This window comes from Cellulomonas fulva (genome assembly GCF_018531375.1).
Lineage (GTDB): Bacteria > Actinomycetota > Actinomycetes > Actinomycetales > Cellulomonadaceae > Cellulomonas > Cellulomonas fulva.
Map to the genome: position 1 here is coordinate 344,205 of NZ_JAHBOH010000001.1, position 57,534 is coordinate 401,738.

The 57,534-nt window shown below is 73.1% G+C and carries 50 protein-coding genes and 1 tRNA gene (2 of these 51 running past the window's edge); 27 read left to right on the forward strand and 24 right to left on the reverse strand.

Annotated elements, in window-relative coordinates:
* The 4 genes from KIN34_RS01485 to KIN34_RS01500 all read left to right on the forward strand — a co-directional run.
* Positions 1 to 375, forward strand: the end of a protein-coding gene (locus tag KIN34_RS01485) for a serine hydrolase domain-containing protein (RefSeq protein ID WP_214345944.1). 660 nt of this gene lie to the left of the window's left edge; 375 of the gene's 1,035 nt are visible here — the last part of the coding sequence; its start codon lies beyond the left edge, outside the window; its stop codon occupies positions 373 to 375.
* Positions 376 to 454: 79 nt separating this feature from the next.
* Entirely contained in the window at positions 455 to 1,438 is a 984-nt protein-coding gene (locus KIN34_RS01490) for an HNH endonuclease signature motif containing protein (RefSeq protein WP_214345945.1), read from the forward strand.
* Positions 1,439 to 1,498: 60 nt separating this feature from the next.
* Entirely contained in the window at positions 1,499 to 2,146 is a 648-nt protein-coding gene (locus KIN34_RS01495; RefSeq protein ID WP_214345946.1) for a dihydrofolate reductase family protein, read from the forward strand.
* A gap of 47 nt (positions 2,147 to 2,193) precedes the next feature.
* Positions 2,194 to 3,420 carry a BaiN/RdsA family NAD(P)/FAD-dependent oxidoreductase gene (locus KIN34_RS01500; RefSeq protein WP_214345947.1) on the forward strand — a complete coding sequence of 409 codons (1,227 nt, stop codon included), beginning with the start codon at positions 2,194 to 2,196 and terminating at the stop codon, positions 3,418 to 3,420.
* A 6-nt stretch (positions 3,421 to 3,426) separates the two neighbouring features.
* Here KIN34_RS01500 and KIN34_RS01505 read toward each other — a convergent pair whose 3' ends face one another.
* The 4 genes from KIN34_RS01505 to KIN34_RS01520 all read right to left on the reverse strand — a co-directional run bounded on the left by KIN34_RS01505 (position 3,427) and on the right by KIN34_RS01520 (position 7,021).
* On the reverse strand, positions 3,427 to 3,813 hold the full coding sequence (locus KIN34_RS01505; protein ID WP_307858039.1) for a type II toxin-antitoxin system VapC family toxin: 387 nt from the start codon (positions 3,811 to 3,813) through the stop codon (positions 3,427 to 3,429).
* Between the two features lie 2 nt (positions 3,814 to 3,815).
* Positions 3,816 to 4,043, reverse strand: a complete 228-nt coding sequence (locus KIN34_RS01510) for a FitA-like ribbon-helix-helix domain-containing protein (RefSeq protein WP_214345949.1) — start codon at positions 4,041 to 4,043, stop codon at positions 3,816 to 3,818.
* Between the two features lie 35 nt (positions 4,044 to 4,078).
* Positions 4,079 to 6,226: a DEAD/DEAH box helicase gene (locus tag KIN34_RS01515; RefSeq protein ID WP_214345950.1), complete on the reverse strand. Its 2,148-nt coding sequence runs from the start codon at positions 6,224 to 6,226 to the stop codon at positions 4,079 to 4,081.
* A 438-nt stretch (positions 6,227 to 6,664) separates the two neighbouring features.
* Positions 6,665 to 7,021, reverse strand: a complete 357-nt coding sequence (locus KIN34_RS01520) for a hypothetical protein (protein ID WP_214345951.1) — start codon at positions 7,019 to 7,021, stop codon at positions 6,665 to 6,667.
* A gap of 633 nt (positions 7,022 to 7,654) precedes the next feature.
* On the opposite strand from KIN34_RS01520, the gene KIN34_RS01525 reads away from it, so the two are divergent.
* Together KIN34_RS01525 and KIN34_RS01530 are read left to right on the forward strand one after the other, a co-directional pair.
* A complete protein-coding gene (locus KIN34_RS01525) occupies positions 7,655 to 8,977 on the forward strand; it encodes an AAA family ATPase (protein ID WP_214345952.1) in 1,323 nt (440 codons plus the stop codon).
* Complete coding sequence (locus KIN34_RS01530) at positions 8,974 to 9,504, forward strand: hypothetical protein (protein WP_214345953.1); 531 nt, start codon at positions 8,974 to 8,976, stop codon at positions 9,502 to 9,504. The genes KIN34_RS01525 and KIN34_RS01530 overlap by 4 nt, the downstream gene beginning before the upstream one ends.
* A 743-nt stretch (positions 9,505 to 10,247) precedes the next feature.
* Here the strand turns inward: KIN34_RS01530 and KIN34_RS01535 are convergent.
* The gene (locus KIN34_RS01535; RefSeq protein ID WP_214345954.1) at positions 10,248 to 11,123 is read right to left on the reverse strand and encodes an IS3 family transposase; all 876 of its coding nucleotides are present in this window, start codon (positions 11,121 to 11,123) and stop codon (positions 10,248 to 10,250) included.
* Between the two features lie 471 nt (positions 11,124 to 11,594).
* Here KIN34_RS01535 and KIN34_RS01540 point away from each other — a divergent pair, with 471 nt between their 5' ends.
* On the forward strand, positions 11,595 to 12,131 hold the full coding sequence (locus tag KIN34_RS01540; RefSeq protein WP_214345955.1) for a hypothetical protein: 537 nt from the start codon (positions 11,595 to 11,597) through the stop codon (positions 12,129 to 12,131).
* A gap of 365 nt (positions 12,132 to 12,496) precedes the next feature.
* Entirely contained in the window at positions 12,497 to 13,255 is a 759-nt protein-coding gene (locus tag KIN34_RS01545) for a hypothetical protein (protein WP_214345956.1), read from the forward strand.
* A gap of 53 nt (positions 13,256 to 13,308) precedes the next feature.
* Here the strand turns inward: KIN34_RS01545 and KIN34_RS01550 are convergent, their stop codons facing one another.
* The 8 genes from KIN34_RS01550 to KIN34_RS01585 form a co-directional block, all read right to left on the reverse strand.
* A complete protein-coding gene (locus KIN34_RS01550) occupies positions 13,309 to 13,779 on the reverse strand; it encodes a hypothetical protein (RefSeq protein WP_214345957.1) in 471 nt (156 codons plus the stop codon).
* A 214-nt stretch (positions 13,780 to 13,993) separates the two neighbouring features.
* Positions 13,994 to 14,066 (reverse strand) — tRNA-Arg (locus tag KIN34_RS01555).
* A gap of 81 nt (positions 14,067 to 14,147) precedes the next feature.
* A complete protein-coding gene (locus KIN34_RS01560; protein ID WP_214345958.1) occupies positions 14,148 to 15,218 on the reverse strand; it encodes a LacI family DNA-binding transcriptional regulator in 1,071 nt (356 codons plus the stop codon).
* Positions 15,215 to 16,411 carry a Gfo/Idh/MocA family protein gene (locus tag KIN34_RS01565; protein WP_214345959.1) on the reverse strand — a complete coding sequence of 399 codons (1,197 nt, stop codon included), beginning with the start codon at positions 16,409 to 16,411 and terminating at the stop codon, positions 15,215 to 15,217. The genes KIN34_RS01560 and KIN34_RS01565 overlap by 4 nt, the downstream gene beginning before the upstream one ends.
* Positions 16,408 to 18,252, reverse strand: coding sequence for an alpha-galactosidase (locus KIN34_RS01570; protein ID WP_214345960.1), 1,845 nt, complete (start codon positions 18,250 to 18,252; stop codon positions 16,408 to 16,410). The genes KIN34_RS01565 and KIN34_RS01570 overlap by 4 nt, the downstream gene beginning before the upstream one ends.
* Positions 18,249 to 19,166 (reverse strand): carbohydrate ABC transporter permease, encoded by a 918-nt coding sequence (locus tag KIN34_RS01575; protein WP_237689018.1) that lies wholly within the window; start codon positions 19,164 to 19,166, stop codon positions 18,249 to 18,251. The genes KIN34_RS01570 and KIN34_RS01575 overlap by 4 nt, the downstream gene beginning before the upstream one ends.
* Complete coding sequence (locus KIN34_RS01580) at positions 19,166 to 20,257, reverse strand: carbohydrate ABC transporter permease (RefSeq protein WP_214345961.1); 1,092 nt, start codon at positions 20,255 to 20,257, stop codon at positions 19,166 to 19,168. Before KIN34_RS01580 ends, KIN34_RS01575 begins: the two co-directional genes overlap by 1 nt.
* A 74-nt stretch (positions 20,258 to 20,331) precedes the next feature.
* Positions 20,332 to 21,618, reverse strand: a complete 1,287-nt coding sequence (locus KIN34_RS01585; RefSeq protein WP_214345962.1) for a sugar ABC transporter substrate-binding protein — start codon at positions 21,616 to 21,618, stop codon at positions 20,332 to 20,334.
* 177 nt (positions 21,619 to 21,795) lie between these two features.
* On the opposite strand from KIN34_RS01585, the gene KIN34_RS01590 reads away from it, so the two are divergent.
* On the forward strand, positions 21,796 to 23,826 hold the full coding sequence (locus KIN34_RS01590) for an amylo-alpha-1,6-glucosidase (protein WP_214345963.1): 2,031 nt from the start codon (positions 21,796 to 21,798) through the stop codon (positions 23,824 to 23,826).
* Positions 23,827 to 23,852: 26 nt separating this feature from the next.
* Here the strand turns inward: KIN34_RS01590 and KIN34_RS01595 are convergent, their stop codons facing one another.
* From KIN34_RS01595 to KIN34_RS01625, 7 genes are all read right to left on the reverse strand, one after another.
* On the reverse strand, positions 23,853 to 24,074 hold the full coding sequence (locus tag KIN34_RS01595) for a hypothetical protein (protein ID WP_214345964.1): 222 nt from the start codon (positions 24,072 to 24,074) through the stop codon (positions 23,853 to 23,855).
* A 319-nt stretch (positions 24,075 to 24,393) separates the two neighbouring features.
* Entirely contained in the window at positions 24,394 to 25,392 is a 999-nt protein-coding gene (locus tag KIN34_RS01600) for an N-acetylglucosamine kinase (protein WP_214345965.1), read from the reverse strand.
* Positions 25,389 to 26,690: a family 4 glycosyl hydrolase gene (locus KIN34_RS01605; protein ID WP_214345966.1), complete on the reverse strand. Its 1,302-nt coding sequence runs from the start codon at positions 26,688 to 26,690 to the stop codon at positions 25,389 to 25,391. Before KIN34_RS01605 ends, KIN34_RS01600 begins: the two co-directional genes overlap by 4 nt.
* Before the next feature lie 19 nt (positions 26,691 to 26,709).
* A complete protein-coding gene (locus KIN34_RS01610) occupies positions 26,710 to 27,519 on the reverse strand; it encodes a 6-phosphogluconolactonase (protein WP_214345967.1) in 810 nt (269 codons plus the stop codon).
* A 40-nt stretch (positions 27,520 to 27,559) separates the two neighbouring features.
* Complete coding sequence (locus KIN34_RS01615; protein ID WP_214345968.1) at positions 27,560 to 28,375, reverse strand: carbohydrate ABC transporter permease; 816 nt, start codon at positions 28,373 to 28,375, stop codon at positions 27,560 to 27,562.
* Positions 28,372 to 29,319 carry a carbohydrate ABC transporter permease gene (locus tag KIN34_RS16570; RefSeq protein WP_214345969.1) on the reverse strand — a complete coding sequence of 316 codons (948 nt, stop codon included), beginning with the start codon at positions 29,317 to 29,319 and terminating at the stop codon, positions 28,372 to 28,374. The genes KIN34_RS01615 and KIN34_RS16570 overlap by 4 nt, the downstream gene beginning before the upstream one ends.
* A 2-nt stretch (positions 29,320 to 29,321) precedes the next feature.
* Positions 29,322 to 30,671: an ABC transporter substrate-binding protein gene (locus KIN34_RS01625; protein WP_214345970.1), complete on the reverse strand. Its 1,350-nt coding sequence runs from the start codon at positions 30,669 to 30,671 to the stop codon at positions 29,322 to 29,324.
* A gap of 138 nt (positions 30,672 to 30,809) precedes the next feature.
* On the opposite strand from KIN34_RS01625, the gene KIN34_RS01630 reads away from it, so the two are divergent.
* Entirely contained in the window at positions 30,810 to 31,538 is a 729-nt protein-coding gene (locus KIN34_RS01630; protein ID WP_214345971.1) for a GntR family transcriptional regulator, read from the forward strand.
* Positions 31,539 to 31,545: 7 nt separating this feature from the next.
* On the opposite strand, the gene KIN34_RS01635 is transcribed toward KIN34_RS01630, so the two are convergent.
* Entirely contained in the window at positions 31,546 to 32,040 is a 495-nt protein-coding gene (locus KIN34_RS01635) for a hypothetical protein (protein ID WP_214345972.1), read from the reverse strand.
* A 108-nt stretch (positions 32,041 to 32,148) separates the two neighbouring features.
* Here KIN34_RS01635 and KIN34_RS01640 point away from each other — a divergent pair, with 108 nt between their 5' ends.
* Positions 32,149 to 33,024 (forward strand): class I SAM-dependent methyltransferase, encoded by an 876-nt coding sequence (locus tag KIN34_RS01640; protein WP_214345973.1) that lies wholly within the window; start codon positions 32,149 to 32,151, stop codon positions 33,022 to 33,024.
* Here KIN34_RS01640 and KIN34_RS17240 read toward each other — a convergent pair.
* Complete coding sequence (locus KIN34_RS17240; RefSeq protein WP_214345974.1) at positions 33,005 to 34,306, reverse strand: GntR family transcriptional regulator; 1,302 nt, start codon at positions 34,304 to 34,306, stop codon at positions 33,005 to 33,007. The genes KIN34_RS01640 and KIN34_RS17240 overlap by 20 nt on opposite strands.
* Before the next feature lie 117 nt (positions 34,307 to 34,423).
* Here KIN34_RS17240 and KIN34_RS01650 point away from each other — a divergent pair, with 117 nt between their 5' ends.
* From KIN34_RS01650 to KIN34_RS01665, 4 genes are all read left to right on the forward strand, one after another.
* Positions 34,424 to 36,880, forward strand: coding sequence for a MucBP domain-containing protein (locus KIN34_RS01650; RefSeq protein WP_214345975.1), 2,457 nt, complete (start codon positions 34,424 to 34,426; stop codon positions 36,878 to 36,880).
* A gap of 308 nt (positions 36,881 to 37,188) precedes the next feature.
* Positions 37,189 to 39,168, forward strand: a complete 1,980-nt coding sequence (locus KIN34_RS17015) for a glycoside hydrolase family 11 protein (RefSeq protein WP_307858040.1) — start codon at positions 37,189 to 37,191, stop codon at positions 39,166 to 39,168.
* 90 nt (positions 39,169 to 39,258) lie between these two features.
* Positions 39,259 to 40,272, forward strand: a complete 1,014-nt coding sequence (glsA, locus tag KIN34_RS01660) for a glutaminase A (RefSeq protein WP_214345976.1) — start codon at positions 39,259 to 39,261, stop codon at positions 40,270 to 40,272.
* On the forward strand, positions 40,269 to 41,930 hold the full coding sequence (locus KIN34_RS01665) for an MFS transporter (RefSeq protein ID WP_307858041.1): 1,662 nt from the start codon (positions 40,269 to 40,271) through the stop codon (positions 41,928 to 41,930). The genes glsA and KIN34_RS01665 overlap by 4 nt, the downstream gene beginning before the upstream one ends.
* A 5-nt stretch (positions 41,931 to 41,935) precedes the next feature.
* Here the strand turns inward: KIN34_RS01665 and KIN34_RS01670 are convergent, their stop codons facing one another.
* Positions 41,936 to 42,406, reverse strand: a complete 471-nt coding sequence (locus KIN34_RS01670) for a hypothetical protein (protein ID WP_214345977.1) — start codon at positions 42,404 to 42,406, stop codon at positions 41,936 to 41,938.
* Between the two features lie 25 nt (positions 42,407 to 42,431).
* A complete protein-coding gene (locus tag KIN34_RS01675; protein WP_214345978.1) occupies positions 42,432 to 45,086 on the reverse strand; it encodes a helix-turn-helix transcriptional regulator in 2,655 nt (884 codons plus the stop codon).
* Positions 45,087 to 45,359: 273 nt separating this feature from the next.
* Here KIN34_RS01675 and KIN34_RS01680 point away from each other — a divergent pair, with 273 nt between their 5' ends.
* The 12 genes from KIN34_RS01680 to KIN34_RS01735 form a co-directional block, all read left to right on the forward strand.
* Positions 45,360 to 46,925: a phage tail sheath family protein gene (locus tag KIN34_RS01680; protein WP_214345979.1), complete on the forward strand. Its 1,566-nt coding sequence runs from the start codon at positions 45,360 to 45,362 to the stop codon at positions 46,923 to 46,925.
* 31 nt (positions 46,926 to 46,956) lie between these two features.
* Positions 46,957 to 47,436 (forward strand): phage tail protein, encoded by a 480-nt coding sequence (locus KIN34_RS01685; RefSeq protein WP_214345980.1) that lies wholly within the window; start codon positions 46,957 to 46,959, stop codon positions 47,434 to 47,436.
* Positions 47,433 to 47,933 carry a hypothetical protein gene (locus KIN34_RS01690; RefSeq protein ID WP_214345981.1) on the forward strand — a complete coding sequence of 167 codons (501 nt, stop codon included), beginning with the start codon at positions 47,433 to 47,435 and terminating at the stop codon, positions 47,931 to 47,933. The genes KIN34_RS01685 and KIN34_RS01690 overlap by 4 nt, the downstream gene beginning before the upstream one ends.
* 6 nt (positions 47,934 to 47,939) lie before the next feature.
* A complete protein-coding gene (locus KIN34_RS01695) occupies positions 47,940 to 48,113 on the forward strand; it encodes a DUF6760 family protein (protein ID WP_214345982.1) in 174 nt (57 codons plus the stop codon).
* On the forward strand, positions 48,106 to 48,573 hold the full coding sequence (locus KIN34_RS01700; RefSeq protein WP_214345983.1) for a phage tail protein: 468 nt from the start codon (positions 48,106 to 48,108) through the stop codon (positions 48,571 to 48,573). Before KIN34_RS01695 ends, KIN34_RS01700 begins: the two co-directional genes overlap by 8 nt.
* A 98-nt stretch (positions 48,574 to 48,671) precedes the next feature.
* On the forward strand, positions 48,672 to 52,067 hold the full coding sequence (locus tag KIN34_RS01705; protein ID WP_214345984.1) for a hypothetical protein: 3,396 nt from the start codon (positions 48,672 to 48,674) through the stop codon (positions 52,065 to 52,067).
* The gene (locus KIN34_RS01710; RefSeq protein WP_214345985.1) at positions 52,067 to 52,723 is read left to right on the forward strand and encodes a CIS tube protein; all 657 of its coding nucleotides are present in this window, start codon (positions 52,067 to 52,069) and stop codon (positions 52,721 to 52,723) included. The genes KIN34_RS01705 and KIN34_RS01710 overlap by 1 nt, the downstream gene beginning before the upstream one ends.
* A complete protein-coding gene (locus tag KIN34_RS17245) occupies positions 52,720 to 54,495 on the forward strand; it encodes a phage baseplate assembly protein V (protein WP_214345986.1) in 1,776 nt (591 codons plus the stop codon). The genes KIN34_RS01710 and KIN34_RS17245 overlap by 4 nt, the downstream gene beginning before the upstream one ends.
* Entirely contained in the window at positions 54,495 to 54,929 is a 435-nt protein-coding gene (locus KIN34_RS01720; protein ID WP_214345987.1) for a GPW/gp25 family protein, read from the forward strand. Before KIN34_RS17245 ends, KIN34_RS01720 begins: the two co-directional genes overlap by 1 nt.
* Positions 54,929 to 56,866, forward strand: coding sequence for a putative baseplate assembly protein (locus tag KIN34_RS01725; protein ID WP_214345988.1), 1,938 nt, complete (start codon positions 54,929 to 54,931; stop codon positions 56,864 to 56,866). Before KIN34_RS01720 ends, KIN34_RS01725 begins: the two co-directional genes overlap by 1 nt.
* Positions 56,863 to 57,411: a phage tail protein gene (locus KIN34_RS01730; protein WP_214345989.1), complete on the forward strand. Its 549-nt coding sequence runs from the start codon at positions 56,863 to 56,865 to the stop codon at positions 57,409 to 57,411. The genes KIN34_RS01725 and KIN34_RS01730 overlap by 4 nt, the downstream gene beginning before the upstream one ends.
* Positions 57,408 to 57,534, forward strand: the 5' portion of a protein-coding gene (locus tag KIN34_RS01735) for a hypothetical protein (protein WP_214345990.1). 350 nt of this gene lie beyond the right edge of the window; the window shows 127 of its 477 coding nt (coding positions 1–127); its start codon is at positions 57,408 to 57,410; its stop codon lies beyond the right edge, outside the window. Before KIN34_RS01730 ends, KIN34_RS01735 begins: the two co-directional genes overlap by 4 nt.

Sequence of the window (57,534 nt, forward strand, 5' to 3'; positions counted from 1 at the left end):
GACGGCTGGGCGCTGTACCCGGCCCTCGGCGGCGCGGGGCTGTGGTGCACACCGCGCGACGTCGCGGTGCTCCTGAGCGACCTGCGCCGGTCCTGGACGGAGGACGGCGGTCGACTCCTGACCGCGGCGACCGCACGTCAGATCCTGGACGGTGCCGAGGCGGAGCCGCACGCGGGCCTGGGCCTCTTCCTGCCCGCGGGTGACGGACGGGTGGTGTCGACACACGGCTGGGGCGTGGGCTTCCAGTGCGCGGCGCGACTGGACGTCGAGTCGGGGGACGGCGTGGTCGTCATGACCAACTGCGACCCGGGGCGCCCGCAGCCCGAGTCCGTGGTCGGCGCGCTGCTGCAGACGCTGGGCCCGACGACCGTGTGACCGCCCCTCGTCGCGCGGGTCGACGACGTGGACGCCGAACCGGCTGACGCGGCGAGACCAGCGTGCCAAGCTGACGGCCATGGATGGCGCTCCCCCGCGGGCCTGGCTGCTGATGGCCGCGGGCAGCAACCGTGGCCACGGCGGCAACGCGGGGTACGACGACCAGATCGACGCGTACTACTCGTGGGACAGCAACGTGCCGAACCACACGAAGCTGAGCGTCGGCGACCCGATCGCGCTGTGGGACAAGGAGCGGCTGCTCGGCGTCTCGGTCATCGAGGAGATCGAGACCGCGTCAGGGCTGAAGCCGCTCAACCGCTGCCCGGACTGCGGGACCACCCGGATCTCCGTGCGCAAGAGGGCCGAGCCGCGGTACCGCTGCATGAAGTGCCGGCACGAGTTCGCGGCGCCGGACGTCGACGTGGTCGACGTGACCGAGTACCGCGCCCGGTACGACGCGGCCTGGACGTCGCTCGACGGGCTGCTCGACGAGCGCGAGCTCCGATCCCTCGCGGTCCACGCCGGCGACATCAACGCCATGCGCCCGCTCGACTGGGCGGCGTTCAGCGCCGCGCTGAGCACCAGGCACGCGGACCGGGCGGTGGACCGCGTGGCCGCACGGGCTGACATCAGCTGGCAGCCCACGCACGTCGAGTTCACCCAGGGGTTCAGCCACGCGCTGGTCCGGGTCCGACGAGGCCAGCGGCAGTTCCGAGAGCACCTCCTGGCCGCGCAGGGCACCGTCTGCGCCTTCACCGGCGGCGCTCCCGCGCGCGTCCTCGAGGCCGGCCACCTGTACAGCTACGCGCAGCTCGGCACGCACTTCCAGCACGGCGGGCTCATGCTCCGCCGCGACATCCACCGCCTGTTCGACGACGGTCTGCTGGCCGTCGAGCCCGCGCGCCTCCGGATCGACGTGGCCGAGCCGCTCGCTCAGTTCCCCCAGTACGCGCGCCTGCACGGCCAGCCGCTGGCGTCGGCCCTCCAGGACCCGCAGGTCGACTGGCTGGACAAGCACTGGCACGAGCACCGGCAGGGTGCTGGCGCCGGGGCCGCGGGCTAGGGTCGACGAGTCCGCTCGTCGTCGAGCCGGACTGTCGCGGCTCGGACTCGGGAGGCAGCCATGGGCCGGCTGTACATCGACCTGTTCACCACGCTCGACCTCGTCGCGCAGGCGCCCGGCGGCCCGGAGGAGGACCCGTCCGGCGGGTTCCCGTTCGGCGGGTGGCAGGCGCCGCTGGACGACGACCTCGTCGAGCAGCAGGTCAGCGCGGGGATCGCGGAGCTGGACGCGCTGCTGCTCGGGCGCCGGACGTACGAGATCTTCGCGGCGTACTGGCCGCACCACGAGACCGGGCTGGACGGCGAGGTCGGCAGCGCGTTCGCCGCGGTCCCCAAGTACGTGGCCAGCCGCGGCACGCCGGAGCTGCCGTGGCGCGGCTCGACGCAGCTGGGCCCGGACCTCGCGGCGGAGGTCGACGCACTGCGGGAGCGGCACGAGAGCGTGCATGTGTTCGGCAGCATCGACCTGGTCCACACGCTCGTCGCGCAGAACCTGTTCGACGTCCTGAACCTCTGGGTCTACCCGATCGTCCTGGGGCAGGGGAAGAAGGTCTTCCCGGACGGGGTCACGCCCACCTCGCTGCGCCTGCTCGCACCGCCGGCCGCGGGCAGCGCGGGCGCCGTGGCGCTGCGGTACGGGCCGACGGGCCGGACACCGACCACCGGCGACATGTCCCTGCCGGACCGTGGGGCGGGTTCCGCCGGGTAGGGCGAGGTCCGACGAGCGCGCGCGGCCCGGCCTGTAGCGTTCGTCGGATGAAGCGGACCGCGGCGGTCGTCGGCGGCGGTCCCGCGGGGCTGATCGCGGCGGAGGTGCTCGCCCGGGCGGGCGTGACCGCGACGGTCTACGACCGCATGCCGTCGGTCCCCCGCAAGTTCCTCCTGGCGGGTCACGGCGGCCTGAACATCACGCACAGCGAGGACCGCGGCCCCTTCCTGCGCCGCTACGGCGCCTCGGCCGACCGGCTGGCGCCGATGCTCGACGTGTTCGGTCCGGCGGACCTGCGCGCGTGGTGCGACGGCCTGGGCGAGCCCGCGTTCGTCGGCACCAGCGGCCGGGTGTTCCCTCGCTCGTTCCGCGCGACCCCGCTGGCCCGCGCGTGGCTGACCCGGTTGGCCGAGCTCGGCGTGCGGCTGGAGCGGCGGCAGCGGTGGACCGGCTGGGACGCCGACGGCAGGTTGCGCTTCGTCTCTGCCACCGAGGACGACGACGAGACCGCGACCTCGGTCACCGCGGACGCCGTGGTCCTCGCGCTCGGCGGCGCGTCGTGGCCCCGGCTGGGCTCGGATGGTGGGTGGGTGGACGCGTTCGTCGGCCGCGGGATCGCCGTGACACCGCTGCAGCCCGCGAACGTGGGCCTGCGGGTCGACTGGACCGAGCCGTTCGCGGAGCGGTTCGCGGGCACCCCGCTGAAGAACGTCACGCTGCGCGTCCGCGGCTCAGGCGGCCGGCCGACCAGCGGCGACGCGATGGTCACCCGCGCCGGCATCGAGGGCGGCCCGGTCTACGCGATCGGCGCGCCGGTGCGTGACGCGCTGGCGGGTGGCGGTTGCGTCCTCGAGGTCGACCTGCGGCCGGGGCTGGACGTCGGCCGGCTCGTCGGGAAGCTCGCGCGCCGGCGCCCCAAGGACTCCGTGTCGAACTGGCTACGCCGCGCGGTGGGGCTGGACCCGGTCGCGCTCGCGCTGCTGCGCGAGGCCGGCCCACTACCGCAGGACGCCGCGGCGATGGCCGCCCTGATCAAGGCCGTGCCCGTCGCCGTCACCGCGACCATGCCCATTGAGCGCGCGATCAGCACCGCGGGCGGCGTCGCGTGGGAGGAGGTCGACGAGTCGCTCATGCTCCGGCAGCTGCCGGGCACGTTCGTCGGAGGCGAGATGCTCGACTGGGAGGCGCCCACCGGCGGCTACCTGCTCCAGGCGTCGTTCAGCACGGGCGTCGTCGCGGCCCGGGGAGCACTGGCCTGGCTCGCCCGTCCCTGACGCAGCTCAGCGTGTGGTGGGCACGACCCGGACGTCGGCCCGGTGGCCCGAGGCCGCGAGCTTCGCGTCGCACGTGTACAGCTGGCACGCGAGGGCCTCGGCGAGCGCGAGGTAGGACGCGTCGTAGGCCGTGAGCTGATGACGCAGCGCCCACACGCGCTCGGCCAGCGGCTCGAGCTCGTGACGAGCGATGGTGAAAGCGAAGTGGGCGCGCCGCGCCTCGTCAGCCGCCTCCGGTGTGACCTTGCCCGCAAGCGACAGCCCACGGAGCACCGAGACGACCTCGACGTCGAGCAGGTGCGGCGCGGACAGCTCGCCGGTGAGTGCGTCGAGCAGCTCGGTGTGGGGTGACCGCCCGACCAACGCCTCGACCATCGCCGAGGCGTCGATCACGATCACCGTCGACCGGCCTCGACCGCGGCAAGGATCTCCTCGGTCGTCGGCCCCTCGGACCGATCGCGGCTCCGGAGCTGCTCGACGATCTGTGCGTTGGTGGGCCGGGCCGCGAGCCTCTCGAGCTCTCGGCTGACGTACGCGGACAGCGACGTGCCCGCCTCCGCGGCGCGCACCTTGAGCGTCGCCGCGACCTCGTCGGACACGTCCCGGATGTACAGCGTGGCCATGCGCCGATGCTAGCAAACTGCAAGCAATCGCCCGCTCAGGCCTTGCCGTCCGCCTCCAGGGCGTCGGTCAGCAGCGCGACGAGCGCCTCGACCTGGACGTCCGTCGACGCGCCGTCCTCGACCTCCGCACCGTCCAGCGCCCGCGCCGCGAGGCCGGACTTGCTGTCGATGAGCTCGGCGATCTTGGCGTCGATGGTCTGCGCCGCGATGATCCGCCACGCGGTGACGGGCTCGTCCTGGCCGATGCGGTGGATCCGGTCGATGGCCTGGGTCTGCTCGGCGTCGGTCCAGGACAGCTCCGCGAGGACCAGATTGGACGCGACCTGCATGTTCAGGCCCACGCCCGCGGCCATCAGCGAGCACACGGCGATGGAGACCTCGGGGTCCTCGACGAACGCCTTGACGTTCTTCTCCCGCACCCGCGGCGTCTGGTCGCCGCGGATGGAGGCGAACTTGATCCCCCGGTCGGCGAACGTCTGCTCGGCCTGGTCCATCACGTCGACGTGCTTGGCGAAGAACACGACCTTGCCGACGTTGCGGGCGAGCTGCGCCGCGTAGTCCGCGGCCAGCCCGGCCTTGGCCTGGCCGATCCGCCGGACCATGGTGAACACGTTCTCGCCCTTGGCCTTGGAGCTCGAGTCCTTGAGCTCGGACGCCGCGATCCGACGAGCGAGCTCGAGGTCGATCCCATCCGGCACCCCCTCGGCCGCGCGCGCCTCCATGGCGGCCCGATACCGCTCGACCAGCCGACGAGCGAGCGTCTCCTCCGCCGCGCGGATCGACCGGCCCACAGCCCCGTCGAGCTCGACGGGCAGGTCCGCGACTCGTCGTGCCGGGATGTCCGCGACCACGTCCGTCTTGCGGCGACGCACGATGCCCATGTCCACCACGGCCGTGCGCGCGGCCGCGGAGAACCCACGCTCGGCCGGGGTCAGGCCGGTGTCCTCCAGCGCGGTCATGAGTGCCCCGAGCGGCTTCTCGTCGTCGATCCACCCCAGGAACTGCCAGATCGCCCGGAAGTCCTCGATGTCGTTGATCAGCGGCGTGCCGGTGAGCGCCATGAGCAGGGGCTTGGGCGTGCGCTCCCGGATCCGCTCGGAGAGCGCGAGCACGTTCTGGGAGCGCTGCGAGCCCTTGTTCTTGATGAAGTGCGCCTCGTCGACCACCATCCCGCGGAACCCGAGGTCCCCGAGCCACCCGACGTGCCGGTCGAGGATCTCGTAGTTCACGATCACCACGTCCGCGAACGCGTCGACCTCCTCGCCGTCGCCGTGCACCACGGTCGCGCGCCGCAGCGGCGTCCACAGGCTCACCTCGTGCGCCCAGTTGGTCTTGACGACGTTGGGGACGACGACCAGCAGCGGGTAGGCGTTGGCCACCTGCGCGGCGAGCAGCGCCTGCGCCGTCTTGCCGAGCCCGGGCTCGTCGGCCAGCAGGAACGTCCGGTGCCCGCGCTGGGCGGCCGTGACCACCTGCGCCTGGTGCGGCATCAGCTCCCGCCCCGGAGGCGTGGGCGCCGTGCGCGGCTCCGGCAGCGGCATGCACGCCGGCGCGCCGGGCGTGGCGTCCTCGAAGGACCGGAACAACGGCTCGAGCAGCTCCCACCCGGCCAGCCGCTTGGGCCGCGCCGCCAGCCGCTCGGCCGCGGCCTCGAAGTCCGGCGCGAGGAACGGGTTCGCGAGCTGACGCGACATCGCCGAGCGCGGGATCACGCGCTTGTCCGCACCGGGTACCGGCGTGGGTGGCGCGACGGGCGGCGGCGGCTCGTCGGGCACGTCCAGCCCACCGGCGCGCATGATCGTGGCCTTGTAGGCGCGGGCGGCCTCGGAGAGCTTGGCGTCCTCCGCGAGCAGGGCGAGCAGCGACGTGTCCCGCGCGGCGGTCCTGGCCAGCGAGGTGGCGACCCCGTCGAGCCGCTTGAGCTCGTGGTCCCGCTTGGCCGCGGTCAGCGTGGCGTCGGTCTGCACCCGCGCCCGCTCCTCGCGCACCAGCAGCGCCACCACCTGGAACTTGGTCCGCACCGCGGGCCGCGTCGGCGGCCGCCGCACGGCGTCGTCGACCTCCCGCGCCACCCCCGCGAGCACGGGGATGATGCCTTCCTCGTCGGGGCGGCGGGTACGACGAGACTGCGCGCCGGCGCCGTTGCGCGCCGTGCTGGTCCGGCGCTGGCCGGAACGTGCCACTTCTCCTCCTCCATGCGGCCACGTTGGGCCGCGGCACAGCGCGTCGCACCCGCGGGCTCACGGGCGCGCGCTCGTCGCACGCGCGCAGCTACCCGAGGCAGCACCTGCTGCCACGGCGACGCGCCGCCCAGGACCGGCACCGCGGGACCGAGGTCGGTCCACGCGCGGCACCACGCGAGCGAGCGCCCGGCTACGGCTCTCGACCACTCACGATGCCATGACCCCGGCACCGCCCCACCAGTATGCGCGCCACGCGGACGACGGAGGCACTGCACAGAGCCGCCGCGCGGGTGAACGGTGGGCTCGCTGGCCGTCCCGGTCAGCCAGAAGGGGAGTCGCTCACCCTGCATACGCAGCCCGATTCACTGCTCCCGAGTCACGCCTTCCGCTCTCGTGATCTCGTCGCGCAGCCATGACGAGTCGTCCTCGTCCCCAATGCTAGGAGCTCTCGGGAACCGAGGCGTCGGCGCTGTCCCATCTCCGCTTCGCCTCGTCGGCCGCCCGGCGAATCCTCGCTGCGAACGCCTCAGCGCCATAGCAGCGGAACCTCAGAGCGCCGTTGTGGTCAGCGACCGTGATGATGTTGGTGACATGACCCGGCTCGACATCGACGGAGCTGATGCGCCGCAGGTCCACCCTCACGACCTCGACGCCTCCGAAGGCGGCGTGGACGATCTTGTTCAGCGCGTTCGGGGCATACCGCACGACCTGCTCCGTCAACGTCACACGTCCACCCACCCACAGGCGGCCGAACTGCGCGTTCGCGACCTTCGACTCCAGGATCTGTGCAGGCACCCGCGGAGCCTATCGGCGACGAGATGTGCGTCGACCTCGTTCGCCCGATTGGAGCGGGCACCCTGCGGCGGTCCGCCCGGTCGCCTCCCAAGATCCCCGGTTGAGTCAGCGTGGCGTCAAGCTGATCGAGTCGACCGTCCGCACCCGGTCGTACCGAGTCGAACGATCCAAGACGGGCCACTGACCGCTTACGGACCACGAGGCATCCACGGACCGCGCTTGATCGGCGCCGATCGCACTCGTCGAGCCGCTGACCTGGACACACTGTGGCGCCCGGGCAGATTCGACCTTCCGACACCCGCTCTACGAGTTCGATCTTGGATTGTGGATAGCTTGCTTACCTGCGGAAATACATGCGGGCAGTTCGTGCGGCGACCCATTCCGGGGGCTCGCTGACCACACGCTGATCACGAGCCCGCCGGCTGGCCACGCCCTTCCTGGCGCAGCGGACCGCTGGCATGACTACCGAGCCACAACGGCAGGGCAGGTCTCAGGGCGGCGTTCGGCGTGTCGGCGAGACCCCGACAGCACCGGCCGGCCCAGTCCCCCGGGAAGGCTGTACGTGCTGGGTCGGCCAGGTTCGGTACGCTCGCGAGACGAAGGAAGCTCCGCTGCGATCACCTCGAGGATGCGATGATCACTGAGGTTTTTGTGCAAGAATTCAAAGGATTCTCTCGAGAGAGGCTCGAGCTTCGACCGCTGACGATCCTGATAGGCGAGAACAACAGCGGTAAATCCTCGTTTCTGGCAGCAATCAGACTCCTTGCGCAAACGGTTCAGTCGCCGGACCCCTCCGTTCCGATCCTGTTGAACGGACCCTTCGGGGAGTACGGGTCCTTCCGAGACGTTGTGCACGGCAATCACCGCGGCCGCCCATTTCGGCTCGGGGTCACCGTTCCACAATACCGACGCGACGTTGAGCGGGCCGCCAACGACGCCAGCGTTACATTCGAGGCGGAGTTCAAGTACCGCGTGCAGCGGCGTGAGGTCCTCGTTCGCGAAGCGAAGTACATGACCGGCAGCAAGCCCATCCTGAGCGTGGGTCGCACGAAAGACCTCGAGCGCAACTACATCAACGGAGTCGGTGGACGTACCTTTACGGCCTCAGGGCGGACCGAGTCGCTGGGGATGTTGCGCATGGCCAACTTCCTTCCCACGACGAGCCCGATTGCGCCCTCAACGCCGACGGAGCTATCCGACGCGATCCGTAAACACCAGGACGAAATCCGGCGGTCATACCTGGCAGTTCGCCGCGCCCTCTTCGCGGTTGACGTTCTCGGCGCAATGCGGCAGCCCCCTCAAAGAACGTACCTGCACTCAGGGTCGGTTGGGAGGCGTGTTGGCCTAGCCGGCGAGAACCTCGGAGGGCTCATTGCGCTCGCGGATTCGGCGCGGAGGAGCCGGCACAACTATATGGCGGGCGTCAGGGAGTGGTTGCGAAGTTCCGGGGTGGCCGCAGACGTCAACCTGGTGTGGCTGTCCGATCGAGACTTCGAGATCGTGGTAACGCACCCGGTTAGTGGCGAGACCGAGAACCTAGCCGACGTAGGGCGGGGTACGAGCCAGGTACTCCCCGTCCTGCTTGGCGGGTATCGCCTGGAGCCTGGGGACACCTTCCTTGTAGAGGAACCGGAGATCCATCTTCACCCCCGCGCGCAGGCCGCGTTGGGCGACTACTTCCTGGACCTCTACCAACGCGGCGTCCAGGCAGTTGTAGAGACCCACAGCGAGTACCTGATCCTGCGGCTCCAACAGCATGTCGCTGCAGGGCAGATCGATCCCGGTAATGTCATCTTCTACTACGTATCATCCACGAGTAGCGGAAAGCAGGTCAGACGCATCCCTCTGGATGAGAATGCTGTTTTCGATCAGGTCGTTCCCGGTGGCTTCTTCCCCCAGCGGCGCGAAGAGTCCCTGAAACTTGTCAGGGCACGCGGAGAGAGCGCTCGCGAATGAATTCCGACGAGCATCTTGTTGTGGATTCCCAGGTCGTGCACTATCACTACCAGGAGGACCTCGGGCAAGCCCCGCCGGGCTCCGGGTCAGCCGTGGATTTCTTCGCCGCGGTAAGGTCCAGCCGCGCAGCGGTATACCTTGACAGCGATGGCCATGTCCTTGAGGAATGGTCGCGAAACGTCTCCGACGAGTGGTTCGATGGCTGGTTCACGGAACTAGCAAGCACGGTCAACGTCAGGGAGATCGATGCGCCGACACAAGCGCAGTTGTTCAAGAGGCTGTCCAACGTGTGCGGATTTCCGAAGTCCGAGAATCGGTGGCTTGTGCGCGTCGCCGTTTCTGCGGCGAGTGAGGCCTCCCCATGTACACTCGTTACCGAGGACATGGACTTCCGTGAGCCATCCCAGAAGGGCTGCTCCCCAGCGGTACGAAACCGCTACTTGTCCAGCAGCAAGGAGGGCTCGGTGACAGCGGAGCTGTGGAAGCACTGGGTCGAGGTGATTTCGCTCAAGCTCGCCCTTGAATGACGAGTGGTACCACAGTCGAGGTTCCGATGGATAGTAGTAGCTCGCGCTTCCGGGATGGCTGTCGCTGAACCTTCCCCAATGGCAGCGGCCTCGTCACGCCTGGCCGTCCGACGGTCAGCGTGCCTCCTGACGCCGCCGGTTCCAGCCACACCTCACGCCGCTCGAGTTGGGCCGGAGTTGGCGCGCGGACGCCGCCGCCGCCCGAGACGTCGCCACCGCGCGGCGACCTGAACTCCGACGGCATCGACCCCGCCAAACCCCAGGGTGTCCTTGCGGGCGTCGATCACCGGCGACATTCCCCGCCCGGCGCGAAGTCGACCGCGTCAGGCAGCGGAGCGCATGCACCTCTCGGGACGAGTACCAGCCCTCTATCGAGCGTCACCGCCACCCGGCGAACGCCCCCGGGAGGCAACCATCAACGGCGAGCCACACAGAAGCGGGCAGCAAGACGAGGAGCCATCCCGGAGACGCCGCGGACCCCAGGCCAATCCCGGAGCCACACCAGCGTCGCAGAAGTGCAAGAGGAGTCGATGCTGACGCCGTGGGCGTGGCCTGGCCCGGCTCCATCGGTGCGGCGCTAGTTTGGGTGTGGACAAGGAGCTGCGGCTGGGGCTGACGCGAGGGGCGGCATGGCGGAGCCGAAACGATGCACGGCGCCAGGCTGCTCCCGTCCCGCCGCCTTCCAAACGCGCACGAATCCGCCGGAGCCTGACCCGGTTTCCCGGACGATTGCGGTGTGGTGATCATGCCGCCGCGGTAGCAGCGGTGTGCAGGTCCTCGAACTCGTTCAGGGACTGGTAGCCGAGGCCCGGAGTGGCGCCGGACGGGGTTGTAAAGCCCTCGATCCGCTCGAAGATCGCCGAGGCGAGCTCCTCGCGAGACGACCGGTCATGGCGGTCGAGCAGCTCACGCTGCATGCTCGACCAGAGGCTTTCCATCATGGTGTTGTTCACGCTCGAGGCGACCCGGCCCATCGAGCCAAGCAGGCCGGCCTCGCGCAGCCGGTGCCCGAAGATCCACGAGGTGTGCTGAGCTCCGCGGTCCGCGTGGACGATCGCTCCAGGCGCGGGGTGGCGCCGCCAGATTGCCATCTGCAGCGCGTCGACGACCAACTCGCAGCGCATGTGGTCGGCGATCGACCAGCCCACGATCTTCCTCGTGAACACGTCGAGCACCGCGGCGCAGTAGACCTTCCCGGTGCTCGTGGGGTGCTCGGTGATGTCGGTGCACCACAACCGGTCCGGCCCGTCGGCGGTGAACTGCCGTAGCACGAGGTCCTCGTGCGGGGCGGGCAGCGGGCGTTGTCCACGGCGTTTGCGCCGGTGACAGATCCCGGCGAGCCCCGCGACGCGCATGAGCCGGGCGACCCGCTTGCGGCCGCAGGCGATCCCGAGCCCGAGGCGCAGCTCGGCGTGAACCCGCGGGGCGCCGTAGGTCGCACGCGAGCCGTGGTGGATCGCCGTGATCGTCGCGGTCAGCGCCTGATCGGCGATCGCGCGAGCGCTCGGCGGTCGACGCAAGGCGTCGTAGAGCCCGCAGCGGGAGATCCCGAGCACCCGGCAGGTCAGCGAGACGGGCACCCCGTCGGCCGCCAGTTCCTGGACCAGCCGGGCACTCATTTCGGGAGCACGAGCGGGCCAGGTCCACTGCAAGCCGCCGGAACTCCGGCGGCTTGGCTGCAGGCATCCCAGACTCCTCTCCCGAGACGATCATCGCCTCAGACCAGGTGTCCGGAGAAGCGGGTCAGGCTCCCACCCTGCTGGACGACGAAACGATGAGCCCTATGCCACGCGACGCTTCACGGATGGACGCGGCGTGAGAGAGAGTTGCCGCATGCATGAAATCCCCATCTCGACAGCGTCAGCACGGCAAGGCCAGCTGGGGCGCGCCGGTCAGCCGACATGACGGAGCCACCGGCGGATCCGTTCCCGCCAGTACGGCCGCCTCGGCAAGCGAAGCCCAGTCCTGGCGGCGGCTCCGCGGACCGATTCCCTCGTCTCGAAGCGTCACGGCAACATCTCGATCAGCTGAGGATCGCCCACCTGGACGTCGCATACAGGACGCTCGGGGCCGCGGCAGGTCGGCTCTTTATGCCGGATTTGCTTGTGACGGCGATGGTGCAAAGAAGCTATGGGGTCGTCGATGCCCTAATTGATGCTGTTGATACGTACAACATGCACGCCGCCGCACCACTCCTCAGGCTGCAGCTCGACACGCTGTTCCGAGCTCACTACATCGCTTCCTGCGCTGACTTGGATGCCCTCGTGGGCCGCCTGCTGGGGGGCGAGGAGTTTCGCCGGATTAAGGATCTCGAAGGCAGGCCGCTCACAGACGCCCGACTCCAGGAGTTGGCGGCCGCCCACCATGCGTGGGCCGTACCGGTCTACCGAGAGACCTCGGGTTGGGTGCACTTCTCGGTCAATCACATGAGAGCCACTACACAGGTCGGCAGCGATCGGGACTTCTTCATGGGCGTGCCACTTCGCCCCGAAGTCCTGGCGGAATCGCTATGGCTTGAGGTCTACGGCGCGTCCATCCGGGCGACCGAGGAACTTTTCGACTATGTCCGTGGTTGGGCCTCGCGGAAAGGGCTGCCGCCCGGAGAGACGCGAGTCCTCGACTGGTGAAAGGCTTGCTCGTTAGGCGGGCCCCCGCGGCAACTGCACGACCGGCAGCGCACGCGGCGTTTACCTCTGTGGGGGGGTAGCGCCCCCGACGCCGCGGGCGACGGGACTTGTCCACTGGGAGCACGCACGTAGCCCTGGCAGCGGCCCGCGATCTGGGACGGATGTCGTTCGAGCGACCAGCCACGTGTCCCTCCTGTCCCACGGGGCAACGACTCGAGCCGGGGACGCCACAGAAGACGGAACGCGCCGCAGGGGGACCTGACACAGCCCCCAGGACCGGGGACCGGCCCGCGCGCCCTATCCCGGCCCGCGCTACGGGCGGCTCGCTACCGCCAACGTCTCAGGCTGTTGGCTATGGTGTTTCGGTGACGCGCTCAAGAGACGTGGCCGTCCTTGCCGACATGCTCCTCGCCAGTGGAGCAGCAGCTGCGGGGCTTCTTGAGCCGGCGGTTGGAGTCGCCGCGGCCGGTGCTGCAGTTGGACTGTCAGACCGCATCCGGCTGGCACTTAGCCGTCGGGCGGAGCACAACCTCGCGGCCGCTGCCCACGGCGTGCGCTCTACCGGGCAGGACGTGGAAGAGGTGGTCGACGCACTTCTGCGATCCGCGGAGGGTGTGTCGCTAGTCTCGGAGGTCCTTGAGAGGATCGCGAGTGCAGCGTTCGAGCAGAAGGCGCGCGCCCTCGGGACATGCCTAGGTCGCGCGGCAAACGCGTCGGAAATGCCGGAGGCTGCGATCGAGGCGGAAACCATCTGGGCTAGGCTAATCGACCTCCTTCATCGACCCCATGTGATGGCGTTGCTCGCCCTAGGAGAACCTACCTACGACGAGGCCGACGAGTCGATGCTCGGTGCTGCGGAGGCGAACAAGGTCGCGCGGGAGTTCGCTCGAACTGGAGCGTTTGTTGCAGTACTCAATCAGTACGACGCCTTCACGGCACAGTCCGTCCGAGCCGATCTGAAGAGCTGGGGGCTCGCACAGACGGTTTACGGCGATCAGATCGGGTTGCACGGCGGAGCCCTTGACAGCGACACGTTCTGGCGCCGCACGCCCCATGGCGAGAGCGTGGCGCGCCGGTTGCAGGCCGACGTGGGAGCAACGCCATCCGACGGGAGTTCGCTGTAGGCCCTGTTCTCACGCCGCCCGCCCAACGCTTAGTGCACGCGCCGGGCAGGCAGTCATCTGAGTGCGCCGTAGGGCCGCCCCTGCTCCCGCCCGAATGGGATGGACCGTCGGCGGACCTGGTACGCGGCGTGGATCAGGCGCTCAATGCCGGGCCGGAGCACGGGTCCCTCGATCGCAGAGACCGCTCCGCCGGGGACGCCGGCGTCCAGCAAGCCGACACCCCCGTCTGCCCAGCGAAGGTCGACACCCCACAGATGAACCCGCCGGGGGAACCGCGCGAGGCACCACGGCGCGCAGCAGACAGTGAAGCCGACGACATCCGCGTCCCCGGTGACCTCGTAGAGGTACACCTCGGCGCGTCGGCCGAGACCGGACGGATCCTCGATGTCGAGGAGGACCTCGCCGTTCCTCCAGGCACCGTCCGCGGACTTGGTACGCACAGACTTCCCGAAGGCCTTGTCGATTTGACCCACCTCCCGGCAGCGCCAGAGGTCGATCGCTTCGTCGAGCGGGAAGGTCGCCATGCTGCCTATCGAACCGTCACCAACGCCGAGTTCGTAGGCGTTCGGCCCGGCTTCGGAGCGTGGCGTCCGCGGACGTGCGTCCGCGTCCTTGACAGGCCGTCCACGTCCTGAGACAAGTCGCTGACCACACGCTGACCAATGACCGACAAATCAGACACTGACCCTACGGTAGCCAGGGCGTTGATCCAGCGCTTGACCTGCGATAACACTTCTGTGCGCCTGGGCAGATTCGAACTGCCGACACCCGCTTTAGGAGAGCGGTGCTCTATCCCCTGAGCTACAGGCGCGCGAGCCCGACGTGCGGGGCTCGTGCTGCGTCGGCGTCGCTCGGAGGCGTCGTCAGCGCAGCGGCAAGCCTACCGGGCGCTTCAGGTCGTTCCCACGAAGGGGGCGTGGCGCGGGTCGACGTGGGCGGGGGCGGTGCTGGAGGCGCGGGCGACGAGCGAGGGCGCGACCAGGCGGTGCATCGCGTCGGGTGGCACGGGGTCGGCGAGCTGGGCGAGCAGGGAGTCGATGACCGAGCGGGCCACCTGCTCCAGGGGCTGCGCGACCGACGACATGCCGACGGCGGCCGCGACGGCGGTGTTGTCGTAGCCGACCACGGCGATCGGCTGCGCGGAGGTGCGGGCCGCGCCCAGGGCGCCGAGCGCCAGGGAGTCGGAGGCGCAGACCAGGGCGGTGACCGACGCGGAGCGCAGCAGCGAGTCGGCCGCGGAGGCGCCGTCGGGGATGCCGTCGGCGCAGGCGACGTCGAGGCCGTCGATCGGCAGGCCCGCGTCGAGCAGAGTGCGGCGCCAGCCGGTGCGGCGCTCGTCGCCGGTGCCGGAGCCGGCGGGCCAGCCGATGAAGCCGATGCGGGTATGGCCCCTGCCCAGCAGGTGAGCAGTGGCGGCGGCGGTGCCGGCGGCGCCGTCGACGTCGACCCAGCTGTGTGAGGACGTCTCGGGGGCCACCGTGTCGGACCACGGGCGGCCGAAGGTGACGAACGCGGTGCCCTGCTCCTCGAGCCAGCGGGCGCGGTCGTCGCCGTGGTGGGTGTCGGTGAGCACGAACCCGTCGATGTTGGTGGTGTCCACCAGCTCGCGGTAGCCGCGGACCTCGTCGGCGTCGTCGGTCGCGGTGAACAGGACGATGCGGTGGCCGGCGGCCTGGGCCGCCTCGGTCAGGGCGTGCAGGAAGCCGTCCAGGACGGCGCCGTTGATGCCGTCGTTGCTGGGGCGCATGCGCAGGCCGATGTTGCCGGACCGGCCGGTGCGGAGCTGCCGTGCGGCGAGGTTGGGGCGGTAGCCCACGGAGTCGAGGACGGAGCGGACCAGCTCGAGCGTCTCGGGGCTCACCAGGTGCGGGGAGTTGATGACGTTGGACACCGTCTGACGGGAGACGCCGGCCGCGCGGGCGACCGTGACGAGGGTGGGGCGGCCGGGCGCCGGCTGCGTCATGCGGTCCCCCTTCCTCGGGTCGGTCGGTCCTGCTCGTCGGAGTGTGGCAGGAGCGGGCCGCCGCGCGGAACGTCGTCTCCGTACTGGGGAACGGGCAGCACCGTGCCGCCCGCGAGAGCGGACTGGTGCGCGACGATGCCCGGCGCGCTCATCCGGGCGGCGGCGACCTCGTCGACCACCGACGGTCGGCCCTCGGCCACGGTCCGGACCAGCTCGTGGACCAGGTGCGCGTGGGAGCCGGAGTGGGTGCTGGAGACCGACACCACCTGCCCGGCCGGGGACGTGTACGGGCCTGACGAGGTCCACGGGCGCAGCGCCTCCGGCAGGAGGTCCGGGCGGTCGGGGGCATGCGCGCGGCGGACCTCGAGGGCGCGGCCGCGGCCCGGGGCACCGAGGGCGGCGGCCCGGTAGGTCACCGGCGGGTCGTCCTCCGCCTGCGGCCACTCGAACGAGCCGCGCTCGCCGTAGACGCTGAAGCCCTCGCTGTAGCCGCGCGCGGTGTCGAAGAACGAGACGGTCGCCTCGATCGCCACGTCCGTGCCGGTGGTCATGAGCGCCGACTCCCACGGGAACGAGGGGCCGTGCGCGCCGCGGTGCTCGTCGGACAGCGTCCCGGAGCCCAGACAGCGCACGTCGCGCACCTGCGTGCGTGCGAGTGCGAGCAGCGGGCCCAGCACGTGCGTCGCGTAGTGCATCGGCGGGAAGCCCATCCAGTACGGCGGGAAGCCGTCGAGGTCCTGCAGGTGCGCGCCGCGCAGGTGGATCAGCCGGCCGAGCTCGCCCGCGGCGTGCGCGCGCGAGACCTCCAGGTACTCGCGGCCGAACACGCCGGTCTCGAGCATCATGTAGCGCCCGGAGCCGGCGGACGCGGCCTCGAGCACCCGGTCGACGTCCTCCAGGCTGGTCGCCATCGGCACCGCGACGCCGACCGAGCGGCCGGTGCGCAGGACGCGGACCGCGAGCGCCGCGTGGGACGCCACGGGTGTCGCGAGGTGCACGACGTCGTAGTCGCCGCCCGCGAGCGCGGCGTCCAGGTCCAGCCACCGATCGCGCACGCCGTACAGGTCGCCGACCTCCGCGAGCAGCGCAGGATCGGTGTCGCACAGGCCGACGTGCCCGACGTCGGGGTGCAGCTGGTACAGGTGCAGGAAGTCACGCCCGAACACCAAGCCGACGAGCAGGACCCGGATCATGCCTCCCCCTCCAGCACGCGGTACCAGGCGCACCGCCCGCGCGGGAGCGCCGCGCTCACGTCGCACGTCCCGTCGTCGGCGACGACGAGCGAGGCGGCCGGGGCGTCGGCGGGGAACACGGGCTCGAGCCGCACGGGACCGGGCCGCAGTCCGACGAGCAGCGCGGACGGGGCTGCGGGCGCGCCGCTCAGCGGCAGCGAGGCCACCAGCCGGCCGGTCGGCCCGACGAGCTCGAGCACGGGCCAGCGCCCGCCCCGCCCGTCCCGCTCCGGCTGGGCGCCGTGCCGCCGGACGGTGGCCTCCGCGAGCAGCGGCGCGATGCTCGCGGTGTGCGCGGCCATCGCCTCCCCCACCAGGTCGAGCGCGGCCGGCGGGAGGTCGACCAGCCGCTGCGACAGGCCGGTGCGGCCCAGCATCGCGATCGCGAGCGCGTCGGCCAGGCGGTGCGGCTCGTCGTCCCACGTGGCGGCGTGGAAGGTCTGCTGCGCGTGCTCGCCGCCCCACTCGGAGTCGCACCAGCCGTAGAGCCGCTCCGGCGGGAAGAAGAGCGACGCGGCCCAGAAGCCCGCGACCGCGTGCTCCGGCCAGTCGGTGTCCGACGCGAACCCGAGGTCGCAGTGCCCCGCGATGCCCAGGTCCCAGCGCATGCCGCCGGAGCTGCACGTCTCGACGACGACCTCGGGATGCCGAGCGCGCACGGTGTCCAGCACCTCGTAGAGCCCCTCCACGTGCGCGACGAGCCCGTCGCGCGGACCGTGCCCGTGCCCCGGGGCGGTGCAGCCCAGGCCGGGGTCGACGTTGAGGTCGAGCTTCAGCCACCGCAGCCCGGTGGTCGCCACCAGCCGGTCCACGTGCCCGACGACGAGCGCGCGGGCACGCGCGTCACCGAGGCACAGCAGCCCGAGCTCGACCGCGGTCCCGGCGGGCGCGCCCGCGTGCGGCCCGTCGCCCGGACGCGGCGCCTCGGGGGTCTGCACCCCGACGGCGAGCAGCTCGGGGTGCTCGGCGCGCAGGCGGGACGCCGCGCCGACGGCCTCGGGCTCGAGCCAGAGCCCGAACGCGCAGCCCGCCGCCCGCGTCGCCTCCGCGGCCGCCGCGAGGCCGCCGGGGAACCGCGCGGTGTCCTCCAGGTCCCAGTCGCCGCGCAGCTCGGTCCACCGCAGCCCGGACCCGGGGGCGCCGAACCAGCCGGCGTCCAGCACCGCGGTGCCGAGGCCGTGGCGTGCGGCGACGGCCGCGTTCGCGACGAGCACGTCCGCGCTGATCCCCGCGTCCTCGTAGGGCCACCAGTGGTTCCACGCCGGCCCCGGCTCCACCTGCGGCCCCAGGAGCGCGCGGGCCGCGTCGACGAAGTCCGCGGCGGCCGCCTCCACTCCCCCGGCGTCACCCGGAGGGCCGTCGGCCTCCGCCGTCACGACGAGCACGCCCGGCGTCGCCCACTCGTCGTCGGCGCCGAGCTCGCGCCGCATGTCGTCGGGCAACCCCGCCCGCAGCCGCCAGCCGGCGGCGGACGGCGCCACGTCGATGCGCCAGTTCCCGGACCACGCGACGCCCAGCAGCAGCGCGCGCCGCCCGTCGTCGACGACCAGGAACGGGTGGAGCCGCGCAGAGGAGCGGCCCGCGGTGGTCTCGAGATGCACTCCCTGGGTGATCGGCGCGGAGCGCGGCGCCCACTCGCCGGACCAGGCCGACTCCCACCAGCGCAGCCGCGCTCCGGACCACGACGCGTCGAGCGGGAGGTCGCAGGACCAGAGCGCGACGACCTCGCCTGGCCCCCGCAGGACCACGCGGTGCAGCGTGCCGCGGCCGCCCACGGCGACCGCCTCGGGGCGGGCGCTCACTTGATGCCCGTCGTCCCGATGGACCGGACGAAGTACCGCTGGAAGAAGATGAACAGCAGCGCGACGGGGATCATCGACAGCGTCGCGAGCGCGAGCTTCATCGGGAACAGGCTCGGCCCCTTGGCGGCGCCCGCGGAGAGCTGGGCGATGCCGAGGTTCAGCGTGGCGAGGTCCGGGTCCGACGTCGCGACCAGGAAGTGCGTGAACTCGTTCCACGAGCCCTGGAAGGACAGGATCACCACGGTGATCAGGGCGGGCACGACGAGCGGCATCGTGATGGCCGTGAACCGCCGCAGCACGCCCGCGCCGTCGATCAGCGCGGCCTCCTCGAGCTCCCACGGCACGGACATGAACGCGGTGCGCATCAGCAGGATGCCGACCGAGTCGCACAGGAGCGGGATGATCATGCCGGCGTAGGAGTCGTACATGCCGAGCTGCTTGATCACCAGGAACTTGGGGATCAGCAGCACCACGCCCGGCACCGCCATGACACCGATGATGAGCGCGGTCGCCGCGCCCTTGCCCGGGAAGCGCAGCCGGGCCAGCGCGTACCCGGCGAGGCAGTCGATCACCACGCGGCCCAGGGTCACGCTGACCGCGACGACGACCGAGTTGGTGAGCCAGCGCGGCAGGTTCACCGGGAACGCGGGGTCCATGCCGAGCGCCGCGCGCCAGCCCTCGAGCGAGAACGGGTTCGGGACCAGGCTGACCGGGTCCTGGATCGCCTGGGCGTCGGTCTTGAACGAGTTCGCGACCTGGATGACGAACGGCCCCAGGTAGAGGACCGTGCCGAGCGCCAGCAGCAGGCACATGATCACGACGGTGCGCCGGCTCCACGAGCCCAGCGGACGGTAGCCGCGCGCCCGGCGCTCCGCGCCCACGCTGCGAGGGCGCTCGGTGGTGGTCGCCGTCATCAGTCCTTCTCCCTGCTGATCACGCGCTGCCCGACCGTGAACACGATGATGATGAGGAACAGGACGAACGCGATCGCGGCGCCGCCGCCGAAGTCCCCGTCCTTGAAGGACACCTGGTAGGACTGGAACGCGGGCGTCAGCGTCGTCTTCTGCGGGCCGCCCTGCGTGGCGAGGTAGACGGAGTCGAACACCTGCCACGAGCCGATGACCGTGAGCATCGCGACGAGCGCGAGCGACTTCTTCATCAGCGGCACCGTCACGTACCGGAACCGCTGCCACGTGCTGGCCCCGTCGATGAACGCGGCCTCGTCGACCTCGCCGGGGATGTTCTGCAGGCCGGCCAGGAAGAAGAGCATGAACGTGCCCGACGAGGCCCAGACGGTCATGGTCGCGAGCGCGATCAAGGCCGGTGAGGGCCCGGCGAGCCACTGGTTCACGGGCAGACCGAGGATCGTCCCGGTCCCCCACGTCGGCGACCCGGACTCGGGCACCACGCCGATCGCCTGGCCGATCGTCTGGAACAGGCCGCGCGAGTCCACGAACCACTTGGGCCCGTCGATGCCGAACCACGCGAGCACCTGGTTGATCGCGCCGCTGTTCTGGAACAGGAACAGGAACGTCACGGTGATCGCGACCGCCGAGGTGATGGACGGGAAGTAGAACACCGTCCGGAAGAAGCCCCGTCCCTTGAGCCGCTGCTGGTTGACCATCAGCGCCAGCGCGAACGCGAGCACGATGGTCCCCGGGACCACCATGAGCACGTAGTAGAGGTTGTTGCGCAGGCCGATGGTGAAGTTCTCCCGCAGGAGCCCGTCCGTGGTCAGCAGCCGCTTGTAGTTGTCGAGCCCGACGAACTCCGCGCCGCCACCGAAGGGGCTGGACAACCCGTTCCACCGCAGCAGGCTCACCCACAGCGCCATCGCCACGGGGATCACGACGAACACGACGATCGCCGCCACCGCGGGTGCCGTGAAGGTCCACCCCGCGAGGCGCTGCGAACGTCGGCTCGCTGAGCCCGTGCGCCGACGCGGGGGCTCGGCCGCGGGGTCGGTGGGCTGGGCGGGCTGGGCCGCCGTCCCGAGAAGTGTCATCGCCAGCGCCTCGTCTCTGAGTGCTCCGTGCAGGGGAAGGGCGGGGGCCGGCGTGCGGCCCCCGCCCCGGGGTCTCAGCCCTGCGCTGCCTCGAGGGCAGCCTCGCCGTTGGACTGCACGTCCTTCAACATCTGCGCCGGGTCACCGGTCTTCAGTCCCTCGAGCTTGGAGTCGAAGTCCGCGAGCACCGAGTCGAAGCCGGGCACCGGGACCGGGCCCTTCGAGCGGTCGAGGTTGTCCAGGTAGACCACCTGCTCCGGGAAGTTCTCGGTGGTCCAGTCCGCCAGGCTCAGGCGGGCCGGGGTCGCGCCGAAGCTCTCGGCCGCGGCCTTCGCCTGCTCGTCGCTCTCGAAGAACTGCACCAGCTCGACCGCGCCGGGGATGTTCTTGCTCGCCGCCGCCACGCCCCAGCAGTTGGAGAAGTTGAGCGTGCCGATGCCGTCCGGACCCGCGGGCATCGCGACGGTCGTGTACTTCACGTCCGGGTAGTCCGACGACATGACCGAGGGCAGCCAGCCGCCCTCGACCGTCATGGCCGCCTTCTGCATCCCGAACGCCTCGCCGCCCCAGCCGGCGCCGACGTCGGCCGCCCACGCGAAGGACCCGTCCTTGAGCATGTCCTGCAGGTACGTCAGCGCCTCGAGGTTCTCCGGGGAGTCCGCCCTGACCTCGCTGTTGTCGTCGTTGAGGAACCAGCCGCCGGCGCCGACCATGAACGCGCCGACGCGGTCACGCGTAGCGCCGAAGGAGAGCCCGACGTGGTCGTCGTCCGTGAGCTTCTGCGCGACCTCGTGCAGCTGGTCCCACGTCGTCGGGACGTCGGCGTCCGTGAGGCCGGCGGCCTCCCAGATGTCGGTGTTGATCGACAGCGCCAGCACGCCCGCCGACTCCTTGGGCACGCACTGGACCTCGCCGTCGATCGTGTAGCTCTCGAGCGTGGTCGCGTCGTACTCCGTGAGGTCGACGTCCTTGCCGTACGGGTAGAGGTTGCCGTCCTGCGCGTAGAGGCCGACGCGCGCCGGGTCGACGTAGAACAGGTCCGGCGGGTTGCCGCCGGAGAAGGCCTGGCCGAGCTGCTGCGTCAGGTCCTGCGCCGGCACCACGGTGACCTCGATGCCGGTCTTCTCCGTGAACGCCTTCGCCGTGTTCTGCACCGTCGTCGTCTCGGCCGGGCCGGAGGAGCCGATCATGATGGTCAGCGGCGCGCTGCTGTCGCCCGTGGGGGCGCCGGTCGCGTCGCTGTCCGCGGGCTCGTCGAAGTCGCTGGAGCAGGCGGTGAGGGCGATGAGCGACAGCGCCGCGACACCCGCGGTGACCGCGGCACGGCGGCGCCGTCCGATGGGGCGGTGGGAACGGGACATGGTGCTCTCTCTCCTCGTGCGTCGTTGCGTCGGGCGTTGAGATCCGTACGGGGCTTGCGTGAGCATTTGATCGATCTAGTACGCTGCGTCGCGACGGTCTTGAACGATCAAGTGGATGTCCGCATCGTGCTTGAGCGCGCTGGGGCTGTCAAGCCCAACCGATCGACGAGGAGGCCGATGGTGAGCCGTCAACCCCTGCTGCACGACCTGCTGGTCACGCTCGCGGCGCCGACCCAGGCGTGGTCCGGCCGCGACGGCCAGATCCGCGGGACGGGCGCCGAGGGCGTCTTCCACTCCGACGTGCGTGTGCTGCGCAGCGCCGTGCTCACGGTCGACGACGAGGAACCCGAGGTGGTCGCCGCGGGCAGCACGCCCGACGGCGCGGTCGAGGCGATCGCCCTGGCCCGCGGGATCGACGGGCCGGGCGCGGATCCGACCGTCCGGCTGCGCCGGACGCGCCGCGCGACCCCGGGACGGGTCGACGAGCGCATCGAGCTCACCAGCGCGCTCGGGGCGGACGTGACCGCCCGGCTCCGGCTCGAGGTCGCGGGCGACCTCGCGACGATGGAGGCGGTGAAGTCCGGCCGCACCGGGCCGCTGCTCGCCCCCGAGCACCGGGACGGAGGGCTGCACTGGTCCGACGGAGTCGTCTCAGCGGTCCTGACCGGCGAGGGCGCCCTCGTCGGACCCGGGGACCAGGGCGCGTCCCTGACGTGGGACGTCGTGGTCCCCGCCCGCGGCGCGGTCGCCGTGACCTGGTCCCTCGCGGCGGACGACGCGGGCGCGGTCGTCGGACCCGCCACCGTCGCCGCGTGGTCCGACGTCACGGTCCACGCCGACGACCCGCGCCTCGGCGCGCTCGTCGACCAGAGCCTCGCGGACCTGCGAGGCCTGCTCATGACGCGCACCGGCACCCCGCAGGACACGTTCCTCGCGGCGGGGTCCCCGTGGTTCTTCACGCTCTTCGGACGGGACTCGATCATCGCCGCGCGCATGCTGCTGCCGCTCGGCACCGAGCTCGCGGGTGGCACCCTGCGCACGCTCGCGGCCCTGCAGGGCCGCACCAGCGACCCGATGACCGCCGAGCAGCCCGGCAAGATCATGCACGAGCTGCGCCGCGCACCCCTGACGCTCGCGGAGGAGGGCGTCGAGCTGCCCGCGCTCTACTACGGGACGGTCGACGCGACCCCGCTGTGGGTCTGCCTGCTGCACGACGCGTGGCGCTGGGGCCTGCCGGACGACGAGGTCCGCGACCTCCTGCCGCACCTCGAGGCGGCGCTCGCGTGGATGGCCGAGCACGGCGACGCGGACGGCGACGGGTTCCTCGAGTACGTCGACGAGTCCGGCCGCGGCCTCGCCAACCAGGGATGGAAGGACTCGGGCGACTCGATCCAGTTCCGCGACGGCCGCCTCGCCGACGGCCCCATCGCGCTCGCCGAGGTCCAGGGCTACGCCTACGAGGCCGCGATGTCGGGTGCCGCGCTGCTCGACGCGTTCGGCCGCCCGGGCGCCGACCGCTGGCGGGCGTGGGCGGGTGCCCTCGCCACCCGCTTCCGCGAGGCGTTCTGGCTCACCGACGAGATCGGCCCCTACCCGGCGATCGCGCTCGACCGCGACAAGACCCGGGTCGACGTCGTCGCGTCCAACATGGGCCACCTGCTCGGCACCGGCATCCTCGACGACGAGGAGAGCACGGCCGTGGCCCGGCGCCTGGTGCACCCGGAGCTCAGCTCGGGGTTCGGCCTGCGGACCATGGCCACGAGCTCGGCGGGCTACTGGCCGCTGAAGTACCACGGCGGGTCGGTGTGGACCCACGACACCGGGCTCGCGGTGCTCGGGCTGTCCCGCGCGGGGTTCGGCGAGGAAGCCGGCGTCCTGGTCTCGGGGCTCCTCGCGGCCGCCGACGACTTCGGCTACCGGATGCCGGAGCTGTACGGCGGCGACGCCGCAGACGACGTCGCGAGCGCGGTGGCCTACCCGGCCGCGTGCCGGCCGCAGGCGTGGTCGGCCGCGACCTCGGTCGCGCTGCTGACGGCACTGCTCGGCCTGTCGCCCGACGGCGACCGGCTCGAGGTCGCCCCGCTCGCGCCGTCGCCCGTGGGCGCGCTCCACGTCGATGGCCTGCGGTTCCGTGGGCGCTCCGTCGCCCTGCGCGCCGACGCCGGGGGCCGGGTGGCGGACGCCGCCGACGCCGCGACGAACCGCTGAGCGCCTGCGCGAGCCAGGTCTCGGCGCTACGCGGCGAGGAACGCGCCGGTCACGGCGACGAGCAGCGGGCCGAGGACGTACACGCCCGTCGTGCGCTCGGCGAGCAGCGTGGTGCTGAGCCCCAGCTGGGCCTCGAGCGTGATGCGCGTCGCCAGGGTCCCGACGAGTGCGTCGTCCTCCCTCCCCCGCAGCGGGGCCAGGCTCTGGACGAGGGTGCGCGCCTCCTCGCGCAGCGCGTGCCGCGGCACCGCGTAGACGCCCGCACCACAGTCGTGCCGATCAAGCCGAAGGCGATCACGTCGGTCGCCTCCACGGGCGCTCCACCCTCGGTGCCGAATCGTCGGCTCGCGCCGAGCGCGAGCGTCGCGATCACGACGAGCCAGCCGAGAGGCGGGAGCAGCGAGCGCGCGAGGTCGCGATGACCAGTCCGCACGCGACGAGCGCCGCTGGCCGCAGCAGGGGCGTCCCGTGCCCCGCTGCGGCCGGCTGCCGTCGGTCCGGGCCGGTCCCCATCCTCAGAGCGTGCTCGGACGAAGCCGTCCACGTCCAAGGTTGGTCTCTGGGCCGTCAGGTGACGAAGAGGTCCGGGGGGATGGGCGAGGCCATCACCGTGCCACGGAGGGCGTCGGTGATGGGCACGCCGCCCTCCGCCAGCGCGTCGAGCAGCGCACCCGCGGCGGGCGAGCCGCCGAGCGACGCCACGCGCGCACCCGGGATGAGCTCGGCGACGTACCGGGTGACGGCGTCCCGGAAGATCGACATCGAGGACGTGAGCAGCGAACCGCCCAGCACCACGGGGACGTCGGCTTCGCCGGACAGCCCGACGCGCCGGGCGGCGAGCTCGGCGTAGCGGGCGAAGGCGTGGGCGTGGTCGGACACGATCCGCGCCGCGGCGTCGTCGCCGGCCTCCGCCTCGGCGAGCACGATGCGGGCGGCGCTCTTGAGGTGGTGGAAGTCCCGCGGCTCGACGCGCCGGGTGTACTGCCAGAGGAGCTCCTCGGCGTCCGCCACCTTCTCGTGCGCCACCAGCCGGTCGGTCAGCGTCGTCGGCGGGGTGAAGCCCACGTGCGCGGACATGACGGCCTTGAACGCGGCGCGGCCCATCGCGACGCCGCCCAGGTCGTCGTGGATCCACCACGAGCCGGCGAACTCCCCCGCGGGCCCGCGGGCCGCGACGGCGGGGCCGGTGCCCGCCGTCACGGCCACGCCGACGCCGTCGGGCTGGCCCCACCGCAGCAGCGCGAAGCCGTCGTTGCGCACGGTGCGGTGCGTGATCTCGGGGAGCTCGTCGTCGAGCAGCTCCTCCCAGAACTCGCGGTCCTCGTCCCAGTCGACCCCGGCGAGCCGGAAGGCCGCGGAGACCACCGAGGACGGGTCCGCGCCCGCGACGGCGAGCGCGGACCGCACGGCGAGCACCACCTGCTCGCCCGCGCTGCGGGCGCCGGTGAGTCCGTAGATGTCACCGACGCCCGCGCGCCCCCAGCCGACGACGCTGCCGTCGGCGTCCGCGACGAGCGCGACCGTCTTGGAGTTGCCGGCGTCGAGGCCGAGGTAGAGCTCGGTCACTTGAGCAGCCGCTCCGGGATGAAGTCGCGGTTCGCGTACGCCATGTCGTCGTACAGCTCCTCCGCGACGGCGAGCGTCGGGACGAACGGGTGGGCGACGAGCGCGCGCACGGCGTCCGCCCGCGTGCCCTCCCACGCCGCGACGGCGGCGAGCCGCTGGTACTCGGCCAGCGTCTGCGTGATGCCGCGCACCGCGTGCGGCAGCGCCTCCTGGGGCTCCGGGGTGGCGCCCGAGCCGTCGACCGTGCACCACATCTCGACCACGGTGTCCTCGTCGAACCCGGGCAGCGCGCCGCCCGTGTTCGGGAGGTTGACGGGCAGCCGTGCGGGCGCGTCGTTGTAGTACGCGCTCATCACGTCGATCGCGAGCTCGAGCTCGTGGATGCCGCCGCGCGAGCGGTCGGGGTCGAGCTCGGGGTTCACGGACTCGGCCTGCTCGGCGTAGTGCGCCCAGTAGTCCGGCACGCTCTCGAGGATCACGCCGGCGCGCGTGAGCCGCTTGCTGCGCTGCTCCCGCAGGAACTCCTCGCCGAAGTAGTAGTAGCGGTAGTAGTCCGCCGGGACGGACCGCATCGCCACCGCGAGCTTGAGCATGCGCTTGTCCCACACCGGGACGCTCGGGTCGTCCTTCACCCGCTCCCACGCCTCGTCGAGCAGTGGCATGAGGTCCTGGCCGTCGTACGTGTGCCGGGTGGACCAGCAGTTGTGGTTGACGCCCGCCATGAGCACGTCGGCGCGCTCCGGGTCCAGGCCGGCCGTCTTCAGGATCGACGGCGGGAAGATCATCGGACCCTCGCACATCGAGTAGATGAACCGGTCCGTGTTGTCAGTGACGGCCTGGGACACGATGTTGACGGGGTTGGTGTAGTTGAAGATCTTGGCGTCCGGCGCCACCGCGTCGAGGTCCGCCAGGATGCCCTTCATGATCTCGATGGAACGCAGCGACATCATGAAGCCGCCGGGGCCCTGCGTCTCCTGACCGATCACGCCGTGCCGCTGCGGGATCAGCTCGTCCTGCAGGCGCATCTGGAAGTCGCCGGGGCGGAAGCTCGAGAGCACCGCGTCCACGTCGGTGAGCCCGGCCCGCTGGTCGGTGGTCGCCGTGATCGTCAGGTCGAGGCCCGCGTTGCGGGCCATCTTCTCGGACAGCGTCCGGACGATCTCGAGGTGGTCGGGGTCCAGGTCGACGAGGACGATCTCCGAGCCGTCGAACTCCTGGCCGTGCCAGATCAGGGAGGCCATCGTCCCGGCCGCCCGGGACGAGCCGCCGCCGATGTACGCGAGCTTGATACGTGCCATGTCGCTCCAGTGTCCTCTCTCAGTGGGTGGTGCTGGCGACGACGTCGGCCGCGGCCGCCTCGTCGACGAACAGGTGGGGGTGGGCGCAGTCGACGAACACGGTGGCGGGCCAGTCCGCGTCGTAGCGGTCCGCGCCGGCCAGGCGACGCACGGCACCGCGCTTGTCCGCGCCGTGCACGAGCATCAGCACCTCGCGCGAGTGGTCGCGGATCGTGGCGATGCCGACCGTGACGCCGTGCGTCGGGACCGCGGCGAGGTCGCCGCCGAAGGTCGGGAACGTCGCGAGGTTGTCCCGCCGCGTCGTGTCGGGGAGCTGCACGACGCGCGTCGTCGTCGCCGCGTCCGATCCCGGCGGGTTGAACGCGACGTGACCGTCGCTCGCACCGCTCGCGAGGAGGAACAGGTCGATGCCGCCGGCCGCGCGGATGCGCTCGTCGTACGCGGCGGGGTCCGCCGGGTCCGGAAGCCACACGTTCTCGTCCGCGACGCCCTGTCCGCGAGCGGCCGCGGCGTTCAGCGGCGCGACGATCTCCAGGCGGGCGAACCGCTCGCACGAGTGCGCCGCGGCCGGGTCCTCCCGGCGCAGGCCGCCGTCGCCGTCCGGCACCAGGTAGTCGTCCATCATCACGACGACGAGCCGCGACAGGTCCAGGCCGCGGCGCCGGACCTCCTCCGCGAGCGCCAGGTAGGTGCTGGCGGCGCTGCGGCCGCCCGGGCAGCCGAGCAGGAACGGCCGCGGCCCGGCGGCCTCGATGCGGTCGGCGACCAGCGCGGCGGCGGCGGCGCCGAGCGCCTGCGCGTCGGCGTGGACGGTGGGTGGGGTGCTCATCGATCTCTCCGTTCGTGGAAGGGGGGCGGGGCGTCCGCGGTCACTCCTTGAGGGCGCCGCTCATCACGCCGCTGATGAACTGCCGCTGGAAGAAGGCGTAGAGGAGCACGACGGGCACGCAGATGATCAGCGCCGCCGCGGCGAGGAGGTTGAACTCGGTGGAGTACCGGCCCTGGAAGTTGCCCAGCGCCAGGGTCACGGGCTGGAGCTTCTCCGAGGAGATGAAGATCAGGGACAGGAAGTAGTCGTTCCAGGTCCACATGAAGTTCAGGAGCGTGAGGGTGAGGATCGCGGGGCGGGCTATCGGGACGAGCACCTGCCACAGGCGCCGCCACGAGCCCGCGCCGTCGATCTCGGCGGCCTCGACGAGCGAGCGCGGCATGGCCCGGAACGTGGCCCGCAGCCAGAAGGCGCCGAACGGCACGCCCATGCCGACGTGGATCGCGATCAGCCCCAGCCAGCTGTTCGTCAGCCCCAGGTCCCGGAACTGGTAGTACAGCGGGATCACGATGACCTCCGTGGAGATCATCAGGCCGAGCAGGATGACCGGGAAGATCACCTTGGACCCCGGCACGCCCAGCACGCCGAGCGCGTACCCGGACAGGATCGCGACGAGCGCCTGGATGATCACCGCGCACACCGTGATGACGGTGCTCGCGAGCATCGCGTGCCCCAGGTCCCCCTGGCGCCACGCGTCGGCGAAGTTGCTCCACTGCAGCGAGCCCACGTCGGGCGAGCCGGACCGGTCGGGGCTCAGCGCCGCCAGGACCGTCCACCCGATCGGGAACACCACGGCGGCCGCGAACAGCGTCAGGACGAAGTAGTTCATGGTGCGCTCGGAGCGCGACGTCTTCACGGGGTCTCACCTCGCTCGGAGATCCGCTGGATCAGGACGGCCACGACGAGGCAGAACACCGCCATGACCACCCCGATCGCGGCCGCGGCGCCGACGTCGGGGTTCTGGAACGCCCGGCGGTACAGCAGGACGGCGGGCGTCAGGGTCGACGAGCCGGGCCCGCCCTGCGTCGTCAGCCAGACGAGGTCGAACGTGCGCAGCGCCGCCGTGACGGTGAGCGTGAGCGCGACGGCGAGCTGCGGGCGCAGCGCCGGGAGCATGATCGAGAAGAACTCCCGGGCCGGGCCCGCGCCGTCGACGCGCGCCGCCTCGTACAGCTCCGTCGGGATGGACTGGGCGCCGGCGATGAACAGGACCATGCAGAACCCGAAGGTCACCCACGCCCCGATCAGGCCGAGCGACGGCAGCGCCCACGCGGTGTCACCGAGCCAGCTCTTGGCCATCGAGTCGAGCCCGACCGCCCGCAGCGCCTCGTTGAGCGGTCCGGCCGGCGCCAGGATCCGCTTCCACACCACCGCGATCACCACGGACGTGATCACCTGCGGGAGGAACAGCACCCACCGGTAGGCGGACTGCCCGCGCAGCCTGCGCCGCGAGAGGATCGCCGCGGACGTCAGCCCGAGCGCGATCGGCAGGAGCGCGAAGAAGAAGACCAGCACGACGACGTGCCGCAGGGCCGCGACGAGCTCCGGGTCGCTGAAGAACGCCGTGTAGTTGTCGACCCCGACGGGCACGGGCGCCGAGACGCCGTCCCACTGGTAGAGCGAGTACACGAACGACTGGCCGAGCGGCACCAGGACGATCCACGTGTACAGCGCGAGGCCGGGGGCCAGGTAGACCAGGCCGATCCACCGGCGCCGCCGGCGTCCCTTCCGCGACCCGGCGGGAGCGGCGGAGGTCCGCTCCCGCCCGGGCACCGCGACGGCGAGCTGCGCGCTGGCCACGGTCACTTCCCGGCGTGGAAGTCGTCGTAGTCCGCCTGCGCCGCGTCGACCAGCTGCTGCGGCGTGGACTTGCCGGCGAACACGAGCTGCGCCTGGCCGCCCAGGATGTCGAGCATGTTGGGGCTGGCCCAGTCGAAGAAAGGCACGTACCCGTCGTGCTGCGTGACCTGGTCGGTCTGCTCGAGCTCGGTGGAGTAGACGCCGCCGTCGTCGGGGAGCGTCACGCCGTCGTAGCGGATCGGCAGCATCCCGGAGTCGACCGCGAGCTGGTTCATCTCGACCGAGCCGAGGTAGTCGACGAAGGCCGCGGCGGCGTCGGGGTGCTCGGTCCGGGCCGCGATGCCCAGCACGGCCGCGGGCGCGCCGACGGCGACCGCCGCCCCCTCGTCGTCCTGCGGGAGCGCGAGGCGGGCGAACTTCGAGCCGTCGACGCCCTCCTCGGCCATCGAGCCCGAGTAGTCGAAGTGGAAGACGCCGGTCCCGGCCTGGAACGCGTTGCGGCCGGCCTCGAGGTCGAGGCCCGACGCGTCGCCGTTGAACCAGCCGTTCTTCGACCAGTCGGCGAGCTTCTGGGCGGCGTCGAGCATGCCCGTGCCGGCCAGGTCGCCGTCCCCGTTGCCGTAGACGAAGTCGGTGATCTTGGTCGGGTCGCCCAGCATGGTCTGCAGCAGGAAGAGCGGCGCGGTCGCGAACGTCTTCTCCTGCATGCCCTGCTCGATGGGCACCTCACCGGCGTCCTTCGCCGCGGCGAGGGCCGCCTCGAAGTCCTCGACCGACGTCGGCGCCTCGAGCCCCAACGCGTCGAGCTTGTCGACGTTGTAGTAGACGCCCATGGTGGTCAGCCGCGCGCCGGGCGTGCCCCAGAGCGAGCCCTTGCCCATGGTGGCGCCGTCGGTCGTGAACTCGTGCTCGGTCTGGATCGTCGGCGCCATCTGGTCCCGCCAGCCGTACGCGTCCGCGTAGGGGTCCAGGTTGAGCAGCAGTCCGCCCTTGGACAGCGTGCCCATGGACTGCCAGCCGTTGTTGATGGTGGCGACGTCCGGGCCGTCCTTGTCCGCGAGCCGCAGGTTGAGCGTCGCCATCACCTGGTCGAAGTCCGCGGCGGTGCGCTCGATCGTGATGTTGGGGTACGCGTCCTCGAACGCCGCGATGGCCTTCTTCATGTAGACCTCGTCGTTACCACCCGAGAAGTCGAGGAACTTGAGCGTCACGTCCCCGAGGGAGGCGGCGTCCGTGTCGACCGTGCCCGTCGACGCGCTGCTGTCGACCTGAGCGGCCTGCGGGGCGCACGCCGCGAGAGTGGCCACGAGGGCAGCGGCCACGGCCGTCCGCCGGAGGAGTCGTGTCGTCATCGTCAGTCCGTTTCTCGAGTTCACAACACTGGGATCGAGTGGTGGACCGACCATAACCACAAGCAGACCAGTTAGTCCAACTAGATCGTTGACGGCCATCTGGTGCGCAAGTGGCCTAGTTGTCGCTACGATGCCCGCGTGGTCAACGACACGACGCCCCAGCAGGTCGCGTACCGCCGCGTCCTCGACGAGGTGCAGCGCGGCGTGCACGCACCCGGGTCCCGCCTCCCCGCGGAGCGCCAGATGGCGGCCGACCTGGGCGTCTCCCGCATGACGCTGCGCGCGGCGCTGACCCGGCTCGCCGCGGAGGGCGTCCTCGACCGATCGGCCCAGCGGGGATGGTTCGTCGCGCGCCAGCTCCTCGGCGAGCCGCCGAGCACGCTGCTCTCGTTCAGCGAGATGGCCACGGCCCGCGGGCTCCGGGCCACCTCACAGGTGCTGGTCCAGCGCACCCGCCCGTGCGACCTGTCCGAGGCGGAGCGCCTGGGCATCGCGCCGACCGCGCCCGTCGTCGAGGTCGAGCGCGTGCGCGGCTTCGAGGGCACGCCGGTGTGCCTGGACCGGTCGGTGGTGCCGCGGGCCCTGTGCCCGAGCCTCGAGTCGGTGGACCTGACCGACGCGTCGCTGTACCGGACGCTGGAGGACGCGGGCGTGGCCATCCACCGCTCGTCGTACACCGTCCAGGCGGCCGCGGCGGGTCCGCGCGTGGCCGAGCTGCTGCACCTCGAGCTGGGCGCGCCCGTGCTCGTCGGCGTCGAGGTCGCCTTCAACGCGACGGGTGCGCCCGTCCTGCTCGGGCACGCCGAGTACCGCGGCGACGCCTACCGGTTCGAGGCGGACCTGTTCCGCGAGCGCGCCCGGACCTGACGCGCGGTCAGCCGACCTTCGGGTTGTCCCAGATCTTGGTGACGCACCAGCCGGCCTTGTGGCCGTCCCGGTCGATCGCGCACACGCGGATCAGCAGGTTCGGCAGGGGCGTCGAGCTGCGCCAGCCGGTCCACCTCTGACCCGTGTGGGACTTGAGGGTCACGCGGCCGTTGCCGCAGCCGTTGGTGTCCTTCAGGCCGACGTACCACCAGCGCTCGTCGCCGTTCTTCTCGCGCGTGCCCATGCCGTCCAGGTAGACGCCGCGACCGTCCTGCGGGCAGACGTCGGCGATCCAGCCCGACACCTCGACCAGCCGCTTGCTGGCCCAGCGGACGCTGAACTCCCCGCGCAGCCCCTCGTGGATGTACTGGTACGTCACGGGCTTCGAGGTCGCCGCGGCGGCGGTCGTCGCCGGCAGGGCGACCGCGCCGAGCGAGAGCGTGAGCGCGACGAGCGCGCCCCAGGCGGCGCGGGGACGCCGGGTGCGGACGGTGCTGGGCATGGTTCCTCCCTCGTCGGACCTGACCGACGGTAGGACCGCGGACCGCCGGCCGCACGACGAGCCCGACGAGCACGCACGGCGTCGGCGCCGCCGCGTACCCTCCCTCGGGTGACGTCCGACGAGTACCTCGAGGTCAACCGCGCGAACTGGGACAGCCGCGCCGCCGTGCACGTGCAGGGCTACGGGATCGAGGCGCTGCTGGCGGACCCGGGCCGGCTCTCGGACGTCGTGGCGTTCGACCGCCCCCGGCTCGGGGACGTCGCGGGCCTCGACGCGGTGCACCTGCAGTGCCACCTCGGCACGGACACCCTGAGCCTCGCCCGGCTCGGGGCGCGCATGACGGGCGTGGACCTCTCGGGCGCCTCGCTCGCTGCGGCCCGTTCGCTCGCGACGCGCGCGGGCACCCCGATCGACTACGTCGAGTCGGACGTGTACGCGGCACCGGAGGCGCTCGGCGGGCGCCGGTTCGACCTGGTCTACACGGGCATCGGCGCCCTGTGCTGGCTGCCCAGCATCGACCGGTGGGCGCGGACGGTGGCGCGGCTGCTCCGGCCGGGCGGGCGGCTGTTCGTCCGCGACGGCCACCCGGTGCTCAACTCGGTGCTCGCGACGACGGTCGGGGCCGAGCACGCCGACCGCGCCCAGCAGCCGTGGATCACCGGCACCGGCGGGCTGACCCCGTCGCTCGAGCTGCCCTACTTCGAGCAGGAGCGCGCCATCGTCTGGGAGGACGAGAGCACCTACGGGGGCACCGGCGCGGTCGAGCAGCCGCGGTCGATGGAGTGGAACCACGGCCTCGGCGAGATCGTCACCGCGGTCCTGGACGCGGGCCTCGAGCTCACCTCGCTCACCGAGCACGACAGCGTCCCGTGGGACGCGCTGCCCGGCCTGACCGTGCTCGACGGGGCGACCGGCGAGTACCGCCTGCGCGAACGGCCGGAGCGCCTGCCCGCGAGCTTCACGCTCACGGCGCGCCTGCGCTGACCCCCGCCGGCTCCTCGCCGGTGCACATGGTCCACACGGCGGCCTGCGCGTCGTCGGACCGGCCGGCGACGACGAGCGCGTGGAGCTCCCGCAGGCGCGTGCCGTCCGCGGCGAGCGTGCCGTAGGCGCTGGGCGCCACCGACCACCTGCCGCGCGCGGCGAGCGTGGAGGTGAGCGTCCGCAGCCGCGTGCTGCCGCCGGCGTCGGTGATCGCGTCGAACGACGAGCCGGCGGCGCGCGCGAACGAGGCGGGGTCGTGCACGTCGTCCCACGCGGGCAGCGTCGCGGCGAGCGCGCGCGCCAGAGCGTCGGGATCCCGCTGCATCGCGAGCCGCACCGCGAGCGCGCGCAGCACGCCGAGCGCGCGCATCAGGTCCCGCACGTCGCGCTCGTCGGGCTCCGCGACGCGCGCCGACCGGTGGTGGCTCTGCACGACGAGACCCGCGCGGTCCAGCGCCGTGAGCGCCTCGCGCACCGGGGTGCGCGAGATGCCGAGCCAGGTCATGAGCTCGGACTCGCGCAGGGTCTCCCCCGGCAGCAGCGTCCCGTCGTGGATCGCCTGCTCGATCGCGGCGGCCGCGCGCTCGCGCAGGGTGGCGGGCGGGGCGGGGGCCGGCGGCTCGTCCCGCCGGCCGGTCATCGCGGCGTCCGCCACCAGCGCGTCGACGAGCGCGCGCCACGACTCCCGCGCGGCCGGGGGGTCGCCCGCCAGGGCCGAGTCCACCGCGGCGCGCATCCGGGCGTGGTGCTCGTCGGGCAGGTCACCGGCGTGCAGCGCGGCGTACCGGTCGACGACGGGCGCGACCGCGGCGCTCACGCGGGCGTACTCGAGGTTGCCCGCGCCGTCCAGGATCGTGCGCAGCAGCCCGCGCATCCGGTGCTCGGCCACCGCCGCGCGGTAGGCGTCGGCGTCCGGGAGCACCGCGTCGCGCGCCGCCGCGAGCCGCTCGCGCGCGGCGTGGTCCCCGCGACCGGCGAGCTCCGTCAGCGCCTGGGTCAGGACGGCGCCGTCGATCTCGAGGGCCTCCCGGGACGCGCGCCCGTCGAGCGGCGTGACGTGGGTGGACCGTCGGGGGGCGACGTCGACGAGCCCCACCGCCGCGAGCGCGTTGAGCGCCTCCCGCAGCGGGGCACGGGAGGTGCCGGTGAGCCGGACCAGCTCGTCGTCCGACAGCCGCGAGCCGGGCGCGAGCGCCCCCGTGACCAGCGCGCGCTCGAGCACGGCGTAGGCCGCGTCCCGCGAGGGGGCCGCGAGCGGCGAGGGGTCGGTCGGGATCGGCACGCGTCATCTCCTCACGGACGGACGCCGCCCAGGTTAGGTCGATGGTCCCTGTTCGTGGTCGTGGTCGCTGAAATACATTCGGGGAGTCAACGAACCCGAGGAGTACGGGGAACTCCCATGAACATCCGTCACCACCGCACCGCCACCGCCGTGGCCGTCGCGCTCGGCGCGAGCGCGCTCGTCGTCGTGGGCGCGCCCGGCGCCACCGCCGTCCCGGGGAACGCCGGCCAGCCGGCGCCCGGCATCGTCGTCTTCCACGAGGACTTCGAGCAGGCGCCCGACTCCGGTCCGCGCACGATGCTCGACGCCTACGCGGGCGGCCGGTACACCGCCGACCCGTACTGGCTGGACGCGGCGAAGGCGAACGGCATGGTCCTGTCCTGGAACAACACCGCGGTCACGGGCGACGCCACAGGTGCCAAGAACGGCACCGAGGACACCGCCTTCGCGACGCTGCGCCAGCTCACCGAGGCGCTCGGCAAGATCAACGGAACCGCGAACCCCCAAGCCAACACCGCCATCTCTGCCTACACGCAGAGCAGGGGGACACCCCCCGCCGGTGGTCAGGTCATGTTCCGGACGACCGCCGCCAACCCGGTCACCGTCAAGGACGGACACGGCCGGTTCCTCGCGTTCTCGATGTCCGCTGCGGCGACGAACGCGAAGAACCCGCAGGCCACCGGCATGGCCAAGGACCGGGAGAACCCGCAGCTGATGCTGTACGTGGAGCGCGGCGGCGTGGAGACCGCGCTGACGTCGGTGCCGATCGACCCGATGACGGACCCGCGCGCCCGCAAGGTCAGTGTCACCCGGCTCACACCGGGCGCGAGCGAGGCCGTCCGTGCCGGCCACTTCGCCTCCGACCACTCGTTCCTCTACGACGGGGGCGAGTTCGGCATCGTCGTGCGCAACATGACCTCTGCCCACCTGGGCAACGACGGCGCGTTCGACGACATCACGATCCTCGACGTCACCCCGCAGCTCGACAAGAAGTTCGACGAGAGCCAGGCCGCCACGGGCGAGGCCGTGCGCCTGACGTTCACCGTGACCAACACCGACGAGCTCGCGGAGAAGGACGGCTGGTCGTTCACCGACGAGCTGCCCGACGGACTCGTCGTCGCCGACGAGCCGAGGCTTCAGGTCGACGGCGCCGCGGACGTGGTCGCGCGCCCCGGTTCGGGGACCGTCACCGTCACGAACGGTGAGCTCGACGCGGGCGACGACGCGGTGACCATCTCGCTCGACGTCACGTCGGCCGTGCCCGGCACCTACACGAACGGCGCGGACAACATCGTCGTCCACCGCGGGCTCGACACGCCGGCCGACGCGAGCGTCACGTTCGTGGACCCGCAGCCGCAGCCCGCGACGCTCGTCGTGCGGTACGTCGACGAGGACGGCGTGGACGTCGCCACGGGGTACACCCGCGAGGGCACCGAGGGCGACGCGTACGCGACGCTCCCCGAGGACGTCCCGGGCTACGACCTGGTCGCCTTCCCGACGAACCAGGACGGCACGCTCGCCGCCGGCACCACCGAGGTCGTGTATGTCTACCGCCCGGTCGTCGCCCCGGCGACCGGCGAGCTGGTCGTCCGCCACGTCGACGAGCACGGCAACCCGCTGGCCGAGCCCGAGCGGACCACGCAGGACGTCGGCACGGAGTACGCGACGAGCTCCCGGTCCTTCGACGGGTACGAGCTGGTCGACGTGACCGGACCGACGTCCGGCCGCTACACCGAGGGCACGACCGAGGTGGTCTACGTCTACCGCCCGGTCGCGGAGCCCAAGGTCGGCGACCTCGTCGTGCGGTACGTCGACGAGGACGGCCACGAGATCGCGGGGGCCGACCGGTCCACCGGCACGCCCGGTGACGCGTACGGCACGGCGGCGAAGGACATCGAGGGCTACACGCTCCACGTGACGCCGTCGAACGCGCGCGGCGAGCTCGTCGAGGGCACCACCGAGGTCGTGTACGTCTACCGCAAGGACTCGCCGGCCCCGGCTCCCGCGGACCTGACCGTGCGGTTCGTCGACGAGACCGGCAAGCCGCTCGCCGACCCGGTCCACCGCGACGGCACCGAGGGCGAGCACTACGACACCCGCCCGGCCACCATCCCCGGCTACGAGCTGGTCGCGATCCCGACGAACGCGTCCGGCGAGATGACCGTGGGGACCGAGGTCGTGTACGTGTACCGCAAGACCCCGGTGGACCCCGTCGACCCGGTTGACCCCGTCGACCCCGTCGACCCGGTGGATCCCGTCGACCCGGTGGATCCCGTCGACCCGGTGGATCCCTTCATGCCGGTCGACCCGACCGACCCCGTGGACCCGGTCACGCCCGTGGACCCGACCCTGCCCGCCGAGCCCACCCGGCCCGCCACCCCCGCGCGCCCGGCGCAGCCCGCGCCGGTCGCCCCGGCGGAGCCCACGCCGGCGCCGTCCGCCCAGGCCGGCCCGTCCCGACTGGCGAGCACCGGCTCGTCGGCCGTAATGCTGGGCGGCGCAGCGGCCGTGCTGGCGCTCGGCGGTGCCGCGCTCGTGGCGTTGCGTCGCCGGGCCGGGCACGACGAGCACTGAGCTCCACACCCACGGCGGGCCGCCTCCGTTCACCGCGAACGGGGGCGGCCCGCCGTCGTGCGCGAGCCCACGGTCGGGACCGGGACCACCGATTCCTAATCGGTTCGTAACCCGAAAGGTATCGGAAACATCCATTGACCCGGGACCGCGACAGATCCAGACTCGCCGGTGTCCGAGTCGGCCGCGCGACCGCGTCGCGAGGCCGACAGCCGAGCATCCCGGTGCACGATCCACCGCTCCTTCGACGAGGAGGGAGCGAGCACCGGGACCGCAAGTATCGGCAAGCGTCCCGCACGAAGGAGTGCAGCGTGTCCGAGAGAACTCTTCTGAGCCACCGGCGGCCCCGACCGCGCCGGGCCCTGCGAGCCCTGCTGGGCCTGGGCGCCGCGGCCGCCATGGTCGCGGCCGGCCTGGTCACGGCCGGTCCCGCCAGCGCGGCCATCACGTCCAACGACACCAACACGAACAACGGCTACTTCTACTCGTTCTGGACCGACTCCCCCGGCACCGTCTCCATGGAGCTGGGCGCGGCCGGCAACTACTCGACGCAGTGGTCGAACACCGGAAACTTCGTCGCCGGCAAGGGCTGGCGGACCGGCGCGCGCCGGACGATCAGCTACTCCGGCACGTTCAACCCGTCCGGCAACGCGTACCTGACCGCCTACGGCTGGACCCGGAGCCCGCTCGTCGAGTACTACATCGTCGACAACTGGGGCACCTACCGTCCGACCGGCACGTTCATGGGCACGGTCACCTCCGACGGCGGCACCTACGACATCTACCGCACGCAGCGGGTCAACCAGCCCTCGATCGACGGCACCGCGACGTTCTACCAGTACTGGTCCGTCCGGCAGTCCAAGCGCACGGGCGGCTCCATCACCACCGGGAACCACTTCGACGCGTGGGCGTCCAAGGGCATGAACCTGGGCACGCACGACTACCAGATCATGGCGACCGAGGGGTACCAGTCCTCGGGCTCGTCGAACATCACGGTCTCCGAGGGCTCGTCGGGCGGGAACACGGGCGGCAACACGGGCGGCAACACCGGTGGCTCGAACGGCTGCACCGTGACCGCGACCCGGGGTGACTCGTGGTCCGACCGGTTCAACGTCACCTACACCGTGGCCGGCGCCAGCAGCTGGACGGTCACGGTCGCCCCCGGCTCGGGCCAGTCGATCCAGAGCTCGTGGAACGCGACGCGCAACGGGAACACCTTCACCTCCGCCGGCAGCAGCGCCTTCGGGGTCACGTACTACTCGGGCGGCAACACGAGCATCCCGTCCGCGAGCTGCACGGCGACCGGCAGCTCAGGCGGGAACACCGGCGGGAACACTGGTGGGAACACGGGCGGGAACACCGGTGGCAACACCGGCGGCAACGGCTGGACCTGCACCGCGGGGTACGTGGGGCTGACGTTCGACGACGGGCCGAACTCCGGCACGACGAGCCAGCTCGTCAACACGCTCACGGGCAACGGCGCGACCGCGACGGTGTTCCCCACCGGGTCCAACGCGCAGAGCAACCCGTCGGGCATGCAGGCGTACAAGAACGCCGGCCTGACCATCGGCAACCACAGCTGGGACCACCCGCACCTGGTGAACATGAGCTACGCGGACATCCAGTCCCAGCTCACCCGGACCCAGCAGGCGATCCAGCAGACCGCGGGCGTCACGCCGCAGCTGTTCCGCCCGCCGTACGGCGAGTCCAACGCGAACCTCCGGGCGATCGAGTCCTCGCTGGGGCTGCGGGAGATCATCTGGGACGTCGACTCGCGGGACTGGGACAACGCCAGCGCGGCGCAGATCCGCCAGGCGGCGAGCCAGCTCCAGAACGGCCAGATCATCCTGATGCACGACTGGCCGGCGGCGACGATCCAGGCCCTGCCCGGCATCCTGTCCGACCTCAAGGCGCGCAACCTGTGCACCGGCACCATCTCGCCGAGCACCGGCCGCGCGGTCGCGCCGTCGAGCACGGGCGGGAACACGGGTGGGAACACGGGTGGGAACACGGGTGGCGGCACCACCGGCTCCTGCACCGTCTCGGTCCAGCGGGCCGACGAGTGGAGCGACCGGTTCAACGTCAACCTGTCGGTCAGCGGCTCGTCGAGCTGGACGGTGACCGTCCGACTCGGCAGCGGCCAGACCCTCCAGAACAGCTGGAACGCGAGCGTCACGGGCAGCAGCGGCACGCTGACCGCCCGCCCCAACGGCGCCGGCAACAGCTTCGGCATCACGCTCTACAAGAACGGGAACAGCACCACCCCGACGGCCACCTGCGCCACGTCCTGAGGAACGCGAGGGCGAGGTACCGGGAACAGGTCCGGTACCTCGCCCTCCGTCCTGCCCCGTCGCTAGGGTCGGCACGACGAGGGAGGCGACATGGACGTGGGCCTGGACCACGTGGGGCAGCGCGCGGCGACCGGGGCCCTGCCGCCGTGGCAGCGCGTCGACGAGCTGGTGCTCGAGGCCTACGCGTGGGCCCGCCAGGACGCCTCGGGCGCGGTCGCGGACTACATCCCGGCGCTCGCGCAGGCGGACCCGGACGCGTTCGGCCTCTGCGTCGTCGAGGTCGACGGCGGGACCCACACCGCGGGCGACGCCGACGCCGGGTTCTCGATCCAGTCGATCTCCAAGGCGTTCGTGTACGCGCTGGTGTGCGACGAGCTGGGGCACGCGGCCGTCCGCGAGCGCATCGGGGTCAACAACACCGGGCTCGCGTTCAACTCCGTGGTCGCGGTCGAGCTCAACGGCGGCCACCCCATGAACCCCATGGTCAACGCGGGCGCGCTGGCCACCACCGCGCTGGTGCCCGGCGGCGCGCCCGACGAGCAGTGGGCGTACGTGCAGGACGGGCTGTCCCGGTTCGCGGGGCGCCCGCTCGCGCTGGACGACGAGGTCTACGCGTCCGAGTCCGCGACCAACCAGCGCAACCAGGCCATCGCGCGGCTGCTCGAGAGCTACGGGCGGATCGAGGTCGACCCGCTGCCGGTCGTCGACGTCTACACGCGCCAGTGCAGCCTCGTCGTGACGGCGCGCGACGTCGCGGTGATGGGCGCGACGCTGGCGGACGGGGGCGTGAACCCGCTGACCGGCGAGCGTGTGGTGTCCGCCGAGGTCTGCCGCGACACGCTGGCCGTGCTGGCCTCGACCGGGCTCTACGAGCGCTCGGGCGAGTGGCTGTTCGAGATCGGCCTGCCGGGCAAGTCCGGGGTCGCGGGCGGCATCGTGACGGTCGCCCCCGGCAAGGCGGGCATCGGCGCGTTCGCGCCGCGCCTCGACCCGGCCGGCAACTCCGTCCGCGCGCAGCGGGCGACCGGCTACCTCTCGCGCGTGCTCGGGCTCAACGTCTTCGCGTCCTCCGTCCACGACCCTGCGTCCCGGGAGCCCCAGTGACCACGACGAGCACGCCTCCGACGAGCCTGCCTCCGACGAGCGGCACCCCGAACGCCGCGCGCGCCTCCTGGGTGCCGATGATCGGGCTGTTCCTGGCCCAGGTCCTCATGTCCTTCAACGTCGCTGCCCTCCCGGTCTCGCTGGGCGGCATCGTCGAGTCGTTCGACGTGTCCCCCACCGTCGCGAGCAGCGCGATCGTGACCTACGGGCTCGCGGTCGCGGCGCTCGTCATGGTGGGCGCCAAGCTGGGCCAGCGCATCGGCTGGCTGCTCGCGTTCCGGATCGTCATCGCGACGTTCGCGGCATCGGCGCTGATGATGCTGCTCGGGCCCTCGATCGCCTGGATCATCGCGGCGCAGGCCGTCGCGGGCGCCTCGGCGGCCATCATCGTCCCCGCGCTCGTCGCCCTGATCGCCGAGAACTACCACGGCCCCCAGCAGGCCACCGCGGTCGGCTCGCTCGGGTCCGCTCGCGCGATCTCCGGCGTCACCGCGTTCTTCCTCGGTGGCGCGCTGGGCTCGCTGATCGGCGACTGGCGGCCCGTGTTCGTGATCGTGCTCGCGCTCGCGGTGTCGGTGTTCCTGCTCAGCTTCCGGCTGCGCTCGGACCGTGGTGACCGGCAGGTGCAGATCGACGTGGTGGCCGCCGTCCTGATCGGCCTGGGCGTCGTGATGCTGACGCTCGGCTTCAACAACCTCAACGCCTGGGGCGTGGTGCTGGCCACCGACGGGGCGCCGTTCGACCTGCTCGGGCTGTCCCCCGCGCCCGTGCTCGTCCTGGTCGGCATCGTGCTCGGGCAGGCGTTCTTCATCTGGACCCGCCGTCGCATGCGCCGCGGGCTCACGCCGCTGGTCAGCCTCGACGTGCTCCGCTCGAGCCGCGAGCGCGCGGCGGTCTACGCCATGTTCGTCGTCGTGCTGCTCGAGGCGGCGCTGAACTTCACGGTGCCGCTCTACATCCAGATCGTCCAGGGGCGCTCGCCGTTCGACACCTCGCTCGCGATGATGCCGTTCAACCTGACCGTGTTCGTCACCGCGACGCTCGTCGTGCGGTTCTACCGGCGCTACCCGCCGCGGACGATCGGGCTGGTCGGGTTCGTCCTCACGACGAGCGCGCTCGTCTGGCTCGCGTTCGTCGTCTCCAACAACTGGGAGACGCTGCCGACGATCCTCGGGCTGGTCGTGTTCGGCATCGGGCAGGGCGCGCTGGTCACGCTCGTGTTCAACGTGCTCGTCACCGCCGCGCCGCGTGAGCTCGCGGGCGACGTGGGCTCGATCCGCGGCACCACGCAGAACCTCGCGTCCGCGGTGGGCACGGCCTTCGCGGGCGCGCTGCTGGTGACGCTGCTGAGCGTGGGTGTGGGGCGGGCCGTCGTCGAGCACCCCGAGCTGCCGCCCGAGCTCGTCGCGCAGGTGGACCTGGACCAGGTGAACTTCGTCAGCAACGACGCGCTGCGGGAGGTGCTCTCCGGCACCACCGCGACGCCCGAGCAGGTCGACGCCGCCGTGGAGCTCAACGAGGCGGCGCGGCTGCGCGCGCTGCAGCTCGGCCTGCTGGTCCTGGGCGGGCTCAGCGCGCTCGCGCTCGGCCCGGCCAGCCGCCTGCCCACCTACCGCCCGCACGAGATCCCGGACCCCAGCCCGGAGCCGACCGACTGAGCCCGTCAGGACGGCGGGCGCAGCCTGCTGACCGGGACGCCGAGGATGGTGCGCTCCGGGACGGGCAGCGCGTCGAGCTCGGCCGGCGGCTCCGGGTACGCGGCCGGTGCCGGTCCCAGCCAGATGCGCCACAGCACGCCGTGCGCGTCGTCGCCGTCCCGCGGGGGCGCGTGCACCTCCGGGTGCACGCTGCCGTCGACGAGCACCACGGCACGCTCGTCGTACCGGGCGAGCTGCCCCGCGAGCGCGGGCACGTGCTCCCGCGGCACGAACCCGACGATCCCGTTGCGCCAGACCAGCGCGAGGTGACCGTCGCGGCCGCGCTGCACCTGGACCTCCGCGGGCACCGCGCGCCCGCCGTGCCGGTCGTTCCCGAGCGCCTGCACGATCGCCCGCTGCAGCGCCGGCGCCTCGGCCGCGTGGAAGCCCTCGGCGAGCTCGATCCGCTCCCGGGGGCGACGACGCAGCAGGCTCATGCGCCCAGCGTGCCACGCGCGGCGCTCAGCGCAGGACCGCGGCCAGCCCCTCGCGCGAGTGCACCCCGGACTTGGCGAACACGCGCGCGAGGTGGGAGTCGACCGTGCGGACCGAGAGCGTGAGCCGCGCGGCGATCGCGCGCGAGGTCATGCCGCCCGCCGCGAGGGCCGCGATCTCGCGCTCGCGGGGCGTCAGCGCCACGGGCGGCTCGACGGGCGGCAGCCACAGCCCGCACCGGTTCAGCTCCCGCTCGGCGATGCGGGCGAGGTCGGCGTCGCCGGCGGCCAGCGCGGCGACGTGCCCGACGAGCGCGACGGCGCGCTCGCCCTCGACGGCGTGCGCGAGCTCGAGGACGCGGGCGCGCACGTCCGCGGTGCTGGTGCCCGCGCGCACCAGGCGGTGCAGCGCCTCCAGCTCCACGCGGGCGGCGCCCCGCTCGTGCGCCCACCGCGCGAGCTCCGCCGCCTCGGCCGCCACGGCCGGGTCCCGCAGCCACGCGAGCGCGTCGAGCGACAGCAGCCGCACCTCCGGCTCGAGCGCGGCGGCCGCCCGCAGCGGCATCGCCCGGATCGCGTCGAGGAGCAGACGCGCGGCGTTCGCCGAGCCGGTCGCCGCGACGGCCAGCGCCTCCGCGGCCGTGGTGTACGCGGCCATGCCGCCGCGGTCGTTCACGCGGAGCCGCGCGTTCGCGGCGCGCAGGTCCACGGCCGCCTGCGACCACGCACCGACCAGGATCCCCGCGACCCCGCGCGCGGCCTGCTCGGCCACCCAGTCGAGCGGGACCGGCTCCTGGCCCACGCTGCGCAGCCCCTCGTCGGCCAGGACCGCCAGGTCGCCCGACCACAGACGGGTCAGCACGTCGACGAACACGATCTCGCCCACGCCCCACCGGTAGCGCTCGGCGTGCGCCCGGGCCAGCGGCAGGTGGCGGGCGCACAGCGCGCGGGCGTCGGCGAACCGGCCCGCGTCCGCGAGCGCGAGCGCGGTGGGGGCCACCAGCCGCACGGCGGTCGCCGGCACGCGGGTCGCGGTCAGCACGGCCAGCGACTCGGCGCGGTGCTCGGCGCCGTGGCCCGCCCAGCCGAGGCGGGTCAGCCGCGTCGCGCGCAGCTCGTCGCGCCACGTGCCGGGCGCGTCGACCGAGGCGAGCCACGCCGAGGTGTCCTCGACGACCGCGAGCGCCTCGTCGATCCCCGCGCCGGAGACGTGCAGCGTCGCGGCGAGGACCTGCACCGCGTCGACCAGCCGCAGCGCGCGGTCTGCGTCGATCACGGTCGACGAGCGCAGCGTGTCCACCACCGAGCTCGCGTCCTGGGCGGCGCGCACGAACTCGCTCTGCGACCACCACGCCTCGGCGCGCCAGCACGTCAGCCGCGCCCAGTACTCGCTGCCCACCGGCGCGGTGGTCAGCGCCAGGTCGGCGAGCCGCACCACGACGTCGGACTGCTGCTGCGTGAACGCCTCCGCGACGGCGGCCTCCATCCGCTCACGCCCCACCTGCAGGCCGGAGTCCATGGCGAGCAGCACCGAGCGGACCAGGGACGCACCCGAGGACGAGTGCGTCGAGCCGGAGACCAGGTCCAGCACCTCGCGGCGGCGGCCGCCGGGCACCCGGGCGCGCACCGCCTCCGCGTAGAGCGCGTGCGCCAGGTCGACGACGACCTCGCTCCCGCCCGTCGCGGAGGCCTGCGGCCGCAGCGTCGCGACGCCGGTGTGCGCGAGCTCGTCGACCGCGGACCGCGGCGCGACGTCGAGCAGCAGGCTCAGCGGCGCGGGGCACAGCAGCGCGACCACCTCGAGCGCGCGCTGCGCCTCGGGCGACAGCCGGGCCACGTCGTTCTCCACGATCTCCATGAGGCGGGAGCCGGGCGTCGCGCGGCCGGTCCAGACCCAGACGTCCTCGTACGCCCGCAGCGCCCCCGAGGCCCGCTCCGCACGCACGAGCTCGCGCGCGTGGAAGACGTTGCCGCGCGTCTCCGCCCACACCCGGCGCACGGTGTCCGAGGTGGGCGTCCCCCCGAGCTCGCCCGCGAGCCACTGCTCCATCTCCGCGACCGTGAACGGCTCGACGTCGATGCGCTCGACGACGTCGTCCTTCCACAGCTCCAGCCAGGGCGAGCCGGCGGCGCCGGCGGGGCGGGTGGTCGCGACCAGGCGCACCGCGTTCTGCCGCACCACCCAGCCGAGCGCCTGCGCCGACGCGTCGTCCAGCAGGTGCGCGTCGTCGAGCCGCAGGACCAGCGGGGCGTCGCCCGCCAGCTCCGCGAGCGACTCCCCGAGCGCACGGACCGTGCGGGCGAAGCTGCCGATCGCCAGCAGCTCGTCGCCCAGCAGGGGCTCGAGGCCGGACAGCGGCAGCCCGGCGCGCGCGGCGGCACCCGTCAGCGCGACCACCACGGGCGCCCGGCCCTCGACCGTCAGCCCCTCGAGCGCGCGGGCCGCGAGGGCGGTCTTGCCGACGCCCGCCTCCCCGACCACCAGCACGCTGCGGCCGCCGCGCAGCGACTCGCGCAGCAGCTCGACCGCGTCCCGCCGGGACTGCGGGGTCACCCACTGCCGGCTGGCTGTGACGGTCGCGGGGCGCGTCGCACGCTCGTCGTGCACCCCGGTGCGGGACGGGCGGTGCGGGACGGGCACGACGAGCGCCTCTCGGCCGGTGTGCAGGGACGTTCGTCCCATGATGCCGTGCCGGGCCCGGTGGTCCGTGGTACACGACCAGCAGGCGGACTGGACGGACGTCCGCTTCCGGGGCGCGGGAGGCGGGCGGAGCGGCGCGTGCCCGGGGGTGCGACGAGCCTGCCGCGGCGGTCGGCGGACGTTGCGTAGCGATTACCGATGCCCGGCAGGACCTTCGTTCCTAGCCTCGGGTTCGACCCACCTGCGTCTCCAGACCGACCCGCGCCGGTGTCCCTGAGCCCCTCGCGCGGGCAGCTTCCGAAAGAAGGACCGCCAGTGCCCACCTACACCGCGCCCGGCGTCTACGTCGAGGAGATCCCCTCCAGCCAGAAGGTCCTCGCGTCGGCCCCCACGGCCGTCGCCGCCTTCGTCGGCTTCACGGCGAAGGCGCCGACCGACGACCCGAACGACCCGGACGGCCTGGCCCCGCGCCTCGTCACCAGCTGGACCCAGTACGAGGCCCTGTACGGCGGGTTCGTCGAGGGCGCCCTGCTCCCGCTGTCCGTCTACGGCTACTTCCTCAACGGCGGCGCCACCGCCTACATCGTGCGCGTGCCGAACGCCGAGCCGTCGGGCGAGCCCGCACGCCTCGAGCTGCCCGCCACGGACCGTTCGCTGGGCCTGCCGCTCGCCGTCGAGTCGGTCGAGCCGGACGCGGACATCACGGTGCTGGTCGAGACCCAGGACGCGGGCGACGAGGACGGCCCCGCGCCGTTCAGCATCACGATCGTCGAGGGCGGCGAGGCCGTCGAGTCCTACGACGACCTGACGCTCGGCGGCAAGCGCGACGCCGCCACGGTCATCAACAAGACGTCGACCCGGGTCAAGGTCGAGATCAAGCTCGAGCAGGACACCGACCTGTCGAGCCAGCTCGAGCTGCTCAAGCCGGGCGCCTACCCGCTCGAGAAGTCCGCGCCGAAGCCGGTGCCGGTCTCGGGCCGCAAGTTCGCCGGCTCGGAGTCGAGCCGCTCGGGCATCAACGGCCTCGCGATCGCCGAGGACGTCACGATCGTCGTCGTCCCCGACCTCCTGACGGCCGCCACCAAGGCCGACGGCACCGTGGACCTGGGTCTGTGGAAGGCCGTGCAGACCAGCCTCATCGCGCACTGCGAGCTGCACGCCAACCGCGTCGCGATCCTCGACGCCCCTCCCGGGATGTCGCCGCAGCAGGTCAAGGAGTGGCGCTCGGCCGACGCGCAGTACGACTCGGCGTTCGCCGCGCTGTACTACCCCTGGATCAAGGTCGAGAACCCGACCGGCACCAACGGCAGCAGCGAGATCCTGGTCCCGCCGTCCGGCCACGTCGCCGGCGTGTGGGCCCGCACGGACGAGACGCGCGGCGTGTGGAAGGCCCCGGCCAACGACACGATCCGCGGCGTCCTGGACGTCGAGCGCTCCATCACCCAGAACGAGCAGGGCGTGCTCAACCCGATCGGCATCAACGCGATCCGCCCGTTCGGCACGCGCGGCATCCGCGTGTGGGGCGCGCGCACGCTCGCGTCGGACACCGACTGGCAGTACATCAACGTGCGCCGGCTGTTCAACATGATCGAGTCGACGATCCTCGAGGGCACCCAGTGGGCGGTCTTCGAGCCGAACGACGTCGCGCTGTGGGAGGGCGTCAAGCGCACGCTCAACGCGTACCTGCGCGGTCTGTGGCAGGCGGGCGCCCTGTTCGGCGCCTCGCCGGACCAGGCCTTCTTCGTCAAGTGCGACGAGACGACGAACCCCCCGGAGTCCATCGACGCCGGCAAGCTCGTCGTCGAGGTCGGCATCGCGCCGGTCAAGCCCGCCGAGTTCGTGATCTTCCGCATCAGCCAGAACAAGCAGATCGCGTCCTGACGCGGCGCCCTTCTAGACCAGGAGCACACCGATGCCCAACGACCTCATCGCCGGCGACCCGCTGATCGCCCAGAACTTCTTCCTCGAGATCGACGGCTCCGTCGTCTCGATCCTGTCCTCCGTGAGCGGTCTCGACATCGAGATGGAGGTGGCCACGACGCAGCAGGTCGGCAAGGACGGCAAGTCGCAGACCATCAAGACGCTCGCGGGCCGCAACAAGACCGGCGACCTGTCGCTCACGCGCCTGGCCGTCGCGGACGCAACCTCGGACGCGCTGTGGAAGTGGTTCCACGACATCCGCAGCAAGGGCATCCTGCAGGGCGACCGGACGAACAACCGCAAGAACGGCTCGGTCGTCCTGTACGACTCCACGCACGCCGAGATCGCGCGGTTCAACTTCACCAACGGCTGGCCGAGCAAGATCTCGACCGACCAGCTCTCGGTGGACTCGAACGACCCGGTCAAGGAGAACATCACCCTGGTGATCGAGACGCTCGAGCGGGTCAAGTGACCCTCAGGACCCGTTACGAGTTCACGCTGCCGCGGGGCTACGTCGACCGCGACGGCACGGTCCACCGCGACGGCGTGATGCGCCTCGCGACGGCCCGTGACGAGCTCGAGCCCCTGCGCGACCCCACGGTCACCGGCCCGGACGACCCGCGGCTGACGATCGTGGTGCTCGCGCGGGTGGTGGAGTCCCTGGGCTCGCTGCCGCAGGTCACACCCTTCGACATCGAGGGGCTGTTCGCGGCGGACCTGGCCTACCTGCAGGACTTCTACGGCGTCATCAACTTCGGGACCGCCGAGGAGTTCGAGGAGTTCGTCGCCGCGCAGCGTGCGCTCGGTGCGGCGCCGGGGACCACGTCCCCGGCGCCCGCCGGCGCGGCCTCGTCGGACCCGGCACCCGCGGAGCAGGGTGGGTCCGACGAGGACGCGACGCCCGCGCCCGCGCTGCCGCGGCCCGGCCGGGCGGCGATCGAGGAGATCCGCTCCGAGGCACGTCAGTAGGCGACGATGCTGCGCTACCCCGTCGACGCGCTGTGGCAGGAGATCGCCTACCTGGCGTACCACCTGCACTGGCCGCTGCAGGACCTGCTCGACCTCGAGCACATGGACCGCGTGCGCATGGTGCGCGCGGTCTCGGCCATGAACGCCCGCGCGTGGGAGGCGGTGAGAGACAGTGCCTGAGCAGCCGCTCGGTGGTGACCCCGCCGTCGCCGCCAACTTCGTGTTCGAGGTCGACGGCGTCGAGATCGGGTCCTTCATGGAGGTCAGCGGGCTCGAGCTCGTCGTGACCACGCAGGAGTACGCCGAGGGCGGGCAGAACCAGTACGTCCACCGCTTCCCCGGCGTGATGCGCTGGCCCAACCTGGTCTTCCGGCGCGGCCTGGTGAACTCCGACGCGCTGTTCTCCTGGGTCGGGAAGTCCTCGGGCGACGGCCTGGCCGCGAACCAGAACACGCTCACGCGCGCGACCGGCGCGGTCACCGTCGTCGACGGCACGGGCGCCCGCCTGCGCTCGTGGGAGCTCGAGGGGGTCTTCGCGGTCGCCTGGTCCGGCCCGCGTCTCGCCGCCGAGCTGGCCGAGCCGCTCGTCGAGACCCTCGAGGTGGCGCACAACGGCTTCCGGGCCGCGACGAGCGCCTGACCGGGACGGCTGACGAGCAGGTGACGGCAGGTGACGAGCAGGTGACGGGCACAGCGCGGGGACGGACCGTCGGGAGCAGGCTCCCGACGGTCGCCGGCGTGCCCAGCGCCACCGGTGACGGCGCCGAGGACGGCAACCGGCTGGGCCGCTCGCTCGGGCTGCGCTGGCGCCGGCCCGGCCCGCCCGTGGGCCGTCCGCGGCCGTCGCCGATCGGCTCGCTCGCGTCGTCGTCCACGCGCTTCTCCCGCGGGTGGGGGCGCCCCGTGGAGGTCCGACGAGCCCTCGCGGGACCCGCCGCCCCCGTCCGGGTCCGCGGCGCGGCCGCCGAGGCCGTGGCGCCGCCACGGTGGTGGGCGCAGACCGACGCCCTGCGCACGACGATGGACGAGGCCGAGGCCGCCGCCGTCCCCCGCGGCCTGCCCTCCGTGGTCCACCAGATGCCCACCGACTCGACGCGCCGGCCCGGCGCGGTCCCCGCGCGCCTGGTGCCGGAGACCATCCGCGTCCGCGTCGCCGAGGACGTGCGCGCCGCCGGTCGCATGCTCACGTCCGCCGACGGCGCACGTCCCCGCTCCGCCCGGCCGGACCGCCCGGTCCCCGCCGGCTCCGCCGCACGACCGTCCGCGAGCGCCCGCCCGAGCCCCCCGGGGAACGCCGAGGGACCCGGGCGCTCGTCGTCCCCCGCGCCGACGGCCGGCCGGGTCGCCCGGGCTCCCAGGACCGCGGGGACGACGACGAGCGCCGCCACGGCGGGCTCCATCCCGCCTCCGGCGTCGCTGCCGGGGCCGCCCGCCGGGACGTCGACCGCAGCGCTGCCCGGCCCGCCGGTCGCCGCGGCCCGTCCCTCCCCCGGCGGCCGCCTCCTGCGCCGCCGCGCGCTGGCGACCGCGACCACCCGCGCCCGCACCGCACGCCTCGCGCCCGCGCCCACGCGACCGCCCGTGCCGGCACCCTCCGGTGCGACCGCGCCCGCGCGGCCGCTCCCGAGCGCCCTCGCGGGCACCACGGCGTCCTCGGCCGAGCCGCTCGCCGCGAGCACGTCGCGGGCGTCGTCGGCTCGGGCGTCGGCTGGGATGTCCTCGGGCGGCGGCTCGCCGGCCGGGACCTCGCCAGCCGGGGTCCCGTCGGCCGGCGTCTCGTCAGCCGGGTTCTCGTCGGTTCGCACCTCGGCGGCGGCCGGAGAGCGACCCGGCGTCCTCGTCGCGCTGCGGTCCGTGCCGCGCGGGCTCGGGGCGAGCGCCGGCAGCACCGGTGACGGCACCGCGCGCGTGCGACGCTGGGTCGCGCCGTCCGGACCCGCGCTCGCCGAGGTCGCCCGCCGGCAGGCGCTGGAGAGCGTCGGCACGACGCCCGGCGCGCCGACGACCGCGCACTCCGCGACGGGGTCCACCGTCCGCGCCACGACGCCTCCCGCCGCGCGCTCGGCGGCACCGACCACCGCGACAGCGTCGCTGCCACCGACGACCAGCGCCACGGCCGGCGCGGTACCTCCGAGCACGGCCGGCGTGAGCGCGGGCCTCGCGGCTGCGAGCCCCGCTCCGACCCACCTCGCACCGGCCAGCCCAGGCCCGACGAGCCGCGGGTCCGCGGCTCCCGGCGAGGGTGCGGCTCAGGGCCGTCCGACGGGTACCGCGCTCGGCGGCGTCCCCTCGAGCGACGACCGGGCCTCCTCCAGCACGTCGAGCAGCAGCACGAGCCCCGCAACGAACGGCCCCGCGGGCGGAGCCGCCACCGGCGCACCGAGCGGCTCGGCCGTCGGCGCCGCGACGAGCTCGGCGCTCAGCACGACAACCAGCACGACCGCCAGCACGACCGTCAGCGCGGTGGGCGCGCGCTCCGCGGCGGTCTCCGGCTCGGCCGGCCCCGGCGCCCTCACGGCCCCCACGCGCGCCGCGGGTCCGGTCGGCCGCGCGCCCCTGCGCCGGCTGGCGACCGCGCACGCGGGCTGGTCCCGGCCGGGCGCCGGGCACCAGCGCGCGGGGCACCGACCGTCCTGGACGGACGACGCGCGGCGCGGCCTGGGCATCGAGGCGTCCACCGTGCGCCGCGCGACGCGCTGGGCGCTCGAGCCGGCGACCGCCGTGCGGGCCGGGGTCCGGCCCGGGGTGACGGCACCGACGCCTGCGGCGCTCGTCGCGGGCGCACGCGCGGACGCGGTCGCCCTCGCGGGGAGCGCCGGGACGCCCGGCACGCCGGCCCGGTCCCTGTCCGCCGGGGCCCGGACCACGACGGGCGCGACCTCGATCCCGACGCCCACGTCGCCTGGCGGCGGGAGCACCCGCCCGGGTCCGCGATCCGCGAGCGGCCCGGCCGCACCCGTCCGACGCTTCCCTGCGACGCTCGCGCCGGCCGCCCCCGCCGCGTCCGCGCACCCGACCGCGCCCGTCGCTCCCACCGCGGGAGGGGCCGGAGCGCCCGCGGGCGGCCGGACCGCGGGCGGAGCCTGGGCGGAGAGCGCCGCCGCCTACGCCCGCTCCCAGCAGCCCGCCGCGTGGGAGTCGCGTGGCGGCCAGGGGACCGGACCGGGGAGCGCGCTGCGCCTGCTCGGGTCGGTCGCCGTCACGCCCGCCTCGGGCGCCACGGCCCGCCCCGTCGCCCCCTCCGCCGTCGGCGCGCCGGCGTCCGGTGCCGCGCGGACGTCGGCCGGCCCGACGAGCACGGACGCGCCGACGGCCCGGAGGACGACCACCGCAAGCGCCCGCACGTCGTCGGACCGCACGCCCGACCGGGCGGGGACGGTCCGCACGCCCGGGACCCTCGACCGCGCCGCCGGGGCGTCCGCGCCGGGCGCTCCCGCCACGCGGACCGTGCGCCGCTGGGTCGCGGGGACGCCGGGGCCGACGACGACGCGCGGCCGGTCCGGCGCGCTGCGTGCGCGCGGGACGGCGCCCGGTTCGGGCCTCGCGGGCGGAGCCGCCGGCGTGCCGGCGCCCCCTGCGGCGCTCTCCGCGCTGGCCGCGGCCGGTGGCGCACCACCTGCACCCGCGGTCGCCGCGCAGGCGCCGGCGCTGCCCGCGTCCTGGCGCGTCGTGCCGCCGCGGACCGCCGGTCTGCGCCCCGCTGCGGCGCCCGCCCCGGGCAGCCACCGCGAGACCGGTGCCGCGCCGGGCGCTCCCGGCGCCGGCGGCGGGCTGCCGGCCAGCGCGTTCCTCACGCCCGGTGCCCTGGCGGCGGCGATGGTCGGGTCGCCCGGCTCCGCCGCGCCCGGTGGGCCGCCGGTGCCCGCGTCCGCCTCGTCGTCCCCGGCCCTTGCCGGGCCCGCTGCCACCACCCCGGGAGCCGCCATGTCGTTCCTCGACGCCCTGCCCACCGGCGGCCCCGCCACGGGACCGGACGTGACCGCGATCGCCGACCAGGTCGAGGCGCGGGTGATGGCGCGCGTGCACGAGTGGCAGCGCGACGGGCTGGACGAGCACGTGCTGCAGCTGGTCGAGCGGCGGCTGGCCGAGGAGATCGAGCGTCGCGCGTGGCGCCGCGGCACGGAGGTGTTCTGATGACCGGGATCGAGAAGGCCTTCCTCGAGATCGAGGGCGGGCAGCGCGTGCCGTGCCTGTTCAACCCGGCGCAGCTGCAGATCTCGCGCTCCAACCTCTGGGCCGCCACGCCCATGCCCGGGCGCGGCGTGCCGCGGCTGCGCTACACGGGTGCCGAGTCCGGCGTGCTCAAGGTCGACCTGTTCTTCGACACGACGCACGACGGCACCGCCGTCAGCGCCCACACGGGCAAGGTCGTCGCGCTGATGGACGTGGACCCCACGCTGCCCGGCACCGACGAGACCAGCCACAACGCCCGCCCGCCGTACGTGACCTTCCACTGGGGCGACCTGCACTCGTTCAAGGCCGTCGTGGCGGACCTGGACCTCACCTTCACGTACTTCTCCACCACCGGTACGCCGCTGCGCGCGACCCTGGCGCTGACGCTGCGCCAGTACGAGGAGTCGCAGGCCTTCGGCCGGCAGAACCCGACGTCCGGGACGCCCCGCCCGCACCGCGTCCACCGGGTGCAGGCGGGCGAGACCCTGGACCGGATCGCCGCGACCTACTACGGCGACGCGACGCGGTGGCGCGCGCTGGCGTCCGCCAACGGCATCGCGGACCCGCTCGCGCTGCGGCCCGGCTCGCTGCTCACCGTGCCGAGGATCGACTCGTGACCGTCGCCGCCGACACCAAGCTGCGCACCTGGCCGCGGATCACGGCCGACGGGTCGGACCTGCCCGAGTCGTGGCTCGCGGAGCTGGTCGAGCTGCGGGTCCGCACCGGCCTGCGCGCGGTGGGCCGGGCGACGCTCACGTTCACCGACCCGGTCTACGCGCTGAGCGAGGCCACCGACCTCACCGTCGGCACCGCAGTGAAGCTCACGTCCCTGCCGGACGGCGCGGCGTCCCCGTCCGTGACGCTGCTCGAGGGCACGGTCACCGCGATCGAGACCGAGCTCGTCGCGCACGGCGGCGCCCTGCTGACCGTCACGGTCGACGACGCGGCGGTCGACCTCGCGCGCGCGGAGGGCGCCGAGACCTACCACGAGATGACGTACCCCAACGTCGTCTCGCAGCTCACGTCCGAGGTGCGGATGACCGCCCAGGTGGACGGGCTGCCGGCCACGGTCATGCCGTTCACCATGCGCAACGACACCCGGCTCGGCCTGATCGACGAGATCGCCCAGCGGTACGGGTGCGACTGGATCGTCGAGGGCACGGTGCTGCACCTGTGGCCCGCCGCCACCGGCAACCTGACCGGCGCCGGCCAGGCGCGGCTCACCGTGGGCTCGGACCTCTTCGGGTTCGCCGTGCGCCAGGTGAGCGACGCCCCCACCGACGTCACCGTGCGCGGGTGGGACGTCGCCCAGCAGCAGGCCATCGTCGCGACCGCGAGCAGCCCGGCCGCGCGTGCCGGGCGGGCACCGGCGACGACGAGCGGCAAGAAGTTCGAGCTGACCGAGGCCCGCCTCGGCGTGCGCTCCGACGCGGACGCCCGGGACCTCGCGAAGGGCCTCGCGGCCCGGACGGGGCGCATGGTCGCGCGCGGGCGCGCGGCGTTCACCCCCGCGCTGCGGGCGGGCGGCATGCTCCTCGTCGAGAACGCCGGGCCGGCGAAGGGCACGTACTACGTCCGCGAGGTCACGCACGTCGTCGACCAGTCGGGCTCGCGCACCTCCTTCGTCGCGGGCGACCGGGACCCGGTGCGGCTCGGCGACGCCGGCACGCCCGCGCCGGGCGTCTCGAGCTTCCGCCGGGGCGGGCTCGCGGTCGCCCTGGTCGACAACCTCAAGGACCCCGAGAAGCTGGGCCGCGTCAGCGTCTCCATCATCACGGCGTCCGAGCAGGCGAAGTCCGCCTGGGCGCGCGTGCTGCAGCCGGGCGCGGGGTCCGAGCGCGGCCACCTGTTCCTGCCGGACGTGGGCGACGAGGTGCTCGTCGGGTTCGAGAACGACGACCTCGCGCGGCCCGTGGTGCTCGGCGGCCTGTACGGAGGGCGCGCGAAGCCGCACCAGGCGGTGGTCGACGACAGCGGCCGCCTGGTCGCGCACGTCATCCGCACGCGGTCCGGGCACGTGATCGAGCTGGCCGAGGGCCAGCAGGAGTCGGAGCAGCACGTGCTGCTCAAGCTCGCCAACGGCGCCCAGCTGCGCGTCGGGCAGGACGCGGTGCTCCTCGAGGCCCCCAGCGGGAAGCCGCTGACCCTCAAGGCGGGCTCGTCGTCCATCACGTTCGACGGGAACGGCAAGATCACCGTCAAGGGCACGACGATCGAGCTCGCCGCCACCGGCGCGGTCGGCGTCGACGCCAAGGACAAGGTGACGGTCAAGGGCACGCTGGGCGTCGCGCTCGAGGGGCTCGAGGCGAGCCTCAAGGGGCAGGCCAAGACGTCGGTCGAGGCGAGCGGGGTCGTCGAGGTCAAGGGAGCGATGGTGAAGATCAACTGATGACCGAGCTCACGCCCCGCACGGCCGCACCCGCCGCGCCCGACTTCGTCGGTCGGGGGTTCGCCTGGCCCATGCACGTGGACCACACCGGCTCGATCGCCCTCACCGCCGCGGGCGGCGACCTCGAGGACGCGATCCGCGTGGTCCTGCTGACCGCACCCGGCGAGCGCCTCATGCGGCCGCAGTTCGGCTGCCGCATCTGGGACCTGCTGTTCGAGCCCGTGAACGCGAACCTGCTGGGCCTCATCTCCCAGGCCGTGCGGGACGCGCTGGCGCAGTGGGAGCCGCGGATCACGGTCGAGGAGGTCGCGCCCGAGCAGGACGACGACGACTCGGGCCTGGTGCGCATCCGCATCGCCTACCGCGTGCGCGCGACGAACGACCGCCGCAACCTCGTGTACCCCTTCTACGTCATCCCCCGTGAGGACGCCTGATGCCGCTCGACCCGCCGCACCTCGACGACCGCTCCTTCCAGGACATCGTCGACGAGACCAAGCGGCTCATCCCGCGGTTCACCCCGGAGTGGACCAACCACAACGTGGCCGATCCCGGCGTCGCGCTGATCGAGCTGTTCGCGTGGATGTCGGAGATGGTGCTGTTCCGCGTCAACCAGGTGCCGGACCGCATGTACGTCCACTTCCTCAACCTGGTCGGCATCGAGCCGTTCCCGCCGAGCGTCGCGCACGTCGACCTCACGTTCTGGCTGTCCGCGCCCGCGGAGCGCCCGGTGCGCGTCCCGCTGGGCACGCAGGTCGCCACCGTGGGCGACGAGCCCGTCGTGTTCTCCACGTCGGTCGAGTCGCTCGTCGCGCCGCCGGAGCTGGTCGCGGCGCAGGCGGCCACCGGCACCGGCCAGACGCACGACGTCTGGGAGGACATCACCGTCCCCGGGGCGGCCGCGCTCTGCTTCCCGTCGGAGCCCGTGGCCACCGACGACGCGCTCTACCTGGGCACGCGCGGGTCCCTGGCCGGCTACGCCGTGCGCCTGGACCTCGCCGCGCGCGCCGAGGGCATCGGCGTCGACCCGCGCAACCCGCCGCTCGCCTGGGAGGTCTGGGACGGCGAGGCGTGGGTCGCGTGCCAGGTCGAGTCCGACGGCACGGGCGGCCTCAACAAGTCCGGCTCGGTGGTCCTGCTGGTGCCGCAACGCCACGAGCCGCTGCTGCTCGGCGGCGTCCTGGCGCACTGGCTGCGCGTGCGGCTGACCCGGCCGCAGCCGGGCCAGCCGACGTTCCAGGCGTCCCCGCGGATCTCCTCGGCGAGCCTGCAGGCCGTCGGGGTCACCGTGCCCGCCGAGCACGCCACCACCGTGCCGGCCGAGCTGCTGGGCCGCTCGACCGGGTCGCCGGGCCAGGTCTTCGCCGTGTCGGTCGCGCCCGTCGCCGAGCGCCGCGGCGAGGAGGGCGTGCTCGTCGTCGACCGCGGGCGCACCGAGCACTGGCAGGAGGTCCCCGACTTCGCCGCGTCGGGTCCGGGCGACCGGCACGTGGTGTGGGACTCGACCACCGGCGAGGTCCGGTTCGGGCCCGCCGTCCGGCACCCCGACGGCATCGTGCGCCAGCACGGCGCCGTGCCGCCCGACGGCGCGGAGGTCCGCGTCAGCGCCTACCGCACGGGCGGCGGCGCGCGTGGCAACGTCGGCGCGCGCACGCTCGTCGCGCTGCGCAGCGGCCTGCCGTTCGTCGCGTCGGTGTCGAACGCCCGGGCCGCGAGCGGCGGCGTCGACGCCGAGTCCGTCGAGGAGGCCAAGCTGCGCGGGCCGCTCACGCTGCGCACCGGCCAGCGGGCTGTGACCGCGTCGGACTTCGAGGCGATCACGCGCCAGGCGTCCGTCGAGGTGGCCCGGGCCCGCTGCCTGCCGGCGACCGCGAGCGGCTCCTCGGTGGTGCGCGTGCTCGTCGTCCCCGCCCTGCGGACGGACCCCCGGACGCACCGCATCGACGACTTCGCGCTCTCGTCGGAGCTGTTCGACGCGGTCGCGGACGCTCTCGACGCGCGCCGCATGGTCGGCGTCCCCGTCGAGGTCGGCACGCCGTACTACCAGGGCGTCAGCGTCGCGGCGCTCGTGCGCTCGCTCCCCGGCCGGCCCGCCGCGATGGTGCGCCAGCGCATCTCCGACGCGCTGACCCGCTTCATCCACCCGCTCACGGGCGGCCCGGACGGCGGCGGCTGGCCCTTCGACGCCCAGCTGACCGCCACCGCGGCCGCGCAGGTGGTCGAGGGCGTCGACGGCGTGCTCGCGGTCGACGAGCTGCAGCTGTTCGAGTACGACCTGCGCACGGGGCGGCGCATCGGCGGCGGTCGCGAGTCGATCGCGCTGTCCGACAACGCGCTGTTCCTGTCCGCCGACCACCGCGTGGTGGTCCGATGACCGGCCGGCCGCCGGACTGGCTGCTGCGCCAGCTCCCGCACGGGATGCTGGCGGACGACTTCTTCGTGCGGTTCGTGTCGATCTTCCAGGAGCAGGCCGGCACGCTGCTGCAGCACGCCGACAACCTGCCCCACCTGGCGGACCCGGACCTGACGCCCGTCGCGATGGTCCGGCACATGGCCGGCTGGCTGGGCCTGGACGGCATCGACGCGTCCTACCCCGAGCCGGCGCAGCGCCGCATCCTGCACACCGCGTCGCGCACGCTGCAGTGGCGCGGCACGGTCGCCGGGCTCACCGCGCTGCTCGAGCTCTACTCGGGCGGCCCCGTGCAGGTCACCGAGAGCGGCGGGGTGTTCCGCGAGGGCGAGGCGCCCGACGACGTCGCGTGGGTGGTCCTCGAGGTCGGGTCCACCGGCCCGCTCGCGGAGCACGACTTCCTGGCGCTCGTCCTGGACGAGCTGCCCGCGCACGTGCACGCTGAGGTACGGGTCGCCGGACGCAGGATCTGGCCCGTGCTGGCGCAGGAGAAGGAGCTGGCCTCATGACGAACCTCGACGAGCGCCAGGGAGCAGGGGTGGACGACCTCGACGTCACGTGCCCCGAGTGCGGCACGGTCACGCGCGTGCGCGCCGACCGCCGCCTCGCGAGCGACTTCTGCCCGACGTGCG

Excerpts from the sequence above, each read along its gene's own strand:
- KIN34_RS01490 (WP_214345945.1), top strand. The coding sequence starts at position 455 with ATGGATGGCGCTCCCCCGCGGGCCTGGCTGCTGATGGCCGCGGGCAGC.
- KIN34_RS01495 (WP_214345946.1), top strand. The coding sequence starts at position 1,499 with ATGGGCCGGCTGTACATCGACCTGTTCACCACGCTCGACCTCGTCGCG.
- KIN34_RS01500 (WP_214345947.1), top strand. The coding sequence starts at position 2,194 with ATGAAGCGGACCGCGGCGGTCGTCGGCGGCGGTCCCGCGGGGCTGATC.
- KIN34_RS01510 (WP_214345949.1), bottom strand. The coding sequence starts at position 4,043 with ATGGCCACGCTGTACATCCGGGACGTGTCCGACGAGGTCGCGGCGACG.
- KIN34_RS01525 (WP_214345952.1), top strand. The coding sequence starts at position 7,655 with ATGATCACTGAGGTTTTTGTGCAAGAATTCAAAGGATTCTCTCGAGAG.
- KIN34_RS01530 (WP_214345953.1), top strand. The coding sequence starts at position 8,974 with ATGAATTCCGACGAGCATCTTGTTGTGGATTCCCAGGTCGTGCACTAT.
- KIN34_RS01535 (WP_214345954.1), bottom strand. The coding sequence starts at position 11,123 with ATGAGTGCCCGGCTGGTCCAGGAACTGGCGGCCGACGGGGTGCCCGTC.
- KIN34_RS01540 (WP_214345955.1), top strand. The coding sequence starts at position 11,595 with ATGCCGGATTTGCTTGTGACGGCGATGGTGCAAAGAAGCTATGGGGTC.
- KIN34_RS01550 (WP_214345957.1), bottom strand. The coding sequence starts at position 13,779 with ATGGCGACCTTCCCGCTCGACGAAGCGATCGACCTCTGGCGCTGCCGG.
- KIN34_RS01560 (WP_214345958.1), bottom strand. The coding sequence starts at position 15,218 with ATGACGCAGCCGGCGCCCGGCCGCCCCACCCTCGTCACGGTCGCCCGC.
- KIN34_RS01565 (WP_214345959.1), bottom strand. The coding sequence starts at position 16,411 with ATGATCCGGGTCCTGCTCGTCGGCTTGGTGTTCGGGCGTGACTTCCTG.
- KIN34_RS01575 (WP_237689018.1), bottom strand. The coding sequence starts at position 19,166 with ATGACGGCGACCACCACCGAGCGCCCTCGCAGCGTGGGCGCGGAGCGC.
- KIN34_RS01580 (WP_214345961.1), bottom strand. The coding sequence starts at position 20,257 with ATGACACTTCTCGGGACGGCGGCCCAGCCCGCCCAGCCCACCGACCCC.
- KIN34_RS01585 (WP_214345962.1), bottom strand. The coding sequence starts at position 21,618 with ATGTCCCGTTCCCACCGCCCCATCGGACGGCGCCGCCGTGCCGCGGTC.
- KIN34_RS01590 (WP_214345963.1), top strand. The coding sequence starts at position 21,796 with ATGGTGAGCCGTCAACCCCTGCTGCACGACCTGCTGGTCACGCTCGCG.
- KIN34_RS01605 (WP_214345966.1), bottom strand. The coding sequence starts at position 26,690 with ATGGCACGTATCAAGCTCGCGTACATCGGCGGCGGCTCGTCCCGGGCG.
- KIN34_RS01610 (WP_214345967.1), bottom strand. The coding sequence starts at position 27,519 with ATGAGCACCCCACCCACCGTCCACGCCGACGCGCAGGCGCTCGGCGCC.
- KIN34_RS01625 (WP_214345970.1), bottom strand. The coding sequence starts at position 30,671 with ATGACGACACGACTCCTCCGGCGGACGGCCGTGGCCGCTGCCCTCGTG.
- KIN34_RS01635 (WP_214345972.1), bottom strand. The coding sequence starts at position 32,040 with ATGCCCAGCACCGTCCGCACCCGGCGTCCCCGCGCCGCCTGGGGCGCG.
- KIN34_RS01650 (WP_214345975.1), top strand. The coding sequence starts at position 34,424 with ATGAACATCCGTCACCACCGCACCGCCACCGCCGTGGCCGTCGCGCTC.
- glsA (WP_214345976.1), top strand. The coding sequence starts at position 39,259 with ATGGACGTGGGCCTGGACCACGTGGGGCAGCGCGCGGCGACCGGGGCC.
- KIN34_RS01670 (WP_214345977.1), bottom strand. The coding sequence starts at position 42,406 with ATGAGCCTGCTGCGTCGTCGCCCCCGGGAGCGGATCGAGCTCGCCGAG.
- KIN34_RS01675 (WP_214345978.1), bottom strand. The coding sequence starts at position 45,086 with ATGGGACGAACGTCCCTGCACACCGGCCGAGAGGCGCTCGTCGTGCCC.
- KIN34_RS01685 (WP_214345980.1), top strand. The coding sequence starts at position 46,957 with ATGCCCAACGACCTCATCGCCGGCGACCCGCTGATCGCCCAGAACTTC.
- KIN34_RS01695 (WP_214345982.1), top strand. The coding sequence starts at position 47,940 with ATGCTGCGCTACCCCGTCGACGCGCTGTGGCAGGAGATCGCCTACCTG.
- KIN34_RS01710 (WP_214345985.1), top strand. The coding sequence starts at position 52,067 with ATGACCGGGATCGAGAAGGCCTTCCTCGAGATCGAGGGCGGGCAGCGC.
- KIN34_RS01720 (WP_214345987.1), top strand. The coding sequence starts at position 54,495 with ATGACCGAGCTCACGCCCCGCACGGCCGCACCCGCCGCGCCCGACTTC.
- KIN34_RS01725 (WP_214345988.1), top strand. The coding sequence starts at position 54,929 with ATGCCGCTCGACCCGCCGCACCTCGACGACCGCTCCTTCCAGGACATC.
- KIN34_RS01730 (WP_214345989.1), top strand. The coding sequence starts at position 56,863 with ATGACCGGCCGGCCGCCGGACTGGCTGCTGCGCCAGCTCCCGCACGGG.